The sequence below is a fragment of the Pseudomonas sp. AC016 genome, from assembly GCF_979253365.1.
This window is the reverse complement of sequence record NZ_CEEDCC010000001.1, coordinates 1556545-1611677: the sequence shown is the minus strand read 5'-3', so window position 1 is coordinate 1611677 and position 55133 is coordinate 1556545. Positions and strand designations below refer to the sequence as shown.

Here is a 55133-nt window from a genome sequence, read left to right as displayed (position 1 = left end):
GCGCGAGGCCTGGTTGCGCGAAGAGAGCATCGAACTGACCGGTGCCGAATTCGACCTGTTGTGGCTGCTGGTAGCCAACGCCGGGCGCACGCTGTCCCGTGAAGAAATCTTCACGGCCCTGCGCGGCGTGGGGTATGACGGGCAGGATCGCTCCATTGATGTGCGCATCTCGCGCATCCGTCCCAAGATTGGCGACGATCCTATCCATCCGCGTCTGATCAAGACCGTGCGCAGCAAGGGCTATCTGTTCGTGCCTGAAGCCGCGCAGGACATGAGCGGCCATGTGTTCAGCGGCTGACCTGTCATGAACTCGATCTTTCTGCGTATCTACGGCGGCATGCTTGGCGTACTGGTGCTGGTGGCGCTGCTCGGCATGCTCGCGCTGCATGGCCTCAATCAGGCGCGTGGCGAGCAGTACCGTGAGCGTCTGGCCCATGGCACGTTCACGGTCATGGCCGATAACCTGATCGCCCTCAACGATGTGGAGCGTCGCCGTGCGCTGGCGGTCTGGGAGCGTTTGCTGGGTATTCCGCTGAGTCTGCAAAGCCTTGAGCAGGCACAACTGGACAGCAGCGCCCGCAGTCGGCTGGCGCGTGGGCAGGTGGTGGTCGAGCAGATCGGCCCGCATGCGGCGAAGGTCTATCGCCAGTTGAGCGACAAGGAGCCGCTGCTGTTGACGGGCGAGGTGCAGCAGATCACTGAGCAACTGGCGAGGGCGACTATTTACCTGCTGATCGATGAATTGGTGCGCTCCCCGGTCGATGAGCAACCGGCGCGCCTGCAGGCGTTGCGAGTCGACAAAGGGTTCGGTTTCGACATGCACCTGCTGGCGCTGGATCAGGCTGATCTGGATGACGACCAGCGTCGCCGCATCTATGAAGGCGACACGGTCATGGCGCTGGGCAAGGGCGGTGACTCGATCCGTGTGCTGGCCGGAATCGTCGACACCAATTGGGTGCTGGAAATCGGTCCGCTGTACCAGATGAATCCCTATCCGTTGCAATGGCTGGTGCTGATCGCCTTGCTGGGGCTGTGTTTCATCGGTCTGGTGGTGTACCTGCTGGTGCGGCGTCTGGAGCGTCGGGTGCTGGCGCTTGAAGCGGCCGCCACGCTGATTGCCCAGGGCAGCCTGCAGACGCGCGTGCCCACCGAGGGCTCGGATTCGGTCGGGCGGCTGGCGGCGGCCTTCAACAGCATGGCTGAGCACTTGCAGCGTTCGCTGATGATCCAGCGCGAGCTGGTGCGTGCGGTGTCCCATGAGTTGCGCACGCCGGTGGCGCGTTTGCGCTTCGGGCTGGAGATGGTCAGCGACGCGACCACGACCGAAGCACGCCTGAAGTACATGCGCGGCATGGACAGCGATATTCAGGACCTCGATAAACTGGTGGATGAAATGCTGACGTACGCCCGGCTTGAACAGGGGGCACCAACGTTGAATTTCCAGCGTATCGATCTGGAGGCGTTGATCGATCAGGTAATTGCCGAGCTGGCGCCGTTGCGCGCTGACGTGCGGGTTTCACGGGGTGAGTGCATCACGGCGGCTGAGGGTGAAGCGGCGTGGGTCGAGGCGGAACCGCGCTACATGCATCGGGCGTTGCAGAATCTGGTCAGCAACGCCATGCGCCATGCCGAAACGCAGGTGTCCATCAGCTACCGCCTGGGTGCGCAGCGTTGCCGTATTGATGTGGACGACGACGGCCCCGGCGTCCCGGAGGACGCCTGGGAGCAGATATTCACCCCCTTCATGCGCATCGACGACAGCCGCACGCGCGCCTCGGGCGGGCACGGGCTGGGACTGTCGATTGTGCGGCGCATCATCAACTGGCACGAAGGGCGAGCGCTGATAGGGCGAAGCGAAAGCCTGGGCGGCGCGTGCTTCAGTCTGTCCTGGCCACGTACGCAGGCGCCGAGGTGAAGGTCATCCATCGAAAGATCGCTTTTGTGGGAGTAGCCAGTCAGTTATGTTTGATGAAAGCCAGCTTGAACTTCGTCCATCCGCCAGCGACGTCGTGGCACTGCCCGACCTGCTGCACCCCGAGCGGCTGGACGCGCTGATGCTGAATGTCTATGGCGTGACGCTCATGCCCAGCCATTTGCCGGTGCTGGTGTCGCAGTGGGCGAAGTATTACTTCATGCAGATCATCCCGGCGGTCCTGTCGGCCAGTCTGCTGGAAGGACGTCATTACGCGCTGCACCTGGATCAGGTCTCGCTGACGCTGGATGAACGAGGTCTTCCGGTAGGTATCCGGTTCGCAGAAGAGGTCGTCGTGTTGGCGCAGGTCGAGACTGATCCGTTCCAGCGCTTTGCCGGTCTGCTCGACGACAATCTGCAGCCTTTCATCACCACGCTAAGCCGTTACGGCGGGCTGGCGAGCAGTGTGTTGTGGAGCAGCGCGGGAGATGCGCTGGAAACCTGTCTGACCGAACTCGTGGCAGGCAGCCATGCATCATTGGCGGCAGGGTTCGCCTTGCTGGCTGAGCGCAAACGTCCCGATGGCCGCCTCAATCCGCTGTATCAGACGGTGACCTATATAAAGCAGGCAAAGCAGGCCGAAGACGCCGAACCGCGCAGGCAGCGAAAAGCCTGTTGCCTGAGTTATCAGGTGGAGTGGGTCGGCCGGTGCGAGCATTGTCCGCTGCACGACTGATCCCCGAAGACAGCGATCCCGATGGTACTGATCAAGCAGGGATCGAGATGAGGCTCAGCAGATGATCGTCCTGCACGCTGAACTGACCTTCCAGTTCCTTGCCGTGGTGCCATTCGCTGGACAGGTCGATCAGCAGGCGCAGGCGGGCGCTGCCGTCCTGCGACCATTCCAGTAGCTCGGCGTGCTCGAAGTAGAAGCGCTGCTGCACGATGGGATAAAGGGCCTTGAACAGCGCTTCCTTGATCGAGAAGGTCAGCGTCACGCGCAGGGCGATCTGATCGTCCGGCCCGTTGGCCATGTCGGCCAGCTCATTGGCCGTCAGGATTTCCCCGGCCAGACGCGAGGCACGGTCGTGGCTCAGCAGATGTTCAGTGTCCAGCCCCAGCCCGCGCCATTGCTGTTGGTGCGCCACGATGGCTGCGGCCCAGCCGGTGCTGTGGGTGATCGAGCCACAGATGTCGCCTGGCCAGATAGGCGCACGGTCTTCGCCGATACCGGGGATGTACTGACGTCCGTCAAGCCTGCGCAGCGCGTCGCGGGCACACAGACGACCGGCGAGAAACTCGGTCTGACGCTTGGCAACCGAGCGCTGGATGCTGGCAGGTTTGTCGACAGCGGTGTGCTGAAAGTCGCCATCGACCAGCATGAGCGGATCGAAACGGCCGCTGACCAGCACCGCACCGGGTACCGCGTAAGGCAACGGCCAGTGCTGGACAAGTTCGGGACAGCAGGCGGGAAGGGCAGGTGATTGAGTCATGAACGGCATTTTGCCGGGGGATCACGCTTGAGGGAAGGCTTGCGATGATCGCTCCCATGCTCCGCGTCCGCTTTGAAATGGGACGCGGAGCGTCCCGGAGATCAATGATCGTTGGTCGTTCCCACACTGCGCTCAGCGTTATACCCGAGTCTTGCTGCGACCACGGACGGTGGGAGGCGGCTTGCCGGCGATGCTTTTCTGAAGCGACCTATCAGTGACTGAACGGACGCCATCGCCGGCAAGCCGCCTCCCACGGGGTATGCATTCAGTCAGTCCCTTTCGTTTTGTCCCCCGTTTTGCGCGTCTTGCGGACTTGTGTACAACGATGAGCGCGGAACATGGGCACGATCAGCGTTCAAGAGATCAACCAAAGATTTTCTTGAAGAACACCTGCATGTCCGACCACGAACTCTGGTCAGCCGCCTTGTCGTAACCGATGTCCGGGCCGCCGTGTTCGCCATGGCTCAGGCGGTCGGCGTCGGGGTTGGTGAAGCCGTGTTTGGCGCCGTCGATGCTGACGAATTTGTAGTCAGCCTTGGCGTCGTCCATTTCTTTCTTGAAGGCCGCCACGTTTTCAGGCGTCACCATGCTGTCCTTGGCGCCATGTTCGACCAGCATCGGCACCTTGATGCCCGGTTTGGCTGGCGTGTTGGTGACCAGTGCGCCGTGGAAACTCACCACGCCTACAAGTGGCTCACCGCGACGGGCTGCATCGAGCACGATCTTGCCGCCGAAGCAGTAGCCGATGGCGGCGATCTTTGCAGGGTCGGTCTGTGGCTGTTTCTTCAACTGCTCAAGGCCCGCATCGAAACGCTTGTCGGCGGCATCGCTGTCCTTGAGGGCGGCCTGCATGAAGGCCATGGCGTCTTTCGGGTGCTCGGTGTTCTTGCCGTCGCCGTACATGTCGATGGCCATGGCGCTGTAACCCAGCGCAGCCAGATCACGGGCGCGACGCTTGGCGTATTCATTCAACCCCCACCATTCATGAACCACCAGCACGCCGGGGCGCGGGCCTTTTATCGCGTCGTCGTAGGCGTAGTAGCCCACCAGCTTGGTGCCGTCGGCACTTTTATAATCGACCTGTTCGGTCTTGATCGCGGCCTGGGCAAGTCCCGCAAGGCCCATCATGATCACTGCCATCCACACGCGCATGTTCAGCTCCTTCTTGAGTGGGGTGTCGCATTGAAGGGCAACAATAGCCGATTCGGTGCCATTCAGCGCAGGTTCATGCAGCGTTCAGTCGGGGTTCAGGGCGGCACGCTTACTGTTGAGCCATACCTTGACAGCGTCCCCGAGCGCAAAAGGAGTCCGCATGTTGAACATCAACAAGTTTTTCCTGGCCCTGGCTTTTCTGGGTGGTAGTGCGGCGGCGCAAGCCGGTGATGGCAGAGTCGAGCCGACGCGTATCGAGTTTGGCAAGACCAGCGAACGCCTTGATGATGCCAACGGCTGGAGCCACGAACTGGGCCAGCAGGACCGCAGGAATGTTGCAGTGGGGACGCTTTACTCGCCGCCGGTTTACGGCGTGGTGTCGGGCACCCACAATGGCATGCCCGTCAGCCGTGATATTTTGCTGGGCAGCTATGATGTAACCCGGCATGTGCCTGTGAGCGCTCGGCTGTTGAGTACCGATGCGACGCTGTCGATTCATTCCTGATATTAAGGCTGGGGCTGTGCCTGGGAGGGCTGCATGAAGTTGTTGGTGGTTGAGGATGAAGCGTTATTGCGGCATCACCTGCGGACCCGTCTGACCGAAGCGGGGCATGTGGTCGAAGCGGTGGCCAATGCCGAAGAGGCGCTGTATCAGGTCGGTCAGTTCAATCATGATCTGGCCGTGATCGACCTGGGTCTGCCCGGCATCGGCGGTCTGGACCTGATTCGTCAGTTGCGCACCCTGGGCAAGTCTTTTCCGATCCTGATCCTGACCGCGCGCGGCAACTGGCAGGACAAGGTCGAAGGTCTGGCTGCCGGTGCCGACGACTACGTGGTCAAACCGTTTCAGTTCGAAGAGCTGGATGCGCGGCTCAACGCCTTGCTGCGTCGTTCAAGCGGTTTCATTCAGTCCACCATCACTGCCGGGCCGCTACTGCTGGACCTCAACCGCAAACAGGCGGCGCTGTCCGAGCAGCCGCTGGCGCTGACGGCCTACGAATACCGGATTCTTGAGTACCTGATGCTTCATCATCAGCAGGTGGTGCCCAAAGAGCGATTGATGGAACAGCTGTACCCCGACGATGACGAGCGCGATCCGAACGTGATCGAAGTGCTGGTGGGGCGTCTGCGCCGCAAACTGGACAGCAACATGGCCTTCAAACCCATCGAAACCGTACGCGGCATGGGCTACCTGTTCACTGAGCGCTGTACGTGATTCGTTCGCTTCGCCTGCGCCTGATGCTGGGCGCTGTGACGCTGGCGATCATCTTCATGCTGCTGATGCTGCCTGCGTTGCAGAGCGGCTTCAGCCTGGCGTTGCGCGGTGCGATCGAGCAGCGGCTGGCGTCGGACGTGACCACGATGATTTCTGCGGCGCGTGTCGAGGATGATCATCTGTTGATGCCTTCGGTGCTGCCGGGCGAGCAGTTCAACCTGCCGGGCAGCCGCCTGATGGGCTACATCTATAATCGTCAGGGGCAGATGGTCTGGCGTTCGCTGTCCACCGAAGACCTGGACATCGACTACCACCCCAACTATGACGGGCAGGGCAGTCAGTTCACCAAGATCAAGGAAATCAACGGCGACGAGTATTTCGTCTACGACGTCGAGATTCGCCTGCTGGGTGGCCGCAATGCCGCTTTCAGTATTGTCGCTGTGCAGCCACTGCGCGGGTATCAGGAAACCGTCAACAATTTGCGTCAAAAACTCTATCTGGGGTTCGGCGCTGCCTTGCTGGTATTGCTGGGGTTGTTGTGGGGCGGCCTGACCTGGGGCTTGCGTGCCCTGAGGGGACTGAGTCACGAGCTTGATCAGGTGGAAGCCGGCGAGCGCGACAGCCTGAGCGAAAAACACCCCAGTGAACTGCTGCGCCTGACCGATTCGCTCAACCGCCTGTTGCGCAGCGAACGCGAGCAACGGGCACGCTATCGCGATTCCCTGGGCGATCTGGCCCACAGCCTGAAAACCCCGTTGGCGGTCTTGCAGGGGGTCAGTGAAAACATTGCCAAACGTCCCGAAGATGTCGAGCAGGCCCGCGTGCTGCAATCGCAGATCGAGCGCATGAGCCAGCAGATCGGCTATCAATTGCAACGCGCCAGCCTGCGCAAGAGCGGGCTGGTGCGTCATCACGTGATGCTGCGGCCGGTGATCGAAAGCCTGTGCAACACGCTGGACAAGGTGTACCGCGACAAGCGGGTCAAGGCCACGCTGGACCTGCCCCAGGATTGTCAGGTGCACATGGAGGAAGGCGCACTGCTGGAAATGCTCGGCAACCTGCTGGAAAACGCTTACCGACTGTGTCTGAGTGAAGTGCGCGTCAGCTTCAGCGCATCGGCGTCCGGCGACGAGCTGTGCATCGAAGATGACGGCCCCGGCGTCCCGCAGTACCAGCGGGCTCGCATCCTCGAGCGCGGCGAACGTCTCGATCGCCAGAATCCGGGGCAGGGCATCGGCCTGGCCGTGGTCAAGGACATCATCGAAAGCTACAGCGCACAACTCACGCTGGATGATTCGCCTCTGGGCGGCGCGGCGTTCAGGATTCACTTCATGGCCGAGTAGGTGTGGGGCTGAATGTGACGCGGAGCGTCACGGGCGAGTGCGCAATACCAACCTGTGGGAGGCGGCTTGCCGGCGATGAACGATGACGCGGTTCCCCTGACATGCCGCGTCGCCTGCATCGCCGGCAAGCCGCCTCCCACAGTCCGCGGTCGCAGCAGGACTCGGGTATAACGCTTAGCACAAGCATGGGCATGATCGGCGTGCTTGAGATCACGCTGATCGTTACCACGCTCCTGCGTGGTAACGCCGCTCAGGACGCTCTGCGTCCGATTCCGTACTCACTGCGAAAGGCGGATACCCGCCACTGAAGCCCGGTTTTCAGCTCAATACGGCGGAAAACCGCCATCTCTTTTTCCGGTTTCCGGCTATCGTTACCCCAGCGCCCTTGTAATACGTGGCGTTGATGTCCTTTTGCCTGCATGGCACGCCTATTGCTATCTAACCTGTAGAGGTCTGCCCCGCGCAGCTCGACAAAACAAATCCCTCCAATGCAGGAGGGTTAGCGCTTTATAGGCTCGCGTGCATCCGGTGAAGATGCCGACGACGCCCTTGAGGATAACTGCAATGACGACTCGTCAGCCCATCTACAAATCTCTCTATTTTCAGGTAATCGTAGCGATTGTCATCGGTATCCTGATCGGCCACTTCTACCCTGACACCGGCAAGGCCCTCAAGCCGCTGGGTGACGGGTTCATCAAGCTGATCAAGATGGTCATCGCCCCCATCATCTTCTGTACAGTCGTCAGCGGCATCGCCGGCATGCAGAACATGAAGTCGGTCGGCAAGACCGGTGGCTACGCACTGCTGTACTTCGAAATCGTTTCGACCATCGCCCTGTTGATAGGCCTGATCGTTGTAAACGTGGTTCAGCCGGGCGCCGGCATGAACATCGACGTCAGCACCCTCGACGCCTCCAAGATCGCTGCCTACGTCACTGCCGGTAAAGACCAGAGCATCGTCGGCTTTATCCTCAACGTCATCCCGAATACCATCGTCGGCGCATTCGCCAACGGCGATATCCTGCAAGTCCTGATGTTCTCGGTGATCTTCGGTTTCGCCCTGCATCGCCTGGGTGCCTACGGCAAGCCGGTGCTGGACTTCATCGATCGCTTCGCTCACGTGATGTTCAACATCATCAACATGATCATGAAGCTGGCGCCAATCGGTGCGTTCGGTGCCATGGCCTTCACCATCGGTGCCTACGGCGTGAGCTCGCTGGTGCAGTTGGGTCAGCTGATGATCTGCTTCTACATCACCTGCGTGCTGTTCGTGGTGCTGGTACTGGGCGCGATCTGCCGCGCTCACGGTTTCAGCATCTTCAAGCTGGTTCGCTACATCCGTGAAGAGCTGCTGATCGTACTGGGTACTTCGTCGTCGGAGTCGGCCCTGCCACGCATGCTGATCAAGATGGAGCGTCTGGGTGCCCAGAAGTCTGTCGTAGGTCTGGTTATCCCGACGGGCTATTCGTTCAACCTGGACGGTACTTCGATCTACCTGACCATGGCGGCTGTGTTCATCGCTCAGGCGACCAACACCCATATGGACATCACGCACCAGATCACCCTGTTGCTGGTCCTGCTGCTGTCCTCCAAGGGTGCTGCTGGCGTGACCGGTAGCGGCTTCATCGTTCTGGCTGCCACCCTGTCGGCTGTCGGCCACCTCCCGGTTGCCGGTCTGGCGCTGATCCTGGGTATCGACCGCTTCATGTCCGAAGCGCGCGCCCTGACCAATCTGGTTGGTAACGCGGTTGCCACCGTCGTGGTTGCCAAGTGGGTGGGCGAGCTGGACACCGACAAGCTGCAGTCCGAGCTGGCTTCCGGTGGTTCCGCGATCCTGGAAACCCGTCCTGAAGACGACCTGGGCGTCGCTGAAGGCCCGACTCCAGCCAACGCTGTGAACACCGGCAAAACCGTCTGATCATCAGGCCATGAAAAAACCCATCTTCGGATGGGTTTTTTTATGCCTGCATTTAAGGAGCAGTTACTCGGTTCGCGTCTCGCCGCTGAACACCAGCGTCTGACGGCAGCGTCTGCACAGGTAGCGTCTGCCTTTGCTGACCAGGCTGTGGCGCTGGGCGGTGAAGGGGAAGTCGCTGTCGGCGCACGGGCAGCGATAGATATAGCGCGTCACGCTGCGACGTTTGACGGCGTAGGTATGGCAACGGTTGGGCGGCAGCTCGTACACGCCGCGCATGATCAACTGCCACTCTTCGCCGTGCGGCTGGATGCTGCCGCCGAACAGCTGGTGGGCGATCAGGTGCGCGACTTCGTGCGGCACGGTCTGGCGCAGAAAGTCTTCGGCGTTTTCCTGATACAGCTGCGGATTGAAGCGCAGCAGGTTTTCATGCAGATGGGCAACGCCTGCCTTCTGACCGCGCAGCTTGAAGCTGACGACCGGGCGTTTGAACGTACGTTTGAAAAAGGCTTCGGCTTGTTGGTAACAGGTTTCGACGCGGGAATTGAGTTGCTCGGGCATGCTGTGTGGCTCTCCAATGCGCCAAGTATGCCGTAATGTGGAGGCCGGCTGAAAACGCCAGCCGCCCGGTGGTCATTTACATAGACGGGTCTGCACTGCGACAGACCCGCTCAGCTCCTGCTCAATTGGTGTATTCCGGACCTATTCCGATGCCCCACAGCACGACAGTAAAAGCCATGATTGCGACCAGCACCACCAGACCGACCGACAGTACGGAGCTGGAGAACATGAACCCCTCTTCCGAGGGTATGTTCATGAAGGTCGGCAGGCCGACGTAAAGCAGATAGACCGTATAACAGACCGCCGCAGTCCCGGCCACCATGCCGAGCCACAGGTGCGGGTAAAGCGCAGCCAGTCCGCCGAAGAACAGCGGCGTGGCCGTGTAGGTGGCGAACGCGATGCACTGCGCGAGGGTGGGCGTGGCGTCGTAGGTGCGTGCCATCCAGTGAATGAAACTGCCCATGACCGCCACACCTGCCAGCATGGAAGCGTAAGACATGATTGCCATCCAGATGGCGCTGCCATGGGTGAGCATGACCGGTGGGCGCTCGCCGATCACCCAGCCCACTTGCGTGGTGCCTATATAGGCGGAAACCACGGGGATCGCCGCCAGAATCAGCGTGTGCGAGAGGTAGAGGTGGCCGATGGACTCATCCTCGCTACGGATCTGCTTCCATTCCTGGTCGGGGTGCGTGAACAGGCCCCAGACATGGTGAATCATGAGCGTACTCCTTGATGTTCGGATTCGGCTTCATGAACCAGTATAGAAACCTGAGTTGTCGATAGAACCCAAGGCTTAGAGCGTTTGGCGATTGCCCGGACTCTGTTAATAGCGTGAGGTGCTGTACATCAGGCACGCGTCCATTGTTTAACCCGCTCACGGTTTTGCGTAAAATGGCCGCCTTTTCTCACTGTCATCGTCAGCGGATACCACCAGTACATGGGCACCCTTTCAGTCAATCAGAACAAACTGCAGAAACGCCTGCGTCGGCTGGCCGGCGAAGCGGTTGCCGACTTCAACATGATTGAAGAGGGTGACAAGGTCATGGTCTGCCTGTCCGGTGGCAAGGACAGCTACACCATGCTCGATGTGCTGATGCATCTGCAGAAAGTCGCGCCGGTGAAGTTTGACATCGTCGCCGTGAACATGGACCAGAAGCAGCCGGGCTTTCCCGAGCATGTGTTGCCGGCCTACCTGAAAGCGCTGGGCGTCGAATACCACATCGTCGAGAAGGACACTTACTCGGTGGTCAAGGAACTGGTGCCGGAAGGCAAGACCACCTGTTCCCTGTGCTCACGTCTGCGTCGCGGCACGCTGTACACCTTCGCCGACGAGATCGGCGCGACCAAGATGGCGCTGGGTCATCATCGTGACGACATTGTCGAGACCTTCTTCCTCAACATGTTCTTCAACGGTTCACTGAAGGCCATGCCGCCCAAGCTGCGCGCCGACGACGGGCGCAACGTGGTGATTCGTCCGCTGGCGTACTGCCACGAGAAAGACATTCAGGCGTATTCGGATCTCAAGGCGTTCCCGATCATTCCATGCAACCTGTGCGGCTCCCAGGAAAACCTGCAGCGTCAGGTGGTCAAGGAGATGCTTCAGGACTGGGAGCGCAAGACGCCCGGCCGTACCGAAAGCATCTTCCGCGCCCTGCAGAACGTGCAGCCTTCGCAGCTGGCGGATCGCAATCTGTTCGACTTCACCAATCTGCGCATCGACGAAACCGCCGCCTCGCGGTTCGTCAATGTGGTCAATATCTGAGCCTGATCAGTGGTTGACCGTGAACGCCAGCATGGCTGACAGCTGGCACATCGGTCTGCCGCTTTCGGCGTGCCACTGGTTGAACGCGTCCTGCACGATGGCCTGATCGCGCTTGCTGGTCGGCACTCGGTCGACGATGTCCTGTGCGTTCAGCGCCGCGACGACGTCATAGCTGGGAATGAAGGTGTCCTTGCCGACCATGCGCAGGAAGCGTGGCGCGGACAGCCCGCCCATCTGGTTGCCGTGCTTGGCCAGGTATTGCCAGAGGCCGGTGATGTTATCGACCGGCCATTGGGCGATGAACTGGCCGAAACTGCCGTGTTCCTGCTCGATGTCCAGAATCAGCTGAGCGTTGCGCGGCACGCTCTTGAGTTTGCCCAGATGGCGAATGATGCGCGCGTCCTGCATCAGACGTTCCAGGTGATCGGCCCCCATCAGCACGACTTTTTCCGGATCGAAGCGAAAGAACACCTCTTCGAACGCGGGCCACTTTGAGTCCACCAGACTGTGCTTGAGGCCTGCACGAAACACGCGCAAGGCCAGGGTCGACAGGTAGCGGTCGGCGCCGATGGCTTGGAGTTGTTTCGGTGTCTTGGGGGTTGGCAGGTGGGCTTCCAGTGCTTTGGCGGAGCCGAAACGGTTCAGGCAGTACTCGTTCAGCCATTTGTAATCGTGCATCGGTTCTCCAAAGGACAGTCAAAAGGCAGGTCGAGGCTTCAGACCTGCGGCGGCGCTGCAAGTTTGCGGTTTAGCTGAAAACGCCAGCGTACGTAGAGCAGCGTGCTGATGAACACCGCGACGCTGAGCGCCATTTCCAGCAGGCCGAACAGCCAGCGATTCGGGTCAAAAGCGGCGAGTGCGCCCTTGATGAAGTACAGGTTGATCACAAAGCAGGTCCACGAATGGCCGCGTGGACTGCCGCTGAGCATGCCTGGCACAAGGATCAGCAAGGGCAGCAATTCGATGGCCAGAATCACGCCCGGTCGTGCACCGTGCAGATCGGCAAATATCAGGTAATACACCGACAGCAGCGTGATCATGCCCAGAAAGCCGATCAGGCTTGCTGCGCGGCTGAAACGCACCCGCGACTCCAGCCATTCCCTGGCCGGTAGCGCCTTGGGCGTTTTAGCCACGCGGGGTGTCCAGTTGCAGGGCGATTTTCGCCAGACGCTGGCCCTGTGCGCGACACAGATCGGTTTCGTGGCGGTCCAGCGGACGTTTGCCGTCGGCACCTGCGTGATGGCTTGCGCCGTAAGGCGTGCCGCCGCCCGTGGTTTCCAGCAGCGCCGACTCGCTGTATGGCAGGCCCATCACCAGCATGCCGTGGTGCAGCAGTGGCAGCAGCATCGACATCAGCGTGGTTTCCTGACCTCCGTGCAGGCTGGCGGTGGACGTGAACACGCCGGCAGGCTTGCCGACCAGCGCGCCGGTCAGCCACAGGTTGCTGGTGCCGTCGAGGAAATACTTGAGCGGCGCGGCCATGTTGCCGAAGCGGGTCGGGCTGCCGAGCGCCAGGCCCGAGCAGTGCTTGAGGTCATCGAGGGTCGCGTACAGCGCGCCGTTTTCCGGAATGCTCGGCGCGGTCGCTTCGCAGTCGGCGGAGATGGCGGGCACGGTGCGCAGCCGCGCTTCCATGCCGCCCATCTCAATGCCGCGGGCGATCTGGCGGGCCATTTCGCTGGTGGAGCCGTTTCGGCTGTAGTACAGAACCAGAATGTAGGGTGTGCTCACGGCAATAGCTCCAGAACGTTCTCGGGTGGGCGGCCAATGACGGCCTTGTCGCCAACGACCAGAATCGGCCGTTCGATCAGTTTCGGATGGGCGGCCATGGCGGCGATCAGTTGTTCGTCGCTCAGACTCGCGTCGGCCAGGTTCAACTGCTTGTAGTCATCCTCACCGGTGCGCAGCAGTTGTCGCGCGCTGATGCCCAGCTTGCCGAGAAGTTTGCGCAGTTGGGCGGCATCCGGTGGGGTTTCCAGGTACAGGACGACGTCGGGACTCAGGCCGCGGGCCTGAAGCAGTTCCAGCGCGCCGCGGGATTTGGTGCAGCGCGGGTTGTGATACAGCGTCAGATCGGTCATTTGCAGGTCGCATCTTGCAGGGAGTGACGCGTATTCTACCCACGCGACGGCACTGTTCGACATATCGGGCGGTCAATAGTCGTATTCGGGTCATAAGTAACCGGTCTTCAGAGTCGAGGAAGGAAGCACAAATGGTTAGGCGATTGGCAGCAGCGGTGGCACTTGTCGGCAGTATGCTGCTCAGCGGATGTGGCGCGGATCTGGGCGCGGACCAGAACGGCCAGAAGGTCGCCAGCGACCGGATTGACGGTCATTGGCTGGTGGTGAACTACTGGGCCGAATGGTGTGGTCCGTGCCGCGTGGAAATCCCGGAATTCAACCAGTTGTCCGAGCAATTGAAGGACAAGAAGGTCACGGTGCTGGGCGTCAACTTCGACAACCTGCAGGGCGACGAGCTGAAAAAGGCCGCGAACGCTCTGGGCATCAAATTCACTGTGCTGGCGCAGGACCCGGCCGAGCACTACGACCTGCCACCTTCCGAAGCGCTGCCGGTGACCTACATCATCGACGACAAGGGCAAGATGCGTGAGCAATTGCTGGGCGAGCAATCCGCCGCCACCGTGATGCAGAAGCTCAAGACATTGCGCGGGGAAGGGTGATTCTCCGCGGTTGATCGTTCCGCACGCTCTGCGTGGGAATGCCTATTGGGACGCTCCGCGTCCAGCAGTGGTGAGTCAGTAAAACTTCTGGCGCCTGACCCAATGGGACGCGGAGCGTCCCGGGCTGCATACCCACGCGGAGCATGGGCACGATCAGCGCGCGTGAGATCACTGATCGTTCCGCACGCTCTGCGTGGGAATGCCTCTTGGGACGCTCCGCGTCCAGCGGTGGTGGGGTCGCCGCAGTCTTATCAGCTCTCTTCCAGCCAGAACCGCAGTGGCTTGCCTTCGGCGGGCCACAGGCGCAGTTGCTGGATCGGCGAGATGTCCCAGCGCTGGACGCTGGACATGGATTTCAGGAAGCGTTCTTCCTGTTCCATCAGCGCCGGTGCGCACATCTTGCGGGTTCTGCCCAGAGCGCCGAAGCTGATGGTGCCGTCGCGCAGGCTGTAGGGCGCAAACCAGTGGTTGCACCCGGCATTGCCGTAGGCGCGGCCGTCGGCACCGAGGGTCATGGTCAGGCGGCTGTTGTCGATCAACGGACGTTCGCCGATCCATTCCATCACGTAGCTCTGATCCTGCCGAATGGCAGGCGCTTGCGTCGAGCAACCCGCCAACACTGCGCTACCGATCAGGCTTGCCAGCAAAAACTGTTTCATGCCGCCTGCCCCTGGCACTTCCTGCAGAGGTGCTTCTCGCCTTCGGTTTTCCAGCCAAGCTCTGCAATGCGTGCAGTGGCAGCAGGTTTCTGTGCCTTGACGCCCAGCTTGCTCTCGACCATGAATTCGAACTTCAATTCGGCGTTGCAGCTGTCGCAATGGACCTGCCACTCATGGATCGCCAGTTCGTCGAATACCGGGCCGTGTGCAACGGCAACCCATTGCCCGGTCGGGTTGATCAGGTGCCGGACTTTTTCGACTGTCAGGCGCATATAAAGGCTTTTGCTGCCCTTGATGGTCACCAGCAACTGGTCGTTGTTGTGGATCGAGCCACCGTTGCCGGTGACCTGATAACGACCAGGCCCCAGTGTGCGGCACTCGGTCAGGGTGTGTTGCGGGTTGAGCATGCTGTAGCGGAAATCGTGTTCGACCATGGGTCCTCCAAAATTGCGCGCATCCTAACACGCAGCGACGCGAGGTTAACCCTCTACCCGATTCTGCGGCGTGCCTGCCGACCAGGCGACGATGTTGTCCAGTGTGGTGCGGGCGATGGCACCCAGCGCTTCCTTGGTCAGGAATGCCTGATGCGCGGTGACGATCACGTTGGGGAAGGTCAGCAGTCGCGCCAGCACGTCGTCCTGCAGCGGCAGGTCGGAACGGTCGGCGAAGAACAGCTGGGCTTCCTCTTCGTACACATCCAGCCCCAGATAGCCCAGTTGACCGGTCTTGAGCGCATTGATCAGTGCTGGCGTTTCCACCAGTGCGCCACGTCCGGTATTGATCAGCATCGCGCCGGGTTGCAGGGTCGCCAGTGACTGTTCGTTGATCAGGTAGCGAGTCTGCTCGGTCAACGGGCAATGCAGGCTGATGATCTGCGCCTGGGCCAGCAGGTCGGGCAGGCTCAGGTATTGCGCGCCCAAGGCTTCAACCTCGGGATTGGGGAAGGGGTCATGGGCGAGCAGTTTGCAGCCGAACCCGGCCATGATTTTCGCGAAGGTCGCGCCGATCTGCCCGGTGCCGACGACCCCGACGGTCTTGCCGACCAGATCGAAGCCGGTCAGGCCGTGCAGGCTGAAGTCTCCGTCGCGGGTGCGATTGCAGGCCCGGTGCAGGTGACGGTTGAGCGACAGGATCAGCGCCACCGCATGTTCGGCCACGGCATGCGGCGAATAGGCCGGAACCCGCACCACGCTCAAGCCCAGGCGCAAGGCAGTTGGCAGGTCCACATGATTGAAACCGGCCGAGCGCAGGGCGATCAGCCGTGTGCCGCCCGCCGCCAGTCGTTCGAGTATCGGGGCGCTCAGGTCATCATTGATGAACGCACAGACCACCTCATGACCTTCGGCCAGTGCGGCGGTCTCGATGGTCAGGCGAGCGGGCTGGAAGCTCAGTTCCACTCCGTCCGGCAGGCGCTCGGCGAGGAAACTGGCGCGGTCGTATTCCTGGCTGCTGTAGATGAGTACACGCATTGGAAGGTCCTTTTGCGGAATCAAAACTTGATCGTGCCAATGCTCCGCGTTGGCATGCCGCCCGGGACGCGGAGCGTCAGACACACATTTTGCGGCGACTGACGGACTGTGGGAGGCGCCACCAAGCCGCCTCTTATCAAACTACCTGTAACTTACTGAAGAAACGCGATTTTGTGGGAGCGGACCGGGCGGCGTTCCGTTTGTCCGCGAATGCTGTATTTCAGGCGATGAATATTCGTCGGATGTACTGGCCTTTTCGCGGACAAGTCCGCTCCCACTGAGTTTGCTGCGCGACAGCGCTACGTCGAAGACGTGGTGGCGCCTCCCACGGGGTGTGCATTCACTCAGCCCCGCCCGTGTTTAGCTTGTAATCAAGCCGTTACCCGCGCTTCGGCCTCGAGGCGGGTGATGGCCTTGTCCAGATCGTCCAGTGCGTCTTCGGTGTGCGGTGCGTTCTGTTTGAGCAGGGTTTCGGCGCGCTGGCAGGCGGTGCGCAGCTGCGGGACACCGCAGTAACGTGTCGCGCCGTGCAGGCGGTGGACGCGTTCGATGAGGCCTTGAATATCGTCGTTGGCACGCGCCGCCCGAATGGCTTCGCGGTCGGCGTCCAGCGAGGCCAGCAACATGGCCAGCATGTCCGCCGCCAGGTCAGGCTTGCCAGCCGCCAGACGCAGCCCTTCTTCGTGATCCAGCACCAGGGGACCGACGTGGGCGTTGGAGCTTTCGGTCTGGCGTTCCGGTATCGGATTACGCAGCGCCAGCCCGGTCCACTTGAGCACCACCTGCGCCAGTTGCCGTTCGCTGATTGGCTTGGTCAGGTAGTCGTCCATGCCGCTTTGCAGCAGCGAGCGTTTTTCATTGGCCATGGCGTGGGCGGTTAGGGCGACGATCGGCAACGAGGTCTGATTACGCTCGGTCTCCCATGCGCGAATCGCCTCGGTGGCCTGACAGCCGTCCATCCCCGGCATCTGCACGTCCATCAACACCAGATCGAACGCTTCCTGCTGCACCGCGCTGACCGCCGCGTAACCCCCGTCCACCGCCACGACCTCGGCGCCCATGTCTTCGAGCAGGGTCTGCACCAGCAACAGGTTGGCCGGGTTGTCATCGACGCACAGTACACGCGGTGCGCGGCTCGACAGGGGCAGGGCGACATCGGTGCGAACGGCTCGCGGTGCGACCAGTTCGGACAACGCCTTCTGCAATTTGCGGTTGCAGGCCGGTTTGGCCTGCAACTGGGTGTACACATCGTGGACCGACATCTGGAACAACGCATGCTCGGTGGTCGGGCACAAAACCATGACTTTGCAGTTGAGGTTTTCCAGGTCCCAGATGTGCTGGCGTAGCCGTTCCGGGGAAATCTCCAGCGCCGTCACGCCCAGCACCACCAGGTCGATGGCCTGAGGCGTTTCGTGCGCAGCGGTCACGCCGTTGAGCAGGTTTTCCAGATTGTTGAAGACCACGGTTTGCAGTCCGCAGTCTTCCAGCTGATGTTCCAGCGCCTGACGCGCCAGATCGTGATGTTCCAGCACCGCCGCACGCAGGCCTTCCAGAGCCTGATTGGCGGTTTCTTCCCTGTCTTCGCGCGCCTTGGGCAGGTTGAGGCTGATCCAGAATTCCGAACCCTCGCCCGGCGTGCTGTCGACGCCGATCTCGCCTCCCATCTGTTCGATCAGACGTTTGGAAATCACCAAACCGAGGCCGGTGCCACCCGGCTGACGGGAAATGGAGTTGTCAGCCTGGCTGAACGCCTGAAACAACGCCCGCACATCCTGGCTCGACAGACCGATGCCGGTGTCCTGCACGCTGATGCGCAGTTGCGCGTGTTCTTCGGTCTCGTCTTCGAGCATGGCGCGGGCGACAATCGTGCCCTGGCGGGTGAACTTGATCGCGTTGCTGACCAGATTGGTCAGTATCTGCCGGAGTCGCAGCGGGTCGCCCGACAGCGCCAGCGGTGTGTCGCGGTAGACCAGGCTGACCAGCTCCAGCTGTTTGGCGTGGGCGGCCGGGGCCAGGATGGTCAAGGTGTCCTGCAGCAGGTCCCGCAGGTTGAACGGAATGTTGTCCAGCACCAGCTTGCCGGCCTCGATCTTCGAGAAGTCGAGAATCTCGTTGATGATGCTCAGCAGGTTGTCGGCAGATTTTTCGATGGTGCCCAGGTAGTCGTACTGGCGCGGGGTGAGTTCGCTTTTCTGCAGCAAGTGGGTGAAGCCCAGAATACCGTTGAGCGGCGTGCGGATTTCGTGGCTCATGTTGGCCAGAAACTCGGATTTGATCCGGCTGGCTTCAAGGGCTTCCTTGCGCGCCAGATCCAGTTCGATGTTCTGGATTTCGATGGTTTCCAGATTCTGCCTGACATCCTCGGTCGCCTGATCGATGCTCATCTGCAGTTCTTCCTGCGCATTCTGCAGGGTCGCCGCCATGCGGTTGATGCCGGAAGCGAGCTCGTCCAGTTCGCGGCTGCCCAACGGTGGCAGACGCGTCTCCAGGTTGCCATCCTTCAACTGCGACACGGCTTGCTTGATCTGGCTCAGCGGACCGTTGATGGTGCGGCTCATGCGCACTGCCAGAATGGCCGTGAAGGCCAGTCCGGTGAAAATCAGCAGCAGGCTGGCGAACAGGCTGCGATAGCCTCGCAACAGCGTGCCGTTGTGGGAAATCTCCAGTTCGACCCAGCCCAGCAGGGTGTCGGCTTCGGCGGGGATGATCGGGCTGGTCAGGTGACGCTGATGACCGAACACCGGCAGCAGGTAGCGCGTGGCGTCATTGCCGGACGAGTTGAGCAGTTGGGTGCTGCTGCCAATGGGCGAGGGGCTGATCATGGTCGGCCCGGCGTGGGCGAGTACGCTGCGGTCGGTGTCCAGGAACGAAACGGCGCGCACGTCGGCTTGCTCAAGGGTCTGGGTCGCGATGCGGGACAGCAGGATCTTGTCCTTGCGACCCAGCGCATTGGCCGACAGCGGTGCCAGATCCTGCGCAATCATCTCGCCGCGCTGCAACAGCTGGCTTTGCAGCTCGTACAGCTGCATCCAGGTGAAGTAGCCACCCAGCACCGCCGCCATCAGGCTGGCGGGCAGAATGGTCAATAGCAGTACGCGGCCTTTTATGCCCAGCTTGTTCAGCACGCTCTTTCTCCAGCAACCGGTATCAGTCCGTCGATTTCAGGCAGCAGTCGCCTGGCCCTATCGGCACGAGGGGATGAGTTTAGCCATTTACCGGCTGTGTGGGCATTTTAGTGTCGCGGTCGATGGGCATTGAATCGCGCAGGGAATCTCACAGGTCTCGTTATGCGTTTCAGTTATAGGTCGCGCACTTTGCGTGATATGGGGTTTGAGCGTTTGCCGTTATGATAGGCGCCCCCGCAGTCTGGATTGCGAATACGCCATGACCCTGCAGTATCAAACCATTGCCGATTGCGTCGGCAACACCCCGCTCGTGCGTCTGCAACGCATGGCGGGTAACACCAGCAATACCCTCTTGTTGAAGCTTGAAGGTAACAATCCGGCCGGCTCGGTGAAAGACCGTCCTGCGCTGTCGATGATCACCCGCGCCGAACTTCGCGGCCAGATCCACGCCGGTGACACCCTGATCGAAGCTACTTCCGGCAATACCGGTATCGCGCTGGCCATGGCTGCCGCGATCAAGGGTTACCGCATGATCCTGATCATGCCGGACAACTCCAGTGCCGAGCGCAAGGCTGCAATGACAGCCTACGGTGCCGAGCTGATTCTGGTCAGTAAGGAAGAAGGCATGGAAGGTGCCCGTGATCTGGCCGAGCGCATGCAGACCGAAGGTCGCGGCAAGGTGCTGGATCAGTTCGCCAACGGTGACAATCCGGAGGCGCATTACACCTCCACCGGTCCGGAAATCTGGCGTCAGACGGGCGGTACGGTCACGCACTTCGTCAGTTCAATGGGTACGACCGGCACCATCATGGGCACGTCGCGCTACCTCAAGGAGCAGAATCCCGAGGTGCAGATCGTCGGTCTGCAGCCGATGGAAGGCGCATCCATTCCTGGTATCCGTCGCTGGCCCTACGAGTACCTGCCGAAGATTTATCAGGCTGATCGCGTCGACCGCATCATCGACATGGGCCAGGCCGAAGCTGAAGACACCATGCGCCGACTGGCCCGCGAAGAAGGTATCTTCTGCGGCGTGTCGTCCGGTGGCTCGGTGGCGGGCATGCTGCGTATTTCCCGCGAAGTCGAAAACGCCGTGATCGTGGCAATCATCTGTGACCGAGGCGACCGTTACCTGTCGACTGGCATCTACGACGCGCCCAACTGATGGCCAAGCATGAGAGAGGGTTGCGCTTCCAGCCGACTGGAGGCGTCAAGTCCGTGCAGGTGCCTGTCGGTAAAAAGCAGCGCCTGACCATCGAACGCTTGTCGGATGACGGGCGTGGTATCGCATTTCTGGAAGGCAGAACCTGGTTCGTCGCCGGCAGTCTGGCGGGCGAAGAGGTTGAAGCGCGGGTGCTCAATGCACGCGGCAAGGTCGTCGAAGCGCGCACCGAGCGTGTGTTCACTGCCAGCGAAATGCGCCGTGCGCCCCTGTGCAAGCACTTCGGGCGTTGCGGGGGCTGCAGCGTGCAACATGTGCCTCATGACGAACAGCTTGCCCTGAAACAGCGCATGCTTGCCGAGCAGCTTTTGCGTGTAGCCAACGTTGCACCGCAGGAATGGGCGGCGCCGCTGACCGGTTCCGAACTGGCCTACCGCAGACGTGCGCGAGTCGCCGTGCGCTGGGACGTAAAGGCCAAACGGCTGGACGTCGGCTTCCGGGCAACGGCCAGTCAGGACATCGTTGGCATCGAGGAATGTCCGGTGCTGGTACAGGCCTTGCAACCGATCATGACGCAACTGCCGACGATGCTGCGCAGCCTGAGCAAACCTCAGGCGCTGGGGCATGTCGAGCTGTTCAGTGGTTCTGCAACGGCGGTCCTGCTGCGCCATACCGCGCCGCTGGCCGAGGCGGATCTTGCGATTCTGAAGGCATTCTGCGCAGAGCACGGCGCGCAGTTGTGGCTGCACGGTGAGGGCGACCCGCAACCGGCGAACCCGGACGATCAACTGGGTTATCGCCTGGCGCCCTGGAACCTGCAACTGGACTGGCGTCCGGGGGATTTCATTCAGGTCAACGCGCAGGTCAATACCGCGATGATCGAGCAGGCGCTGGAGTGGCTGGCACCTGCGGCCGATGAAAGGGTGATGGACCTGTTCTGCGGCCTCGGCAATTTTGCCTTGCCGCTGGCCGGGCAGGCGAAGGAAGTGGTAGCCGTCGAGGGCGTTGCGACTATGGTCGAACGTGCGGCGGCAAACGCGGTGAGTAATGATCTGCACAATGTGGCGTTTTTTCAGGCGGATCTTTCGCAGCCGCTGACGAACGCGAGTTGGGCAGCCGAGGGGTTTTCTGCGGTACTCTTGGACCCACCGCGTGACGGTGCATTCGAAGTGGTGCGCCAGATCGGAAAAACAGGCGCCCGACGGTTGCTCTATGTGTCATGCAACCCGGCAACTTTGGCTCGTGATACGGTCGAATTGGTCAATCAGGGCTACCGTTTAAAACGTGCCGGAATACTCGATATGTTTCCTCAGACGGCGCATGTCGAGGCGATGGCTTTATTTGAAATGAGTAAGTGAGCAGCGGTTCATTGGATCGAATCAGCGGCTGACAGGGAATCTCATTTAATCCGACTGGCCCGCGAATGTCGGTCCTTGCTTGCCCGGCAAGTGGCATTCGCTCAGAAGGCTGGCGACTGATGGCGCTATTCATCGCGCCGTAGGGAAGGTAAGCAGCATGGTACAGGTGAGAGCGCACCAGCCGATAAACACAGACGGCAGCATCAACCTCGACGCATGGCTTGATCATATTGTCAGCGTCGACCTGGTCCTGGACCGGGAAGTCATGAAAAAGGCCTGTGAGTTCGCCCGGCAAGCCGAGCAGAACGACAAGGCACTGAAGAATCACTGGGCAGACGGCACCTCCAGTTTCCAGACCGGTCTGGAAATCGCGGAGATCCTGGCTGACCTCAAGCTGGATCAGGACTCGCTGGTTGCAGCGGTCATTTACCGGGGCGTACGCGAAGGCGTGATTCCGCTGCCGGATGTCGAGCAGCAGTTTGGTGCCACAGTGGCCAAACTGATCGATGGCGTGCTGCGCATGGCGGCGATCAGTGCCAGTCTCAGTCCGCGCCAGTCGCTGGTGCTGGGCAGTCAGGCTCAGGTCGAGAACCTGCGCAAGATGCTGGTGGCGATGGTCGATGACGTGCGCGTCGCGCTGATCAAGCTGGCCGAGCGTACCTGCGCGATTCGTGCGGTGAAGAACGCCGACGACGAAAAGCGCAACCGCGTGGCGCGGGAAGTCTTCGACATCTATGCGCCACTGGCCCACCGTCTGGGTATCGGGCACATCAAGTGGGAGCTGGAAGACCTGTCCTTCCGCTACCTTGAGCCTGACCAGTACAAGCAGATCGCCAAGCTGTTGCACGAGCGTCGTCTGGACCGCGAGCGGTTCATCAGCGACGTCATGTCCCAGCTCGAAAACGAACTGCTGGCCACCGGCGTCACTGCCGATATCAGCGGCCGTGCCAAACACATCTATTCCATCTGGCGCAAAATGCAGCGCAAGGGCCTGGCGTTCAGCCAGATCTACGACGTGCGTGCGGTGCGTGTACTCGTTCCCGAAATGCGCGACTGCTATACCGCGCTGGGCATCGTGCACACCTTGTGGCGGCACATTCCCAAGGAATTCGACGACTACATCGCCAACCCCAAGGAAAACGGCTACCGCTCGCTGCACACTGCGGTCATCGGGCCGGAAGGCAAGGTGCTGGAAGTCCAGATCCGTACGCATTCGATGCATGAAGAGGCTGAACTGGGCGTCTGTGCGCACTGGCGCTACAAGGGCACGGACGTCAAATCCGGCTCCAACCATTACGAAGAGAAAATCTCCTGGCTGCGTCAGGTGCTGGAATGGCACGAAGAACTGGGCGACATCGGCGGGCTTGCCGATCAGTTGCGGGTCGATATCGAGCCGGACCGGGTCTACGTCTTCACGCCTGACGGTCACGCCATTGACCTGCCCAAGGGCGCGACGCCGCTGGACTTCGCTTATCGGGTGCACACCGAGATCGGCCACAACTGCCGTGGTGCGAAGATCAACGGCCGGATCGTGCCGCTCAACTACAGCCTGCAGACCGGTGAGCAGGTCGAGATCATCACCAGCAAGCACGGCACGCCGAGCCGCGACTGGCTGAACTCGAACCTGGGTTACATCACCACGTCCAGGGCGCGGGCCAAGATCGTTCACTGGTTCAAGCTGCAGGCGCGCGACCAGAACGTCGCCGCCGGCAGAACCCTGCTCGAGCGAGAACTGGCGCGTCTGGCACTGCCGCAGGTCGATTTCGACAAGCTCGCCGACAAGGCCAATCACAAGACCGCCGACGACATGTTCGCCGCGCTCGGTGCCGGTGATCTGCGTCTGGCGCAACTGGTCAACCTGGCTCAGCAGCAGGTCGAACCGGATCGCATGAACGAACAGCTGGAGCTGATTCCGCGCAAGGCCACTGGCTACAAGCCGGGCAAGCGTGGCGATATTCAGATCCAGGGCGTGGGCAACCTGATGACCCAGATGGCCGGCTGCTGCCAGCCGCTGCCGGGCGATGCCATCGTCGGTTACATCACGCAGGGGCGCGGGGTGAGCATTCACCGTCAGGACTGCGCCTCGGTGCTGCAACTGGGCGGGCGCGAACCCGAACGTATCATTCAGGTCAGTTGGGGGCCGGTGCCGGTGCTCACCTATCCGGTGGACATCATCATCCGCGCCTACGACCGTTCCGGTCTGTTGCGTGACGTGACTCAGGTGCTGCTCAACGAGCGGATCAACGTGCTGGCGGTCAATACCCGCTCGAACAAGGAAGACAACACCGCGCTGATGTCGCTGACCATCGAGATTCCGGGTCTGGACGCGCTGGGGCGGTTGCTGGGGCGTATCTCCCAGCTGCCGAACATCATCGAGACGCGCCGTAACCGGACGCCCTGATTCAAGGCTTCCATAGTCGCCACTGTCCGACGGTATTCCGGTCAGTGGCGACATCGCGGTAACAGAGATTTTGCAATGCACACACTTGAAGACCTCCTGCACCTCATGGCCCGGCTGCGCGATCCGCAGTACGGCTGCCCCTGGGATCTGAAGCAGACCTACGCCACCATCGTCCCGCACACGCTGGAAGAAGCCTACGAAGTGGCCGATGCCATCGAACAGGGTGACTTCGATCAGCTTCAGGGCGAACTGGGCGATCTGCTGTTTCAGGTGGTGTTCTACGCCCATCTGGCCCGAGAAGAAGGGCGCTTCGAATTCGAGGGTGTCGTCGATGGCATTGTCCGCAAGCTGCTGCGCCGTCATCCGCATGTGTTTCCGACCGGTGAGCTGTATGCGCCCATGGAGACGCCACGCCTGACGGATGAAGAGGTCAATCGGCGCTGGGATGAAATCAAGGCCCAGGAGCGCGCAGAAAAGTCGTCCGCGCCCGAACAGTTGTCCCTGCTCGACGACGTGCCTGTCGCACTGCCTGCACTGAGCCGCGCCACCAAGCTGCAGAAGCGCGCCGCTCAGGTCGGCTTCGACTGGCCTGCCGCCTTGCCGGTGGTCGACAAGGTGCGCGAAGAACTCGATGAAGTGCTTGAGGCAATGGTCGATAATGACGCTGACGGCATTGCCGAAGAAATTGGCGATCTGCTGTTTGTTGTGGTGAATCTGGCCCGACACCTTAAAGTCGACCCGGAAACTGCGTTACGCTCGGCCAACAGCAAGTTCGACAGACGCTTCCGATTTATTGAACAGGCGTTGCGCCACGCCCAGCGACCCATCGAGGAATGCAGCCTCGAAGACATGGACGCGTTGTGGGGCGAAGCCAAACGTCAGGAAAAAAACGCACCCCGCTGCGGCTGAGTGGTTGTTTAAGAGAGAGAAAAGAGATGGCGGGTATTTCACTTCGCGACCAGTTGCTCAAGGCAGGTCTGGTCAACCAGAAGCAGGCCAAGCAGGTCGGCAAGGAAAAGCAGAAAGAGCAGCGTCTGGTGCACAAGGGCCAGGCTCAGGTCGATGACTCGCAGAAGCGTGCGGCTCAGGAAGCGCTGGCCGAGAAGGTCAAGCGCGATCAGGAACTCAATCGTCAGCAGCAGGAGAAGGTCGAGCAGAAGGCCCGTGCCGCTCAGGTCAAGCAACTGATCGAGGCCTCGCGTCTGCCCAAGCTGACCACCGAGGATTACTACAATTTCGTCGATGACAAGAAGGTCAAGCGCATCTCGGTCAACGCGCTGGTGCGAAACAAACTCAGCAGCGGCTCGCTGGCCATCGTCCACCACGGCGGCGGTTACGAGATCATTCCACGTGAAGCAGCGCTGAAGATTCAGGAGCGCGATCCACGCCGCATTGTGTTGCTCAACACCCCGACCGAAGCGCCGGATGCAGACGACCCGTACGCGGCCTATCAGGTGCCTGACGACCTGATGTGGTAAGCATCTTCGCCAGCATGACAAAACCCGCCTTGAGCGGGTTTTGTCATTTTACGATTCTGAAATTGCGGTCAATGGTTGCCCTGGCTTTCCAGCGCTTCCAGCTCTTCTTTATACCGATACGCTTCGGATTCTATGTGAAACATGCCGACCAGTTGATCCTGTTGATGCACGTCCCAGATCTGAATGCCGTCGGCAACGGCTTCGTGAGAGAGGTGGGCGTCGTCGCGTTCAGTAACTCTGACAGTCATAGTTTAGCTCCTGACTTTGGCGGCCTTGATGGTTAGGCCTCTGGATACTGCGGCGATGTGTCGCAGGACTCTTTTATAGGATCCGTTAGCAGGCTAAGTAAATAGCCCGTTCAGGTTCCGGGTTGGTCAGAAATTAACCGCTGCGCTGCAGCCCTCGAAATACGTGGGCTGCGGCCAAGTACTGGTTAAATGAAGGATTTTTCATGTGTCCTGGTGGCGCGTACAACTGCCACAAACGGTGTCGTCTGCTGGTGCGGACGCGGAGCATCCCGAGAGGCATTCCCACGCAGAGCGCTCGGCGTTATACATAAGTTCGCAAGACGCGCAAAACTGGGGCAAAAACGAAGTATCTGACTGAATGCATACCCCGTGGGAGGCGGCTTGCCGGCGATGGCGTCAGTCCAGTCACTGATAGGTCGCTTCAGAAAAATCATCGCCGGCAAGCCGCCTCCCACAGTCCGTGGTCGCAGCAAGACTCGGGTATAACGCTGAGCACAGGCATGGGCATGATCGGCGTGCTTGAGATCACGCTGATCGTTCCTACGCTCCGCGTGGGAATGCCGCCCAGGACGCTCCGCGTCCGCTCTCGAATGTGGCGCAGATGCGTGGTCAAGCTCCAGCGTTATCCACGTCATGCGCTCGGCTCACTGAATCCGCAATCTGTGCCATTTGTGACGCAGAGCGTCACGGGATGCATGCCCACGCGGAGCGATAGGCACGATCAGTGGTGAGGCGGACTTGTGTATAACGATGAGCGCAGAGCGTGAGGAGCGATCAGCGTGAGACAGTACTGATCGGGGCTGAACGACAGGCAATAAAAAGCCCCGCATCAAGCGGGGCTCTGTACTGCGAACAGTCAGGTCGATCAGCTGCCTTTGACAGCCTTGCCGTTGACGGTACCGTCCTGCAGCATGATGTTGTATTCCTTGCCGTCGGTTTCGACCTGTTGCAGGCGGACCAGCAGGTAGTCCCAGTCCTTGGCGAACCACAGCACGGTGATGCGTTTGCTTTGAGTCGGGTCACGCACGCGCTCGACCTTGATGGCGTCGACCTGGCCGGCCTTGGTGTCGACCTTCTCCGAACCCAGCACGCGGAAGTCGTAGGTATCGACTTCGTCGCCATCGACCACCTGATAGCTCATGCTTTTCTTGCCCTCGGCCACGTCATGCTGCAGGGCGAGCTGGTAGGTGGACTTGTCGAGGATGCCACGGTTGAGCGGCAGCTTGATCGCGTCGCCGCGGTCGGTGCCGGTGACGAACTTGGTGTTCCAGTCGAAAGCCAGATCGACCTTCTTGGATTTGCCCAGACCGCTACGCTCGAAGCTGTAGGTCTGTGGCAGCAGGGTGTCCTTGTCGACTTTCAGCGTGCTGACTTCGGATAGGCTGGCGATCATCATCGACGCTTTGAAATTCAGGGTCCAGGTGCCGTTCGGCCCGGCTTCCAGGCTGCGTTCAGCCGTGCCGCTCATGGGTAGCTGTTTCCAGTCGGCGGTGTAGCTGGCGGAGAAAGGTTGAAGGTCTGCGGCCTGTACAGCAGGGATGGCAAGCAGAGCGAAAGCGAAGAGCAGAGCGCGACGCATAATATCTCCTAGTGTCGAATCAAATGGCCGGTGGCCGGGAGTGGCTGGCCATCCAGTAACGCGCCTTCTTCGCCCAGGCTCAATCGGCCCTCGGCGAACCAGCGTATTGCCAGCGGGTAGATACGGTGTTCTTCAACATGCACCCGCTGCGCGAGCGTGACGGGTGTGTCCTGTAACTGTACCGAAATAACTGCCTGTACGACCAGCGGTCCGCCATCGAGTTCCTCGGTGACGAAGTGCACGCTGCACCCATGCTCGGTGTCGCCGGCCTCCAGCGCCCGTTTATGGGTGTGCAAACCTTTGTAGCGCGGCAGCAGGGAAGGGTGGATGTTGAGCAGGCGGCCCTGATAGTGCCTGACGAAGTCAGCGCTCAGTATGCGCATGAATCCGGCCAGTACCACCAGATCGGGCTGAAAGGTGTCGATCAGTTCGACCAGCGCGGCGTCGAAGGCTTCGCGACCTTCGTACCCCTTGTGGTCCAGCACGCAGGCTTCGATGCCTGCGTCTCTGGCACGTTGCAGACCGAAGGCATCGTCACGGTTGGAGATGACAGCGCGGATGCGGACGGGGCTGGCCCCGTCCTTGAAACTGTCGATCATCGCTTGCAGGTTGCCGCCGGTGCCGGACAGCAGCACCACGACATTGCAGATGGCTGACATCAATGCGCCTTGAGGTTTTTCAGCTCGACCTGTGCAGCACCTTCGGCGGCGGTGGCGATCTGACCGATCACCCAAGGCTGTTCGCCCGCTTCACGCAGCACGTTCAGCGCGGTCTCGACGTGCTCCTGAGCCACGCAGATCACCATGCCCACGCCGCAGTTCAGCACGCGGTGCATTTCGTTTTCTTCAACGTTGCCTTGCTGCTGCAGCCAGTCGAACACGGCCGGACGCTGCCAGCTGGCGACGTCGACCACGGCCTGGGCGCCCTGTGGCAGAACGCGAGGGATGTTGTCCAGCAGACCGCCACCGGTGATGTGGGCCATGGCCTTGACGGCACCGGTTTCCTTGATGAGCTTGAGCAGCGGCTTGACGTAGATGCGGGTCGGCGCCATCAGCAGCTCGGTCAGCGGCTTGCCGTCCAGCTGAATGTTTTCGATGTCGGCACCGGCCACTTCGATGATCTTGCGGATCAGCGAGTAACCGTTGGAGTGTGGGCCGGAGGACGGCAGTGCCAGCAGGGCATCGCCCGCGGCAACCTTGGAACCGTCAATGATTTCAGCCTTTTCGACGACACCGACGCAGAAGCCGGCCAGGTCGTAATCTTCGCCTTCGTACATGCCTGGCATTTCAGCGGTTTCGCCGCCGACCAGCGAGCAACCGGCCAGTTCGCAGCCTGCGCCGATGCCGGTCACGACCTGGGTTGCGGTCTCGACGTTCAGCTTGCCGGTGGCGTAGTAGTCCAGGAAGAACAGCGGCTCTGCGCCGCAGACGACCAGGTCGTTGACGCACATGGCCACCAGATCGATGCCGATGCTGTCGTGCTTGTTCAGGTTCAGTGCCAGACGCAGCTTGGTGCCCACGCCATCGGTGCCGGAGACCAGAACCGGTTGCTTGTAACCAGCCGGGATTTCGCAGAGGGCGCCGAAACCTCCCAGGCCGCCCATGACTTCCGGACGCTTGGTGCGCTTGGCGACGCTCTTGATGCGTTCGACCAATGCTTCACCGGCGTCGATGTCTACACCGGCGTCTTTGTAGCTCAGGGAGGGTTGCTTGCTCATAAAAAATCCAGGCCTTTAGGGGGGATTCGGAGGTATCGACCGCTGCGGTGGGACCCGTTCAGCAAAGTGCTGTCGCGCAGTGCTATGTTGGGCCATCGCGATTGCCGGTCTGCGAAGGCGCGCGATTTTATCAGGCTTGCCCTCGTGGGGCCATCCTTGCGCCGACGGTAGGAGGAGGTTCTACTAAATAAACCTCACGGCCTTGCCTGGGTCGACTTCGACTCCAGATGTTTAGGGTGTACTTTAGGCGGGTAGTGAATGATTGGTGGCAAAGCGCTGTCTCAAGCCTGTCCGTCCAATGAATCCACCTCCTGAGACTGCTCTTTTTTACCTTTTTTCCGTTCGGGAACTGTCCATGCGTTTTTCCAGAATTCTTCTCATCGGCTGTCTGTCCCTGTTCAGCCTGCCGACCCTTGCTGAAACAGTGAACAACCTTTATCAGGTCCGCGAGCCGGTCAACGGCCAGTCGCCCGATGAACGTACACGCGCCACTCAGGCGGCTGTCGAAACCCTGGTGCTGCGCCTGACCGGCGACACCAAGGCCGCTCAAGGTTCCGCGCTTGCCGCCTTGCGCAAGGATCCACAGCAGATCATCAGCCAGTACGGTTACGAAGCGGGCCCGCCCGAGACGCTGCTGGTGGACTTCGATCCGGCAACCACCGACCGCGCCTTGCGTCAGGCCGGGTTGCCCATCTGGGGCAGCAATCGCCCGTCGATTCTCGGCTGGTGGCTGAATGACTCGGTCGAAGGTTCCAATCTGGTCGGCGACGGTCAGGCGGCTGCCGAGCCTTTGCGCCGCGCAGCGCAGCACCGTGGCCTGCCGTTACGCCTGCCATTGGCTGACCTGAGCGAGCAGGGCATCGGCACCGCCAAGACCCTTGAAGGCACTGATGCCGCGCCGCTCAAGGAAGCCTCCGAGCGTTATGGTGCCGATGCGATCCTGGCGGTTCATGCCAAAGAGGACGCCGGGCAATGGCAAGGCAAATGGAATTTGTGGCTGGGCGAGCAGCGTGAACAGGGCACCGCTACCGGCGCCACGTCCGACGCTCTGGCTGACGCGGTATTGCTGTCGGTGAGCCAGCGCCTGGCGCCGCGCTTCGTCGCCAAGCCGGGCGCGTCCACCGGCCTGCTCATGCAGGTTCAGGGCATGAACCTTGAGCGTTATGCGCAACTCTTGCAGTTGCTCGATCCGTTCGGCGTGCGTGTGACGCTGGTCGAAGGAGATCGCGTGACCTTCGAAGTCAACGGCAGCGCCGATCAGCTTCGTTCGCAGATGTCACTGGCTAAACTTCAGGAAGTACCGGCGAGCGAGGCGGCAGCGGCTGTACCGCCTGTACCGCCTGCACCTGCGGCTCCGGTCGATGCGTCAGCGCCTGTCGCTGCGCCAGCTTCAATGATTGTTCCGGCGTCCGCGCCACAATTGTATTTCCGCTGGTAATGCGGCAAGCGTACTTTTCCCCTGGGTTGAGAGACATTGATGACTGATACGCGACGTTGGTTCTGGATTGGCGGGCTGGCCCTGCTGGTCGCATTCGTGGTGTTGCTTCACACGATCCTCACCCCTTTTCTGGTGGCGCTGCTGCTGGCCTACATGGGCGATCCACTTGTGGATCGTCTGGAGCGGGCGGGCCTGTCACGCACGTTGAGTGTCGTGGCGGTGTTCGGCCTGTTCACGCTGGTGCTGATGGCCTTGCTGCTGGTGCTGGTCCCGATGCTCGCCAAGCAGCTGTACCGCCTGTACGAGCTGGCGCCACAGATGCTCGACTGGCTGCAGCACTCGGCGTTGCCGTGGGTGCAGGCCAAGTTCGGACTGTCCGACGGCTTCTGGAAGTTCGACAAGATCAAGGCTGCGTTGTCCGAGCACATGGGGCAGGCGGGCGACATCGTTTCCATCGTGCTGTCGCAGGCCACGGCATCGAGCCTGGCGCTGATCGGTTGGCTGACCAATCTGGTGCTGATCCCGGTGGTGTGCTTCTACCTGCTGCGTGACTGGGACGTGATGATGGGCAAGATTCGCGGCCTGCTGCCTCGCCACCGCGAGGGGCAGATCGTCAAGCTGGCGGGTGAGTGTCATGAAGTGCTGGGTGCATTCATTCGCGGCCAGTTGCTGGTCATGGTCGGCCTCGGCGTAATCTATGCGAGCGGTCTGATGCTGGTCGGTCTGGAGCTGGGGCTGTTGATCGGCGTGATCGCGGGTCTGGCTGCCATCGTGCCTTATATGGGCTTCGTGATCGGCATCGGCTCGGCGCTGATGGCGGGCCTGTTCCAGTTCGGCGGCGATCTGTACCCGATGATGGGGATCGTTGCTGTGTTCATGATCGGTCAGGCGCTGGAAGGCATGGTGCTAACGCCTTTGCTGGTGGGTGACCGAATCGGCCTGCACCCGGTGGCGGTGATCTTTGCGATCCTTGCCGGCGGCGAGCTGTTCGGCTTCACCGGCATTCTGCTGGCCTTGCCGGTGGCCGCGGTGATCATGGTGCTGGTGCGCCACGTTCATGATGTCTACAAGGACTCGCAGATCTACGCCGGGGCCGAAGACCCTGATCTGTAAGCCCTTCCAGCCGCTGATCAAGCGCCCCTTTCACGGACGCAGGCCAGCTCCGTGAAAGGGGCGTAGATACCTCAAACGCCTCATCGCTTTACACAGCCTGTCGCAACCCTTTGATTTTGCTTGGGGTCTGTCGCATTGTGCGACCAGCGTCACGGGTATAAACTTTGCGCACTTTACACAGAGGCCCTTGGCGGTTCGCATGAACCGTTCGTCAGCATGAAACCGATTCAGCTGCCCCTGAGTGTGCGTCTGCGTGATGACGCCACTTTCGTCAATTACTATCCAGGCGCCAATGCCGCTGCACTCGGCTATGTCGAGCGGCTGTGCGAAGCCGACGCCGGTTGGACGGAAAGCCTCATCTATCTGTGGGGCAAGGACGGGGTAGGGCGTACGCATCTGTTGCAGGCGGCCTGCCTGCGCTTCGAGCAGATGGGTGAGCCAGCGGTCTATCTGCCCTTGGCCGAAGTCATTGATGAGGGTATCGAACTGTTCGACCATCTCGAACAGTACGAGCTGGTGTGTCTGGACGACCTGCAGGCCGTGGTCGGCAAGCCGGAGTGGGAAGAAGCCCTGTTTCACCTGTTCAACCGCCTGCGTGACAGTGGGCGGCGGCTGCTGATCGCCGCCTCCAAGTCGCCTCGTGAACTGCCGGTCAAGCTGCCGGACCTCAAGTCCCGCCTGACCATGGCGCTGGTGTTCCAGATGCGCGGCCTGTCCGATGAGGACAAACTGCGCGCCCTGCAGTTGCGTGCTTCTCGACGCGGCCTGCACCTCACCGACGACGTCGGGCATTTCATCCTCACTCGCGGCACCCGCAGCATGAGTGCGCTGTTCGAATTGCTGGAGCGCCTCGATCAGGCGTCCCTGCAGGAGAAGCGCAAGCTGACCATTCCCTTCCTTAAAGAGACGCTGGGGTGGTAGACGACGCGCTGGTCGTGCAAACGGCGGCTGCACTGCGCCACGCCAGACGAATTCTGATCATTACCGGTGCCGGACTGTCTGCGGATTCTGGATTGCCGACTTACCGAGGTATAGGCGGACTCTATAACGGCCGAACCGATGACGGCCTGCCGATTGAGGTCGCGTTGTCCGGTCCGATGCTGCGACGTGATCCCGAGCTGTGCTGGAAATACATCGCTCAACTGGGCAAGGCCTGTCTGAGCGGGCAGCCCAATTCTGCGCATTACGCGATCGCCCAGTTGCAGCGCATCAAGCCCGAGTGCTGGGTGTTGACCCAGAATGTCGATGGTTATCATAGAGCTGCAGGCAGTCCGCCTGAGCGCCTGATCGAGATTCACGGTCAGATGGCGCCGCTGTTCTGCCAGTCCTGTGGCGCAGAAGATCCTCAGTTGAGTGAGCATCTGCAGCGACCAATGCCACCTTTGTGCTCAATCTGTAGTGGCGTTTTGCGACCGTCCGTCGTTCTTTTTCAGGAAATGCTCCCGGAACAGGCCTTGGAAACACTGTATGAACAACTGGCTATAGGCTATGACGCGGTGCTGACCATCGGCACTACCGCAAGCTTCCCCTATATTCACGAGCCGGTGATCAGGACCAGGGTTTCCGGGGGTTTCACGGCAGAAATCAATCCTGAGGCGACCGATCACAGCGCGCAAATGGACGTGTTTTTGAAGTGCCGGGCGGCACATGTCATGGAAAAACTCATAAGTCACATTTAGTTCGATTGAATTTGCAAATGACTTGGATAGAAGGCATAGTCTCGCCTTCTTAACAGTTCAGCCACGGTCGTGCCCATGCTAGTTGTTCGCTTCGCACCCCTCGTGCCCCTCGCACTCGTCACATTCCTGTTCGGTTGCTCGGCCAATATGCCGGTTTCTCAGCAAGAACAGGCTCAGCAAGCGCCTCGTTATCAGAACACCGTCACCGCCCAGTCCGCTGCCCGCCGCGCCGATGCCGCCGCCCTGCAGGACGAGATGGCCACTGAAGACGAACTGGCCCAGTTTGCTGACAACCAATCCTACAAACTGCCGGTTCTGGCCGACAGCATCCTTGAACGTGGCAAGGCCCTGATCGGTACGCGTTACCAGTTCGGCGGCACTTCGACCCGTTCGGGTTTCGATTGCAGCGGCTTCATCGGTTTCCTGTTCCGCGAAGAGGCTGGCATGAACCTGCCGCGCTCGACGCGTGAAATGATTAACGTCGATGCGCCTCTGGTCTCGCGCAACAATCTCAAGCCGGGTGATCTGCTGTTCTTCAGCACACGCGGCCGTGGTCGCGTCAGCCACGCAGCGATCTACGCCGGTAACGATCAGTTCATCCACTCCAGCAGCCGCCGCAGCGGTGGTGTGCGCATCGACAGCCTCGATGACGCTTACTGGAGCAAAACGTTCATCGAAGCCAAGCGTCCTCTGGCAATGGCACCCGGTGCCGTAGCCGTGAAGACGCCAGCAGTTGCTACACAGACAACGGCGATGACATCGACTACAGTCAAGACCGCAGTAAAACGCCGTAAGTAAATGAAATATGGAAAACGCAGACAGGCCGATGGCCTGTTTTCGTTTTTGAGCTTCTCGGCAGCGTAAGCCGCATCCGGATCAGGTTGTTGTGGTTATGTCGATTGCTTTGCGCCTGATGGTTATCTCTATTGCCGCGTTGCTTGGCGCCTGCGCCAGCGCACCGCCGCCTCCCCAGCCCCGGATCGTTCAGCGTCCGGTGGTAACTGCTCCTCCCCAGATTCTTTCCCAGGCTGCCGAAGATGTGCTGTTTCGCGCATTGGGGCTGGTCGGCACGCCCTATCGTTGGGGCGGCAATACGCCGGATTCGGGTTTCGATTGCAGTGGCCTGATCGGCTATGTATACCGCGACGCTGCGGGGATCTCCCTGCCGCGCTCCACGCGTGACATGGTTGTGATGGGCGCGCCGAATGTGCGCCGCGAACAGCTGCAGTCAGGGGATCTGGTGTTCTTCGCCACCTCGGGCGGCTCGCAGGTTTCCCATGCAGGGATCTACGTCGGCGAAGGCCGCTTCGTGCACGCGCCGGCCACCGGAGGCACGGTCAAGCTCGACAGCCTCGACAAGCCGTATTGGCAGAAAGCCTACCTCAACGCCAAGCGCGTGATTCAACCGTCGGACTTGGCACAGAATCGTCCTTGATCGCTGATGCCGCAGCTTCTGCCGTTGTCGTGCAGATAACAGCGGATTGTGGGAAAAGCCACGTTCATTCAGTAAATGGTGATCGTTCCTACGCTCTGCGTGGGAATGCCTCCCAGGACGCTCCGCGTCCGGCTCTGAGCGTCACCGCGTTATTGAGCCGCCTTCACCGACGTCACGCGCCAGATCTTGTTGCCCACGTCATCCGCCACCAGCAATCCGCCGCGATGGTCGTTGACCACACCTACCGGACGGCCCATGGCCTTTTCGTCGCTGTTGAGGAAGCCGGTCAGCACGTCGACAGGCGCGCCGTTGGGTTTGCCGCCGCTGAAGGGCACGAATACCACCTTGTAACCACTGTGCGGTTTGCGGTTCCACGAACCATGCTGGCCGATAAACAGGCCTTCGTTGAACGGTGCTGCCAGCGTCTTGCCGTCGGCGAACACCAGCCCCAGTGATGCTGTGTGCGGGCCGACCGCATAATCGGGGGCGATGGCCTTGGCGACCAGTGCCGGGTTCTGCGGTTTGACGCGCTCGTCCACGTGCTGGCCGTAGTAGCTGTAAGGCCAGCCATAGAAGCCGCCGTCCTGCACCGAGGTCACGTAATCGGGCACCAGATCGCTGCCGATCTCGTCACGCTCGTTGACGGCTGTCCACAGTTTTCCAGTGGTTGGCTCCCAATCCATCCCGTTGGGGTTGCGCAGCCCCGAGGCGAAGATGCGATGGTTGCCGGTGGCAGCGTCCACTTCCCAGATCGCTGCACGGCCTTCTTCCTTGTCCATGCCGTTCTCGGCCACGTTGCTGTTGGAACCGACGGTCACGTACAGCTTGCTGCCGTCCTTGCTGGCAATGACGTTCTTGGTCCAGTGGTGATTCAGCGTGCCGCCCGGCAGGTCGACCACTTTGGTCGGCTGGGCGCTGATCGAGGTCTGGCCGTTTTCATACGGGAAGCTGATCAGGCGGTCGGTGTCGGCCACGTACAGCTTGTTGCCCACCAGTGTCATGCCGAACGGCGAGTTGAGGTTCTGCAGAAAGACGCTGCGGGTTTCGGCCACGCCGTCATTGTTGGTGTCGCGCAGCAGGGTGATGCGGTTGGCGCTCGGTACGCCCGCACCGGCGCGGCCCATGACCTTCTCCATGACCCAGCCACGGATGCCTTTGCCATCATCCGGCTTGGCCGGTGAGTTGGTTTCCGCGACCAGTACGTCGCCGTTGGGTAGCACGTACAGCCAGCGCGGGTGATCCAGATGTTCAGCGAAGGCGCCAACCTGGGTGCCTGGCGCGGCCACCGGTTTTGCGTCCTTTTCCCAGCCGATGGCCGGGGCGATGTTGACCGTCGGAATCAGTGTCTTGTTCGGCTCCGGCAGTTTTGGAGAAGGCCCTGTTCCATCCGAGACCTGCAAGGTCGAAGATTCGCCGCACGCCGCGAGGCCGCCTGCGAGCAGAAGCAGTACGGCGTACTGTGGTCTGATTTTGAACATCGTGAATCTCCATCGACAAAGGCTTGGTCCAGTAAGGGATAGAGATACCCTGACCGCCGAGGTTCAATTGCGAGCCACCATCCGGCGGCGTCATGCAAGTGAATGGCCTTTATGCCCTGTGTACTGCGGTGTCGATTGACGCTCCACCCCCAACCCTCTACCCTTCGCGGTTTGTTTCAGGTGCTCTGCAATCCTCCCGATTGGCAGGGTGAAACAGGGAAGCCGGTGAGGGTCTGACGATCCGATTCCGGCGCTGCCCCCGCAACGGTAAATGAGTCAAGGCTGTGCATCGTGCCACTGCGTTTCGACGCGGGAAGGCGTGCAGCCCGGATGACCCGCTCATGAGCCCGGAGACCGGCCTGAAATACTCAATGGCATCACGGAGGGTGATGCTCTGTGCAGGGCGTTGCCGTGCTGTTCAGTGCTGTCCTTCCGTCTGCTTTCGCGACCCCCCGAGCGGAGAGCCGAGATGAACGAATCCCCCGAACGCGACGAACGCCATCTGGCGCGCATGCAGCGCAAGAAAGCCGTGATGGACGAACGTATCGCCAGCTCGCCCAATGAATGCGGCCTGTTGCTGGTGTTGTCCGGCAATGGCAAGGGCAAGAGCAGCTCGGCGTTCGGCATGCTTGCGCGGGCAATGGGCCATGGCATGCAGTGCGGCGTGGTGCAGTTCATCAAGGGGCGCAACAGCACAGGCGAGGAAATGTTTTTCCGCCGCTTCCCCGAGCAGGTGCGCTATCACGTGATGGGCGAGGGCTTTACCTGGGAAACCCAGGATCGCCAGCGCGATATCGCGGCCGCCGAAGCTGCCTGGGCCGTGAGCCTGGAAATGCTGCGCGACCCGGCTATCGGTCTGGTGGTGCTCGACGAGCTGAACATTGCCCTCAAGCACGGCTATCTGGATCTTGAACAGGTATTGACCGATCTTCAGGCGCGCCCGCCCATGCAGCATGTGGTGGTGACCGGCCGTGGCGCAAAACCCGAACTGATCGACCTGGCGGATACCGTTTCGGATATCGGCGTGGTCAAACATGCATTCCAGTCCGGCATCCGGGCGCAGAAAGGTATCGAACTGTGAGCCATTCCGTTATGAGCATCCGTTCATGAGAACCCCCAGGGATTGCCCGGCAGTACTGATCGCTGCACCGGCCTCCGGTCAGGGCAAGACCACCGTCACCGCAGCACTGGCACGCCTGCACCGCAATCAGGGGCGCAAGGTACGGGTCTTCAAGTGTGGCCCGGACTTTCTCGATCCCATGATTCTCGAGCGGGCGAGCGGGGCGCCGGTGTTTCAGCTGGACCTGTGGATGGTCGGTGCCGACGAGAGCCGTCGCCTGCTGTGGGAAGCCGCCGAAGACGCGGACCTGATCCTTATCGAAGGCGTGATGGGCTTGTTCGACGGCACGCCGTCCAGTGCTGATCTGGCGCGGCACTTCGGCGTACCGGTGCTCGGCGTGATTGACGGCACGGCGATGGCCCAGACCTTCGGTGCCCTGGCGCTGGGGCTGGCGCGCTATCAGCCTGACCTGCCGTTTGCCGGCGTGCTGGCCAATCGCGTGGGCACCGTACGTCATGCGCAGTTGCTGGAAAACAGCCTGACCGAAGGCCTGCGCTGGTATGGCGCGCTGTCCCGTGAAACCGGCTTCGAACTGCCCAGTCGCCATTTGGGGCTGGTGCAGGCCGACGAACTCAACGACCTGGACCTGCGTCTGGACATGGCCGCTGCGGCCCTGGCCTCCACCTGTGAGGTGGCCTTGCCGCCTGCGGTCACGTTCACTGCGCCAGAACCGGTTCATGTCGAGCGCTGGCTGGACGGCGTACGGATTGCCGTGGCTCGCGATGGAGCCTTTGCGTTCACCTACGGCGCGAGTCTCGATCTGCTGCGCAATATGGGCGCGGAACTGAGCTTCTTCTCGCCGATCCGCGACAGCCATCTGCCTGAAGCAGACAGCCTGTACCTGCCCGGCGGCTATCCCGAGCTGCATCACGTCGAGCTGTCTGCCAACGCCACGATGCTGGCCGATATTCGAGCGCACCATGCGGCAGGCAAGCCTACATTGGCCGAATGCGGCGGCATGCTGTATCTGCTCGAAGCCCTGACCGATGTTGAAGGCGTGCGCGCTGAACTGGTCGGTCTGCTGGCGGGCGAGGCGGCGATGCAGAAGCGTCTGGCAGCGCTGGCGTTGCAGGCGGTCGAGATGCCGGAAGGCGAGTTGCGCGGTCACACCTATCACCATTCTTTGACCACCACCGAACTGCAGCCGATTGGCCGAGGCGTCAGCCCCAACGGCGGGCGCGGTGCGGAAGCGGTTTATCGTGAAGGCCGTCTTACCGCGACCTATATCCATTTCTATTTTCCGTCCTGTCCCCAGGCGATTGCGGCCCTGTTCAAGCCATGACCGAACATGCGTTCAATGATGAAGAGCGGGCAGCGGTGTACCGCGCTATTGCCGAGCGCCGCGACATGCGGCACTTCGTCGGTGGCAGCGTGGCGCCCGAACTGCTTGCCCGTTTGCTGGAAGCTGCACACCAGGCACCCAGCGTTGGCCTGATGCAGCCCTGGCGGTTCATTCGGATCAGCGACCCGGCACTGCGTGTCAGGATGCAGGCGCAGGTCGAAGAAGAGCGGGTCCGCACGGCCGAGGCACTGGGCGAGCGGACCGACGAGTTCATGAAGCTCAAGGTCGAAGGCATCAACGACTGCGCCGAGGTGCTGGTTGCCGCGCTGATGGAAGGTCGCGAGCAGCACATCTTTGGCCGTCGCACCCTGCCGGAAATGGACATGGCGTCGTTGTCCTGCGCGATCCAGAACCTGTGGCTGGCTGCGCGCGCCGAAGGGCTGGGCATGGGCTGGGTGTCGTTGTTCGACCCTGACGCACTGGCCGATCTGTTGGCGATGCCGGAAGGCGCCAAGCCGCTGGCGATTCTCTGCCTGGGCCCCGTGAAAGAATTTTACCCAGCACCCATGCTCGTGCTGGAGGGCTGGGCGCAGGCGCGTCCGCTGAGTGAACTGTTGTATGAGAATCAATGGGGAGTGAGTCAATGAGTGTGGCGCTGTTGAGCGTGGCCGGGGTTGCGCTGGATGCGCTGCTCGGCGAGCCGAAACGCTCCCATCCGCTGGTGGCGTTCGGGCGCTTTGCCAATCGTCTGGAGCAGCGCTTCAACAGTGGCGGCCGGGGCTGGCGCAGCCATGGCGTCACGGCCTGGTTCGTGGCGGTGATCCCGCTGACACTGCTGGCCACGCTGCTGAGTTGGGCACCGTTCGTGGGTTGGCTGGTGGAGATTCTGGCGCTGTATTGCGCGCTGGGCATGCGCAGTCTCGGTGAGCATGTGCAGCCGGTGGCCCAGGCATTGCGCAGCGATGATCTGGAGGAGGCGCGTCGTCGCGTCGGCTATCTGGTCAGCCGCCAGACCAGCGAACTGGATGCAACTGAAGTCGCCCGCGCGGCCACCGAGTCGGTGCTGGAAAACGGCAGCGATGCAATATTCGCTGCACTGTTCTGGTTTGTCGTAGCCGGTGTTCCCGGCGTGGTGCTGTATCGCCTGAGCAATACGCTGGATGCCATGTGGGGCTATCGCAATGAACGTTTCGAGCGTTTCGGCTGGGCTGCGGCGAAGATCGATGACCTGCTCAACTATATTCCTGCACGCCTGGTGGCGCTGACCTACGCGCTGCTGGGCAAGACTCGGTTGGCGCTGCGCTGCTGGCGCACTCAGGGACCGACCTGGGACAGTCCCAACGCAGGTCCGGTAATGGCGGCCGGTGCTGGCGCGCTGGGCGTCGAATTGGGTGGCGCGGCGATCTATCACGGCGAGCTGCATCAGCGTCCGCAATTGGGCGAAGGCGTTCCGGCAGATGCCGACTCCATCGACCGTGGCTGGGAACTGGTGCAGCGCGGCGTGTGGCTGTGGTTGCTGGTGCTGTGCGTCGGGACAGCATTCTATGCTTGAGCACGGCGGGCGCCTGCGCGCTGCGGCGCAGCACTACGGCATCAATCAGGCCGAGTGGCTGGATTTGTCCACCGGCATTGCGCCGTGGTCCGTGCCGGTGCCGGAGATTCCTTTGCGTGCCTGGGCGCGCCTGCCCGAGAACGATGATGGTCTCGAGACTGCCGCCTGCGCCTATTATGGCGTGTCAGAGGTATTGCCTGTAGCGGGTTCGCAGGCGGCAATCCAGGCCCTGCCGCGAGTGCGCAGTACGGGGCGGGTGGGCGTGCTGTCGCCATGCTACGCCGAACATGCGCATGCCTGGCGCAAGCAGGGTTATCTGGTGCGTGAGGTCGGCGAGCACGAAGTGGATTACTTCCTCGACAGCCTTGATGTGCTGGTGGTGGTCAATCCCAACAACCCGACCGGCCTGCGCCTGAGCGCCGAGCGCCTGCTGGGATGGCATGCGCGGCTGGCAGAGCGGGGCGGCTGGCTGGTGGTGGACGAGGCCTTCATGGATAACACCCCTGAGCTGAGCCTGGCAGCTGAAACCTGGCGTATCGGACTGGTCGTGCTGCGCTCGTTCGGCAAGTTTTTCGGATTGGCCGGGGTCAGGCTTGGCTTCGTGCTGGCCGAACCCGCGCTGCTCAGGTTGCTGGCGCACGAAATCGGCCCGTGGTCGGTCGGCGGTCCGACGCGGATTCTGGGGCAGGCGTGTCTGAATGACCGCGAATGGCAGGCGCAGCAGCGCGTGCGCACCGACCAGGCGCGCGACCGTCTGGTGGCTCTGCTCGAGCTGTACGGACTTGCCCCACAAGGCGGCTGTGCACTGTTTCAATGGCTGGTCACGCCAGAAGCCCGGGCCATCCATGAGTTCTGTGCCCGACGCGGGGTGTTGCTGCGCCTGTTCGAAGGGTCGACGCCTGAAGTCTCCAGCCTGCGTTTCGGGCTGCCCTGCGACGAAGCCGACTGGCGGCGTCTGCACACTGTTCTGTTTGAATACCGCAAGGAATCCTGATGGCCACGCTGATGGTACAAGGCACCACATCCGACGCCGGCAAAAGCACGCTGGTAACCGCGCTGTGCCGCTGGTTGACGCGACAGGGTGTGAAGGTCGTCCCGTTCAAGCCGCAGAACATGGCGCTCAACAGTGCCGTGACCGCCGACGGCGGCGAGATTGGTCGCGCCCAGGCGGTGCAGGCTCAGGCGTGTTATCTGCAGCCACACACCGATATGAATCCGGTGCTGCTCAAGCCCAACAGCGACACCGGCGCACAGGTGATCATCCATGGCCGCGCTGTCACCACCATGAATGCGGTGGCGTATCACGGCTATAAAGAGATCGCCATGCGCGCGGTGCTGGAGTCTCACGAGCGGCTGGGACACCACTATCCAGTGATCATGGTCGAAGGCGCCGGTTCGCCTGCCGAGATCAACCTGCGGGCCAATGACATTGCCAACATGGGCTTCGCCGAAGCCGTCGATTGCCCGGTGCTGTTGATCGCCGACATCAACCGTGGTGGTGTCTTCGCCCATCTGGTCGGCACCCTGGAGCTGCTGTCGCCCAGCGAGCAGGCGCGGGTCAAAGGCTTCATCATCAATCGTTTTCGCGGCGACATCGCCTTGCTGCAACCGGGCCTGGACTGGCTGGAAGCGCGCACCGGCAAGCCGGTGGTCGGTGTGCTGCCCTATGTGATGGACCTGCATCTTGAGGCCGAAGACGGTCTGGATCAGCGCCAGACCGACAAGGTCGAGCAGGTGCTGAATGTGGTGGTGCCGGTCTTGCCGCGCATCAGCAACCACACCGACTTCGACCCGCTACGCCTGCATCCTCAGGTCAATCTGCAATTTGTCGGCCCCGGTCAGGCGATACCGCCTGCCGACCTGGTTATCCTGCCCGGCTCGAAAAGCGTGCGCAGCGACCTGGCGTACCTGCGTGCCAATGGCTGGGAAGATGCCATCCAGAAACACCTGCGCTACGGCGGCAAGGTGATGGGTATCTGCGGTGGGTTGCAGATGCTCGGCGAGCAGATGCACGACCCACTGGGGCTGGAAGGCGCGGCGGGTTCAAGCCCGGGTCTTGGCCTGCTGGCGATGAGCACGGTGCTGGAGTCCGAGAAACAACTGCGTAACGTACGTGGCCGTCTGACGCTGGAAGATGCCGAGGTCAGCGGTTACGAGATTCATGCCGGTGTCACCACGGGTGCGGCGCTGGAACAGGCTGCCGTCCGGCTGGACGACGGTCGTTGCGATGGTGCGCAGAGCGCCGACGGGCAGATTCTCGGGACGTACCTGCACGGCCTGTTCGAGTCGCCTGCCGCGTGCAGCGCCCTGTTGCGCTGGGCCGGGCTTCGCGATGTGCAGGAGGTCGATTATCACGCCCTGCGCGAGCGGGACATCGAGCGTCTGGCGGACCTGGTGGAAAAGCACCTGGACGGCACCTTGCTGCGTCAACTGTGCGGACTGGAGACGAACTGAAATGCTGCAACTGATCCTGGGTGGTGCGCGCTCCGGCAAGAGCCGACTGGCCGAAAAGCTGGCGGCGAAATGCGGCCTGAACGTGACCTACATCGCCACCAGCCAGCCCCTGGACGGCGAGATGAACCAGCGCGTCGCCAGCCATCGCGCCCGTCGCCCCGAGCAATGGGGGCTGGTGGAAGAACCGGTCGAGCTGGCACGCGTGCTACGAGAAAACGCCGCGCCCGATCATTGTCTGCTGGTGGATTGTCTGACCCTGTGGCTGACCAATCTGCTGATGCTCGACAGTCCCGAACGTCTGGCGCAGGAGCGTGATGCGTTGCTCGACTGCGTGGCGGCGCTTCCAGGCGAAATCATTTTCGTCAGTAACGAAACCGGGCTTGGCGTAGTGCCGCTCGGCGAGCTGACCCGTCGCTATGTCGACGAAGCCGGCCTTCTGCATCAAGCCCTTGCCGAACGTTGCCAGCGCGTAGTGCTGACCGTGGCGGGCTTGCCCCTGACTTTGAAAGGAACTGCGCTATGAGTAACTCCTGGTGGCTCGAACCCGCACAGGCCATCAACGCGCCTATGCGTGAAGCGGCGCTGGCCCGTCAGCAACAACTGACCAAGCCGGCCGGCTCGCTGGCGCAACTGGAGCGTCTGGCGGTACAGCTTGCCGGTCTGCAGGGGCGTGAGCGTCCGGCAGCTGATCAGGTGTGGATCGCGATTTTTGCCGGTGATCATGGCGTGGTCGCTGAGGGGGTTTCGGCCTATCCGCAGGCCGTCACCGGCCAGATGCTGCACAACTTCGTCAATGGCGGCGCGGCAATCAGTGTGCTGGCGCAGCAGCTCTCGGCGCAGCTGGATGTGGTGGATCTGGGCACGGTTCTGCCGGTGGACCTGCCGGGCGTGCGGCATTTGCGCCTCGGCGCAGGCACCGCCAACTTCGCCCAGGGTCCGGCCATGACGGCTGACCAGGGGCTGGCGGCTTTGCAGGCCGGACGTGACAGTGTGTTGCGCGCCAAGGCATCACGGACCGAGTTGTTCATCGGTGGCGAAATGGGCATCGGTAATACCACCGCTGCCAGTGCGGTTGCCTGCTCCATGCTGGAGTGCGCGGCGCAACTGCTGGTCGGCCCTGGCACCGGGCTGAACGCCGAAGGCATCGAACACAAGACTCGGGTCATCGAGCGTGCCTTGAAGCTGCACGCTGAACACGCAGGTGATCCACTGCACAGCCTGTTCAGCCTCGGCGGTTTCGAGATTGCCGCATTGACCGGTGCTTATCTGGCCTGCGCGCAGGAAGGCATCGTCGCGCTGGTGGACGGTTTCATCTGCAGCGTGGCGGCGCTGGTGGCCGTGCGCCTGAACCCGTCGTGCCGCAACTGGCTGGTGTTCGGTCATCGTGGCGCTGAAACGGGTCATCGTCATGTGCTTGAGATTCTTCAGGCCGAACCGTTGCTCGACCTCGGTCTGCGACTGGGCGAGGGCAGTGGTGCCGCACTGGCCGTCCCGCTGGTGCGCATGGCCTGTGCGCTGCACAACGGCATGTCGACCTTTGCCGAAGCCAGCGTATCGGATCGCCCGGCATGACCCTGCGACTGGATTTGCTGCGTCACGGTGAGACCGAGCAGGGCGGCGGTCTGCGGGGCAGCATTGACGATGCGCTGACTGATCTGGGTTGGCAGCAGATGCGCTCTGCCGTCACTGAAGCCGGGCCTTGGGATCGGATCATCAGTTCGCCCTTGCAGCGCTGTGCGCGTTTTTCCGAAGAGCTGGCCGCGAGACTGTCCCTGCCGATGGCGCTTGAGCCGGGTTTGCAAGAGCTGCATTTCGGTGACTGGGAAGGTCACAGCCCTGCGCAACTGATGGAGACGGATGCCGAAGGCCTGGGGCTGTTCTGGAACGATCCATATGCCTTCACGCCGCCCAATGGCGAGCCGGTGATCGAGTTTTCGGGACGCGTTCTGAGTGCGGTGCAGCGTCTGCATGACAGGTACGCCGATGAGCGGGTGCTGCTGGTCAGTCATGGTGGCGTGATGCGTCTGTTGCTGGCCCAGGCGCGTGGTCTGCCGCGTGAGCAACTGCTGCAGGTGGTCGTAGGGCATGGCGCGCTGTTATCGATCAATGTTGCCGCTGAAGGCGTTCTCACGGAGTCCTGACATGCTGCCCTTCTGGATCGCCCTGCAATTTCTCGGTAGCTTTCCGATCCGCCTGCCCGGCATGCCGAAGCCTGAGGAAACCGGACGCTCGCTGTTGTCCTATCCTCTGGTGGGCGTGCTTTTCGGCATCGTATTGATGAGCCTGAATGCTTTGCTCGCCGGTGCGCCCTTGATGCTGCACGCTGCCTTGCTGCTCTGCGCCTGGGTGCTGCTGAGTGGGGGGCTGCATCTGGACGGTCTGGCGGACAGTGCCGATGCCTGGTTGGGCGGTTTCGGTGATCGCGAGCGAACCCTGACCATCATGAAAGACCCGCGTAGCGGGCCGATTGCCGTGGTCACGCTGGTGCTGGTGCTGCTGCTCAAATTCACCGCCATTCTGGCGTTGATTGAAAGTCATCACAGCATCGCGCTGCTGCTGGCGCCGCTGATTGGACGCAGTGCCATGCTGGGGCTGTTTCTGAGCACGCCCTATGTGCGTGCCGGTGGTTTGGGGCAGGCGCTGGCGGACCATTTGCCACGCAGTGCTGCGCGTCGAGTGCTGCTGGTCGGTGGTGTGGCCTGCGTGTTGTTCGCAGGTTGGTCGGGACTGGCTGCTGTAGTTGCCTCGATCGCCTGTTTTCTGTGGTTGCGTCAGGTCATGATTCGTCGTCTGGGTGGCACCACCGGTGACACCGCGGGCGCGTTGCTGGAGCTGCTCGAGGTGGTGGTACTGCTGGCGATGGTGCTGTTCTGAGCATTCGCTGATATCCGATTGACAGGCTCTTGCACCGAGGCGTAATTTCGCCATTATTGATTTACGGGCATATCCACGCATTTCCGGTCAGGGAGCATAAGAACAATGACATCAGTGTGGCGTACCAGTGGCTGGATACTGCTCGGGAGTGCATTGATCCTCGCGCTTTCCCTGGGAACACGGCACGGCTTCGGTCTGTTTCTCGCGCCCATGAGCGCGGATTTTGGCTGGGGCCGTGAGGTCTTCGCATTCTCCATCGCCCTGCAGAACCTGATGTGGGGGTTGGCCCAGCCTTTTGCCGGAGCGTTGGCAGATCGGTTCGGCGCGGCCAAGGTCGTGTTTGTCGGCGGTGTGCTGTATGCCGTGGGCCTGCTGTGCATGAGCATGGCGGATTCACCGCTGAGCCTGTCACTGAGCGCGGGCCTGCTGATCGGCATTGGTCTGTCCGGCACTTCGTTTTCCGTGATCCTCGGCGTCGTCGGGCGGGCCTTGCCGGCCGAGAAACGCAGCATGGGCATGGGGATCGCCAGTGCTGCCGGTTCGTTCGGCCAGTTTGCCATGCTGCCCGGTACGCTGGGGCTGATCGGTTGGCTGGGCTGGTCCGGCGCCTTGGTGGTGCTGGGCGTGATGGTGGCGCTGATCCTGCCGCTGGTAGGCATGCTCAAGGACAAGCCGACCGAATCCGTGGGGGTTCAGCAGACACTGGGTGAAGCATTGCGTGAGGCCTGCTCGCACTCCGGTTTCTGGCTGCTGGCGCTGGGTTTTTTCGTCTGTGGCTTTCAGGTGGTGTTCATCGGTGTGCATCTGCCTGCTTACCTCGTCGACCAGCACTTGCCCGCCAAGGTCGGCACCACGGTGCTGGCGCTGATTGGCCTGTTCAATATCTTCGGCACCTATACGGCGGGCTGGCTGGGTGGACGCATGTCCAAGCCGCGTCTGCTGACGGCGCTGTATCTGTTGCGCGCTGTCGTGATCGTATTGTTCCTGTGGATTCCGCTCAGCCAGACCACCGCTTACCTGTTCGGTGTCGCGATGGGGCTGTTGTGGTTGTCCACGGTGCCTCTGACCAACGGTACGGTCGCGACCCTGTTCGGGGTGCGCAATCTGTCGATGCTCGGTGGTATCGTCTTCCTCTTCCACCAGTTGGGTGCGTTCCTCGGCGGCTGGCTGGGTGGGCTGGTGTATGACCATACCGGGAGTTACGACTTGATCTGGCAAGTGTCGATCCTGCTCAGTCTGTTGGCGGCAGCCCTTAACTGGCCGGTGCGTGAGCGCCCTGTGGCGCGGTTGCAGGCGCAGGCAGGTGTCGCGTGAGCAGGCGCTGGCCTTTGTTGGCGGCGCTTGCATTCGGCAGTGCGGTGCTGGCGCTGGTCTGGTGGGGCTGGCAGCAGGTCGGTCTGGCCGCGCTGCAACTGGGCATGGGCGCTTGCTAGGCAGAAGGCGTCGGTTGGGGTAGCGTGTCGGCAGACAGCCACCAACTCCAGGGACGCCTTGATGAACACTCGCTTTATATCGATTCCCTTCCTGCTGCTGGCCATGAGCGGCACTGCCATGGCCGCCGACTGCCCGGCCCTGCTGCAAGGCGAGCTGCCCAAGCTGCGTTCCAAAGAAAACATCGACCTGTGCCAGCGCTATGCAGGCAAACCGATGGTGGTCGTCAATACCGCCAGCTTCTGCGGCTTCGCCCCGCAGTTCAAAGGCCTCGAAGAGCTGAGCCAGCGCTATAAGGCGCAGGGCCTTGAAGTGCTGGGAGTGCCGTCCAATGATTTCAAGCAGGAAGCCAAGGACGGAGAAGAGACCGCCAAGGTCTGCTACGTCAATTACGGCGTGACCTTCACCATGACCGAACCGCAGGCCGTGCGAGGCGACGACGCCACCCACCTGTTCAAGGTGCTGGCCGAACAGAGCAGCGCCCCGCGGTGGAACTTCTACAAGTACGTGGTGGATCGCCAGGGCAACGTGGTCGCCAACTTCTCCAGCATGACCAAACCGGATGATCCTGATCTGATTGCGGCCATCGAGAAGGCGATTGCGTCGAAGCCTTGAGACGGGCGGCGTGAGGTGACGCTTTGTGTTGCATTCGAGAGCGGACGCGGAGCGTCCTGGGCGGCGTTACCACGCGGGAGCGTGGGAACGATCATCACAAGTCTGCCTCAACACTGATCGTGCCCATCGCTCCGCGTGGGCATGCCTCCCGTGACGCTCCGCGTCACATTCGAGCGGACGCGGAGCATTTACCGGGCGCAACAAAAAGCCCGCGCTCCCTGAGGATGTGCGGGCTTTTTTTCAGCCGGTTTTCAGTCGTCCATCAGAAGCGATAGGTGACCGAAGTACCAACGCCGTGCGCGGTGTTGCGGAAGTCCGCGCTGTACGAGCCTTTGGTGGCGCTGCTGTTGCGGATCTTCGCTTCATCTTCACGCAGGTACGAGTACGCCACGTCGATGGTCAGGTCGTCGGTTGGGCTCCAGCCGGCACCGAAGCTGACGATCTTGCGGTCGCCGGTCGGGATGCGTGGGGAGCGATTGACGTTGTTGGTCGGCGCCTGGTCCACGGAGAAGCCGGTGCGCAGTGTCCACTCCTTGTTGACCTTGTACGAAGCGCCGATGGCGTGAGCCCAAGTGTCGTGCCAGTCCTGCTCTTCGGAGATGGTGCCGATCGGGCCTGCCGAGCCGCCCAGTTGCGGAGGAACGCCGTCGTTGTTGACGGTGATGTCGGTCAGACGGCTCCAGCGGGTCCAGGTGCTGCCTGCGTAGACAGTCCAGTTTTCATCGATCTGCTGGGTGATGGAGAAGTCCACCGACTCAGGCGTGGAGATGTCCAGCGAGGCGTCGTATTTCTGACCGCCGAACGGACCGAAGCCGGAGCCTTCGATCTTGGTCTTGCCCTTGAGCTTGTAGTCGACCTTGGAGTGGTAGGTCAGGCCCAGGCGGGTGGTGTCAGTGGCCTGTACCAGCACGCCGACGTTGAAGCCCAGCGCGGTGTCGTCACCTTTGATCTTCACCTTGCCGTCGTTACGGCCTGGCGTCGCAGCGTTGAGCGTGGAGGAGGTCAGCTCGCCGTCGATGCGGTTGATGGTGGGGCCGAAACCGATGGACACCTTGTCATTGAAGGCATAGCTGACGGTCGGCTGGAGGGTGACAACCTGTACGTGGCTCTTGTCGCCCCAGTAGCGGCCTGCGAAGCCGCTTTCGTAGTCGGTCACCAGGCCGAACGGGGCGTACATGCCCAGGCCGAATGCCCAGTGATCATCGATCGGCTTGACGTAGTAGCCCATGGGCACGCCCACGATAGGAACCATGTCGCCGTCGTTGCTGCCGCCAAAGGTCCCACGGCCGTTGTCGATGTTGGTCTTGGCGATCACGGCTGCCGCGCCCACGCTGATTTCTTCGCGCTTGAGGCGGGACATGCCGGCAGGGTTGCCGAAGACGGTGCTTGCATCATCGGCAGACGAGGAGCGACCGGCAAAACCGGTGCCCATGCCGCTGACGCTTTGTTCGTTGAGTGCGAAACCTGCAGCGAATAGCTGAGAGGAGGCCAGACCGATAGCCAGACCCAGTGTTGTCCTGTTCATTACTTTTGTCATTGTTTTCATTATTAGAACTCCTTGTGATCACCGGGCGGAAATTACCAACATTTTCGACGGCGCGCTATAGCCTGAAGAGCCCGAGTTAGAGCTATTCTTGTAGGACAATCCATCTATCTTGCAGCGAACACTGCCGATCTTCGAATTCCGGTGTCTGGGTCATGCCGGTAGATACAAGGGTGCGACACTGGCATTCCAGCATGCGACAAAGTCTCTCAATCGTCCCTGCGGCTGAAAAACGGTTCTCCAGATTCTGGCCATGGCCAGTGGATCGTCTTCGGGTGGAAGGCGCATATCGGCGGCTTCGATCATCATCAAGGCGATGGCGGTCGAATAGCGCAGGTTGACGGTCAGTTCCAGGTGCGGGCCGCTGAGAAAGGCATGCTGGCTGGCCAGGCCCCTGATGCGGCTGGCGAGGTCGGGGTCCAGAGCCAGGTAGTTGTCCCAGAGCTGCTTGTGCCTGAGCTCCGGTATGCGATAGAGGCCATGCCCGCGGCGGCTGTCCAGGGCGGCTCCGAACGCTGACTGGCTGGCGGCTATGCCCAGCAACAGGGATTCGGCACGATGGCTTCGGCGATCCAGATACATCAGGGTCGGGCGGATGACGTGACGGCATAATTCTATGGCTGCAATACCCATAATACTGTCGGCGCTCGGATATGTGACTGCATGCCCCTCTGATGCCTGGCGAAACGGATGATGCGGGGGCTTCCGGAGGCGGCCTGAGGTCGCCCGAGTTGAAGTGTAGTGTCAGATTTGCGGTGTAACGGCCTGTTTTTAAATTGTTTGCGGCTTTGCCGATAAGCGGCTAGATCCGTTGGCAATTAGCCGGATTCATCCGAGCAGAAAATGCAGGCAATAAAAAACCCCGCCAGGTGAGGGCGGGGTTTCGGGCTTGCGGTGCTGCGTTCGTCTATCAGGCAATGAGTGCCTGACGGGTACGCTCGATCACGGCCTGCAGCGGTTCGGCGCTGGCGTATTGATCGGGGTACAGGCGCTCGCTGTGGCGGGCGATGCCGTGCTCGTTGACGATGGTGAAGCTGAAGCAGCCTTTGCGGGCCGCCATGATCAGGCAATTCATTGGCGCGAATGCGTTGGTCAACGTATGAATGGCGTGTTGGGTCTGGTTATGGTGAGTCATGTTAGGTGTTTCCTGAATCAACACGGAACAATACCGTGCATAAATAAAGATTCCAGTAAACGCGGGCCGGCAGTGATTGGTAAAGCCTGGCTGGGCGGAGAACCTGACTGGAACAAGACAGTCAATTGAAGCGCGCTTTATCGTATGGCGCTCTGGCTGGCTGGTAGGTACTTAGGAGGGCAGGCAACACAACAGGAGCAAAGGTTCGACGCTCCGGGTGAAGATCCTGATCAATTGCAGGCTGGTTGAAGCAGAGCATGATAGCCGTAACTGCATTGCCGCCAAGGTGTGGCTCACATATGCGAAAGGGTCATGCCTGGAAACCATCGAGGTGGTCGATCCCTTGTAGCCAGCATTCTCTTCCTTTGGAAAGAGCTGATACTGGGGGACTTGTCGACCGGAATTGATTTTCAGCTTGGTACTAACGGCGGCTATGCTAATCAAGCCCGAAGTGAATTGCAAGTGTGTATATAAATCAACAGCTACCAGTGGTCGGAGATTCGATAGATCAGCACCGTGGCGCAGGCCACCATCGAACAGCCCAGCGCATAGGCTGCCAGGGTCAGGGGCCTGGACGTTCGGCTTTCGATGGCGCGCATGATGTCGCCGACATTGTTGATGCGCCCCTTGCTCAGATCACTGCAGATGATCAGGGCCACGGCGATGCCCGATAGCAGGATGGTGTAGGCGAAGACGCCACCATCCGGCGGCGGCAGGACGATGCTGGCGCCGACTGCCGTGATGCAGACAGCCATCAACAGCACGAAGAACTTCACTACTTCTTTCATCGTGTCCCTTCAATAATCGCAAGCATGAACCGTGATGCGGTGGTCTCGGCGCTCGTTTGGACCGCAGCGAACGCCTTTTGTCGCACGTTGGGATTCACAGGTACGGCCTGGCTGTTCAAGAGCTGATTCAATGAGTGTTCGGTGTGTTCGGAATATGCCCTGCGAGCCACAGATTCATTGAGAAAGCGTCGCAATCAGGCGGCTTCTGCAAAGGATTTGAAACGCCTGAAAAAATGGACGTTTCAGAGTTGTGCACATTAGCGTCACAAGCTGCCACATCACTGTCACATGCATCGCTAAGGGTTTGATTTCTGATGGTGAATTATTAAGTCAATGAAAAACATCGTTTTTTTAAACTGGTGAAAAAATCGTCAGTTTGAGCGCAAGCCCCATTCTGCCTGCGTTTGAGAGAGTTAAAGGAGTGTTGTCCACTGAGTTATCCACAGCTTCTGTGGATTGTCCCGATCCGAAACGACACAGAATCGGGGGTGTCGTTGACATCAAAAGCGAGTAGAATCTCGCCCCCCGATTTGCCCGCGCGCGGTTTCTCAGTGACTGTCCGAGGCGCTGCCATCATTGCTGTGCTCTCTATTTTTCTGAACGCTTTACGCATAATGCGGCTGGCACTCTTTCGGCACGCACGGAGTCGTTATGGCATTTGACTTGAACAGCCTGTTGTACGGCCTGGGCGCTGCAGCGTTGCCGTTGCTGGCGTGGGTCTGGCAACTGCAACGCCGTCTGACACGTCGCGATGCCGAGACTGCCTTGCTGGATGAGCGCCTGAGCATGGCGCAAATGGCTCAGGACGGTCTCAATGCGCAATTGGACGCCAGTCGTGACGAGATCAGCGACCTGAGCCAGGCCAACGCCGCCAAGCAGGCTGACCTTGCAGCCTTGCGCCGGGAAGTCGAGTTGTTGCGGCAGGAGTCCGATAACGCCCGTGATGTCGCGCAGGGGCTGAATCAGGAACGCGCCATCAAGGAGGCCGAGTTGCGTCGCCTCGATGCGCAATGCGCGGCGCTCGGTGCCGAACTGCGTGAACAGCAGGACAGTCACCAGCAGCGGCTGAATGACCTTCAGGGTTCCCGGGACGAACTGCGTGCACAGTTCGCGGAACTGGCGGGCAAGATTTTCGATGAACGCGAGCAGCGCTTCGCCGAAACCAGCCAGCAGCAGTTGGGGCAACTGCTGACGCCCTTGAAAGAGCGTATTCAGTCGTTCGAAAAGCGCGTCGAGGAGAGCTACCAGAATGAAGCCCGTGAGCGGTTCTCGCTAGCCAAAGAGCTGGAGCGCCTGCAACAGCTCAATCTGCGTCTGAGCGATGAAGCCACCAACCTGACGCGTGCTCTCAAGGGGCAGAAGACTCAGGGCAACTGGGGTGAGCTGATCCTGGAGCGCGTGCTGGAACACGCAGGGCTCGAGAAGGGGCGCGAGTATCAGACCCAGGTCAGCCTCAAGGGGCCGGATGGCGAACGCTTCCAGCCTGACGTGCTGATCATGTTGCCGGGTGACAAACAGGTGGTGGTGGATGCCAAGGTCAGTCTGACGGCGTATCAGCAGTACGTGTCGGCGGATGACGAGGTCATCGGGCAGGCCGCACTCAAACAGCATGTCCTGTCGCTGCGCAATCACGTCAAAGGGTTGTCGGGCAAGGATTACAAGCGTCTTGAAGGGCTGCACAGTCTGGATTTCGTGCTGCTCTTCGTGCCGATCGAAGCGGCTTTTTCCGCCGCGCTGCAGGCCGAGCCGAATCTGTTTCAGGAAGCCTTCGACCGCAATATCGTGATCGTCAGTCCCACGACGCTGCTGGCCACGCTGCGGGTGATCGACAGCCTGTGGAAGCAGGAGCGCCAGAGCCAGAATGCCCGCGAGATCGCCGAGCGTGCCGGCTGGCTGTACGACAAGTTCGTGCTGTTCATTCAGGATCTGGACGAGGTGGGCAGTCGTCTTCAGCAACTGGACAAGGCCTATTCGGCCGCGCGTAACAAGCTGACAGAGGGGCGCGGCAATCTGGTCAGTCGCAGTGAGCAGTTGAAGCTGCTCGGCGCGCGTGCCAGTAAAAGCCTGCCGCCTGATCTGCTTGAGCGGGCCATGACCGACGAAGAAGGGTTGGTCCGTCTGCCTGAGTAAGAAAATAGGGGTGTCCGTCCGTCGCAAAGACTAGAAGGAATTCCCCGCAGGTGTCACATTGCCCATATCGGGAAAATTGTTTTCCGTAACGCTCGGCGAACCGAACGGATGCTTCTATGATCTCTATTGGGTGATCAGCACAGGTTGGTCGCCGTGTTTTCCCTGAAGGGGGCTTTATGAACAGCAAATTGCAAGAATGGCTCCATGATGTGGGTGTTGCGCTGGGTCTGATCGAACGACCAAAGCTGCAGCCCATTCCGGTTCGCACCGACGACACACGTCGCCGCCCGCGCCGATAGGTTGTACCGGCACGTGCTGTCGCAAGGACAGCGCACATACGCCATCGCATCGGGGCGCGCCCGCGTCCCGACATGAGTCCTCGTTATTGATCCATGATCCATGCAACTAATCAATGTCGCGAAGGGGCACGGCGACGCTTTTTCTTCTGACTGTCACCCTCTGGCGACGACTCCTGCTGCATCAACAGAATCAGGTCCACGACCATTGGCAATGACAGGTGCTCGGGCTTGTTGAGTGCGCGCTTGCGAATGAAGTCGGGAAACTCGAAATTGAATTCGCCTCCCAGCTGAGCGAACAGTTCGTCTACGTCCTCGTCATCCAGCCTCAGGTCCTTGAATGTGGCGTCGTCGCGAATCTCGGTCTTGTCCACGAGGATCACGCCCAACGCATCCAGCACCCTCTGTTTGATCTCCTCGCGACTCATGAGAACCCCTGTTATTGATCGTTATGATCCAAGCAGGGGGACTTCATGTCACCAGCCCTGTGCATTGAGGCTAGCTCAAATCCCAAGCGCAGCCGTTGATAGCCCGGCGCAATGGTGACGAGTTGTTTAAACTGCCACGTTGCGCGACAGACGGCATGCCGGTCCTGTCTTGCTGTCTGCCAGTGTGACCAGCGAGTTGTAAAAACGATGTCCCGAAGCCGATGCGAACGTTGCCTGCGTCCCGATGCTCACTGCCTCTGCGCCTTGATTCCACAACTGGGCAGTCGAACCCGGGTGCTGATCCTGCAGCACCCGGACGAAGCGAAGCACGCGTTGAACACTGCACGCTTTGCCGCACTCGGGCTGAGCAATGCCCAGCTCAGGATCGGCGAAGTGTTCGAAGACCTTGCAGAACTGCTCAATCCGCCCGGTTATCAGCCACGGTTGCTGTTTCCTAGTGACGCCGCGCAGCCGTTGACTGTCGGGCAGGCCGAAGCGCTGCCGACCCTGCTGGTGGTCCCTGACGGCACCTGGCGCAAGGCGCGCAAATTATTGCACCTCAATCCGCTGCTGGCTGCGCTGCCGCGTGTGACGCTCGGCAATGTACCGGCCTCACGTTACCGTTTGCGCAAGGCGCCCGGACCGGATGCACTGTCAACGCTTGAGGCGATTGTTCATGCCTTGCAGACGCTCGAATCACCGGTTTCTTTCGAGGCGCTGCTCAGGCCGTTCGATGCCTTGATAGAAGGACAGATTCAGGCCATGGGCAGCGAGACCTACCAGCGCAACCATGGCGAGCGTTCATCGTGAGCGCCAATCGTGAGCAAAACACTTTGCGCCGATAACGCTGCCCAGCTGTAACTGTTGCTTTGCGGATCAGCGCCTAGAATGAAGGCCTTGTCCTGCCTTGTTTCGGAATCTGTGATGCATATTTCTTCTGGCCGCTGGGTGTATGGCCTCTGTCTTGCCCTGTTGACCGCGCTGCTCTGGGGCATCCTGCCCGTCAAACTCAAACAGGTGTTGCAGGCGATGGACCCGGTGACCGTTACCTGGTTCCGGTTGCTGGTGTCCGGCTCTCTGCTGTTTGTATGGCTGGCTTCGGTCAAGCGTCTG

At 61.0% G+C, this 55133-nt stretch carries 59 protein-coding genes and 1 riboswitch (2 of these 60 only partly in view); of the genes, 37 read left to right on the top strand and 22 right to left on the bottom strand.

Annotation, left to right across the window (positions count from 1 at the left end):
• The 3 genes in view from AC0IXS_RS07120 to fhuF are tightly spaced (at most 46 nt apart) and all read left to right on the top strand, a layout consistent with a single transcriptional unit that may run on beyond the window.
• Window positions 1-298: the end of a response regulator gene (locus tag AC0IXS_RS07120; RefSeq protein ID WP_162864889.1), read on the top strand. It extends 440 nt beyond the left edge of the window; only the last 298 of its 738 coding nucleotides appear in the window; the start codon falls outside the window, past its left edge; its stop codon occupies window positions 296-298.
• Between the two features lie 6 nt (window positions 299-304).
• Entirely contained in the window at window positions 305-1915 is a 1611-nt protein-coding gene (locus tag AC0IXS_RS07115; RefSeq protein WP_057411244.1) for an ATP-binding protein, read from the top strand.
• A 46-nt stretch (window positions 1916-1961) separates the two neighbouring features.
• Complete coding sequence (gene fhuF / locus AC0IXS_RS07110) at window positions 1962-2648, top strand: siderophore-iron reductase FhuF (RefSeq protein WP_471824213.1); 687 nt, start codon at window positions 1962-1964, stop codon at window positions 2646-2648.
• Between the two features lie 31 nt (window positions 2649-2679).
• Here fhuF and AC0IXS_RS07105 read toward each other — a convergent pair whose 3' ends face one another.
• A complete protein-coding gene (locus tag AC0IXS_RS07105) occupies window positions 2680-3405 on the bottom strand; it encodes a 4'-phosphopantetheinyl transferase family protein (protein ID WP_471824211.1) in 726 nt (241 codons plus the stop codon).
• A gap of 363 nt (window positions 3406-3768) precedes the next feature.
• Entirely contained in the window at window positions 3769-4557 is a 789-nt protein-coding gene (locus AC0IXS_RS07100; protein WP_004887304.1) for a dienelactone hydrolase family protein, read from the bottom strand.
• 160 nt (window positions 4558-4717) lie between these two features.
• Here AC0IXS_RS07100 and AC0IXS_RS07095 point away from each other — a divergent pair, with 160 nt between their 5' ends.
• From AC0IXS_RS07095 to AC0IXS_RS07080, 4 genes are all read left to right on the top strand, one after another.
• Complete coding sequence (locus AC0IXS_RS07095) at window positions 4718-5062, top strand: hypothetical protein (RefSeq protein WP_004887302.1); 345 nt, start codon at window positions 4718-4720, stop codon at window positions 5060-5062.
• Between the two features lie 33 nt (window positions 5063-5095).
• The gene (locus AC0IXS_RS07090; RefSeq protein WP_004887300.1) at window positions 5096-5773 is read left to right on the top strand and encodes a response regulator; all 678 of its coding nucleotides are present in this window, start codon (window positions 5096-5098) and stop codon (window positions 5771-5773) included.
• Window positions 5770-7116 carry an ATP-binding protein gene (locus tag AC0IXS_RS07085; RefSeq protein WP_025993788.1) on the top strand — a complete coding sequence of 449 codons (1347 nt, stop codon included), beginning with the start codon at window positions 5770-5772 and terminating at the stop codon, window positions 7114-7116. The genes AC0IXS_RS07090 and AC0IXS_RS07085 overlap by 4 nt, the downstream gene beginning before the upstream one ends.
• Window positions 7117-7680: 564 nt before the next feature.
• Window positions 7681-9033, top strand: coding sequence for a dicarboxylate/amino acid:cation symporter (locus AC0IXS_RS07080; protein WP_043304347.1), 1353 nt, complete (start codon window positions 7681-7683; stop codon window positions 9031-9033).
• Between the two features lie 63 nt (window positions 9034-9096).
• On the opposite strand, the gene AC0IXS_RS07075 is transcribed toward AC0IXS_RS07080, so the two are convergent.
• Both AC0IXS_RS07075 and AC0IXS_RS07070 read right to left on the bottom strand, forming a co-directional pair.
• Window positions 9097-9591, bottom strand: a complete 495-nt coding sequence (locus tag AC0IXS_RS07075) for a SprT family zinc-dependent metalloprotease (protein ID WP_057407966.1) — start codon at window positions 9589-9591, stop codon at window positions 9097-9099.
• A gap of 121 nt (window positions 9592-9712) precedes the next feature.
• On the bottom strand, window positions 9713-10312 hold the full coding sequence (locus tag AC0IXS_RS07070) for a Yip1 family protein (protein ID WP_025993789.1): 600 nt from the start codon (window positions 10310-10312) through the stop codon (window positions 9713-9715).
• A gap of 219 nt (window positions 10313-10531) precedes the next feature.
• Between AC0IXS_RS07070 and ttcA the strand changes: the two genes are divergently transcribed.
• Window positions 10532-11356 (top strand): tRNA 2-thiocytidine(32) synthetase TtcA, encoded by an 825-nt coding sequence (ttcA, locus tag AC0IXS_RS07065; RefSeq protein ID WP_004884191.1) that lies wholly within the window; start codon window positions 10532-10534, stop codon window positions 11354-11356.
• Window positions 11357-11362: 6 nt separating this feature from the next.
• On the opposite strand, the gene AC0IXS_RS07060 is transcribed toward ttcA, so the two are convergent.
• Genes AC0IXS_RS07060 through arsC form a run of 4 tightly spaced genes read right to left on the bottom strand, consistent with a single transcriptional unit; the run spans window position 11363 to window position 13437 of the window.
• On the bottom strand, window positions 11363-12034 hold the full coding sequence (locus AC0IXS_RS07060) for a DNA-3-methyladenine glycosylase I (protein WP_043304340.1): 672 nt from the start codon (window positions 12032-12034) through the stop codon (window positions 11363-11365).
• 38 nt (window positions 12035-12072) lie between these two features.
• Window positions 12073-12489, bottom strand: coding sequence for a DUF2069 domain-containing protein (locus AC0IXS_RS07055; protein WP_025993792.1), 417 nt, complete (start codon window positions 12487-12489; stop codon window positions 12073-12075).
• Window positions 12482-13087, bottom strand: coding sequence for an NAD(P)H:quinone oxidoreductase (wrbA, locus tag AC0IXS_RS07050; RefSeq protein WP_004884184.1), 606 nt, complete (start codon window positions 13085-13087; stop codon window positions 12482-12484). Before wrbA ends, AC0IXS_RS07055 begins: the two co-directional genes overlap by 8 nt.
• Window positions 13084-13437 carry an arsenate reductase (glutaredoxin) gene (gene arsC, locus AC0IXS_RS07045; protein WP_057407963.1) on the bottom strand — a complete coding sequence of 118 codons (354 nt, stop codon included), beginning with the start codon at window positions 13435-13437 and terminating at the stop codon, window positions 13084-13086. The genes wrbA and arsC overlap by 4 nt, the downstream gene beginning before the upstream one ends.
• Window positions 13438-13568: 131 nt before the next feature.
• On the opposite strand from arsC, the gene AC0IXS_RS07040 reads away from it, so the two are divergent.
• Window positions 13569-14036 carry a TlpA family protein disulfide reductase gene (locus tag AC0IXS_RS07040; RefSeq protein WP_025993794.1) on the top strand — a complete coding sequence of 156 codons (468 nt, stop codon included), beginning with the start codon at window positions 13569-13571 and terminating at the stop codon, window positions 14034-14036.
• Between the two features lie 251 nt (window positions 14037-14287).
• Here AC0IXS_RS07040 and AC0IXS_RS07035 read toward each other — a convergent pair whose 3' ends face one another.
• The 4 genes from AC0IXS_RS07035 to AC0IXS_RS07020 all read right to left on the bottom strand — a co-directional run bounded on the left by AC0IXS_RS07035 (window position 14288) and on the right by AC0IXS_RS07020 (window position 19289).
• Window positions 14288-14695, bottom strand: coding sequence for an META domain-containing protein (locus tag AC0IXS_RS07035; protein ID WP_057407961.1), 408 nt, complete (start codon window positions 14693-14695; stop codon window positions 14288-14290).
• A complete protein-coding gene (locus tag AC0IXS_RS07030; RefSeq protein WP_043304333.1) occupies window positions 14692-15129 on the bottom strand; it encodes a hypothetical protein in 438 nt (145 codons plus the stop codon). Before AC0IXS_RS07030 ends, AC0IXS_RS07035 begins: the two co-directional genes overlap by 4 nt.
• 45 nt (window positions 15130-15174) lie before the next feature.
• Window positions 15175-16164: a 2-hydroxyacid dehydrogenase gene (locus tag AC0IXS_RS07025; RefSeq protein ID WP_057407959.1), complete on the bottom strand. Its 990-nt coding sequence runs from the start codon at window positions 16162-16164 to the stop codon at window positions 15175-15177.
• A gap of 371 nt (window positions 16165-16535) precedes the next feature.
• Window positions 16536-19289, bottom strand: coding sequence for a response regulator (locus AC0IXS_RS07020; protein WP_471824205.1), 2754 nt, complete (start codon window positions 19287-19289; stop codon window positions 16536-16538).
• Window positions 19290-19548: 259 nt separating this feature from the next.
• Here AC0IXS_RS07020 and cysM point away from each other — a divergent pair, with 259 nt between their 5' ends.
• The 5 genes from cysM to AC0IXS_RS06995 all read left to right on the top strand — a co-directional run bounded on the left by cysM (window position 19549) and on the right by AC0IXS_RS06995 (window position 25685).
• On the top strand, window positions 19549-20451 hold the full coding sequence (gene cysM, locus AC0IXS_RS07015) for a cysteine synthase CysM (RefSeq protein WP_122667733.1): 903 nt from the start codon (window positions 19549-19551) through the stop codon (window positions 20449-20451).
• Window positions 20451-21806, top strand: coding sequence for a 23S rRNA (uracil(1939)-C(5))-methyltransferase RlmD (rlmD, locus tag AC0IXS_RS07010; RefSeq protein WP_057407953.1), 1356 nt, complete (start codon window positions 20451-20453; stop codon window positions 21804-21806). Before cysM ends, rlmD begins: the two co-directional genes overlap by 1 nt.
• A gap of 157 nt (window positions 21807-21963) precedes the next feature.
• Entirely contained in the window at window positions 21964-24207 is a 2244-nt protein-coding gene (gene relA / locus AC0IXS_RS07005; RefSeq protein ID WP_025993800.1) for a GTP diphosphokinase, read from the top strand.
• Window positions 24208-24282: 75 nt separating this feature from the next.
• Entirely contained in the window at window positions 24283-25116 is an 834-nt protein-coding gene (gene mazG / locus AC0IXS_RS07000) for a nucleoside triphosphate pyrophosphohydrolase (protein ID WP_043304323.1), read from the top strand.
• Window positions 25117-25142: 26 nt separating this feature from the next.
• Window positions 25143-25685, top strand: a complete 543-nt coding sequence (locus tag AC0IXS_RS06995) for a DUF2058 domain-containing protein (RefSeq protein WP_025993802.1) — start codon at window positions 25143-25145, stop codon at window positions 25683-25685.
• 68 nt (window positions 25686-25753) lie between these two features.
• On the opposite strand, the gene AC0IXS_RS06990 is transcribed toward AC0IXS_RS06995, so the two are convergent.
• The 4 genes from AC0IXS_RS06990 to purM form a co-directional block, all read right to left on the bottom strand.
• Window positions 25754-25933: a hypothetical protein gene (locus AC0IXS_RS06990; RefSeq protein ID WP_004884170.1), complete on the bottom strand. Its 180-nt coding sequence runs from the start codon at window positions 25931-25933 to the stop codon at window positions 25754-25756.
• Window positions 25934-26798: 865 nt separating this feature from the next.
• Window positions 26799-27512, bottom strand: coding sequence for a DUF3108 domain-containing protein (locus AC0IXS_RS06985; protein WP_004884168.1), 714 nt, complete (start codon window positions 27510-27512; stop codon window positions 26799-26801).
• An 8-nt stretch (window positions 27513-27520) separates the two neighbouring features.
• Window positions 27521-28171, bottom strand: coding sequence for a phosphoribosylglycinamide formyltransferase (gene purN, locus AC0IXS_RS06980; protein ID WP_122671373.1), 651 nt, complete (start codon window positions 28169-28171; stop codon window positions 27521-27523).
• Window positions 28171-29229, bottom strand: coding sequence for a phosphoribosylformylglycinamidine cyclo-ligase (gene purM, locus AC0IXS_RS06975; protein WP_004884166.1), 1059 nt, complete (start codon window positions 29227-29229; stop codon window positions 28171-28173). The genes purN and purM overlap by 1 nt, the downstream gene beginning before the upstream one ends.
• A gap of 355 nt (window positions 29230-29584) precedes the next feature.
• Between purM and AC0IXS_RS06970 the strand changes: the two genes are divergently transcribed.
• The 6 genes from AC0IXS_RS06970 to AC0IXS_RS06945 all read left to right on the top strand — a co-directional run bounded on the left by AC0IXS_RS06970 (window position 29585) and on the right by AC0IXS_RS06945 (window position 34894).
• Complete coding sequence (locus AC0IXS_RS06970; RefSeq protein ID WP_057407947.1) at window positions 29585-30667, top strand: DUF2066 domain-containing protein; 1083 nt, start codon at window positions 29585-29587, stop codon at window positions 30665-30667.
• A 39-nt stretch (window positions 30668-30706) separates the two neighbouring features.
• Complete coding sequence (locus tag AC0IXS_RS06965; RefSeq protein ID WP_191957816.1) at window positions 30707-31780, top strand: AI-2E family transporter; 1074 nt, start codon at window positions 30707-30709, stop codon at window positions 31778-31780.
• 216 nt (window positions 31781-31996) lie between these two features.
• The gene (gene hda, locus AC0IXS_RS06960; RefSeq protein WP_057407945.1) at window positions 31997-32701 is read left to right on the top strand and encodes a DnaA regulatory inactivator Hda; all 705 of its coding nucleotides are present in this window, start codon (window positions 31997-31999) and stop codon (window positions 32699-32701) included.
• Window positions 32695-33459, top strand: coding sequence for an NAD-dependent deacylase (locus AC0IXS_RS06955; RefSeq protein WP_449117610.1), 765 nt, complete (start codon window positions 32695-32697; stop codon window positions 33457-33459). The genes hda and AC0IXS_RS06955 overlap by 7 nt, the downstream gene beginning before the upstream one ends.
• A gap of 75 nt (window positions 33460-33534) precedes the next feature.
• Entirely contained in the window at window positions 33535-34257 is a 723-nt protein-coding gene (locus AC0IXS_RS06950; protein ID WP_004884159.1) for a C40 family peptidase, read from the top strand.
• A gap of 94 nt (window positions 34258-34351) precedes the next feature.
• Window positions 34352-34894, top strand: a complete 543-nt coding sequence (locus AC0IXS_RS06945; RefSeq protein ID WP_004884158.1) for a C40 family peptidase — start codon at window positions 34352-34354, stop codon at window positions 34892-34894.
• A gap of 149 nt (window positions 34895-35043) precedes the next feature.
• Here the strand turns inward: AC0IXS_RS06945 and AC0IXS_RS06940 are convergent, their stop codons facing one another.
• On the bottom strand, window positions 35044-36372 hold the full coding sequence (locus tag AC0IXS_RS06940; protein WP_043304319.1) for a PQQ-dependent sugar dehydrogenase: 1329 nt from the start codon (window positions 36370-36372) through the stop codon (window positions 35044-35046).
• Between the two features lie 161 nt (window positions 36373-36533).
• Window positions 36534-36749: riboswitch (cobalamin riboswitch) on the top strand.
• 92 nt (window positions 36750-36841) lie between these two features.
• Between AC0IXS_RS06940 and cobO the strand changes: the two genes are divergently transcribed.
• From cobO to AC0IXS_RS06875, 13 genes are all read left to right on the top strand, one after another.
• Window positions 36842-37453: a cob(I)yrinic acid a,c-diamide adenosyltransferase gene (gene cobO, locus AC0IXS_RS06935; protein ID WP_004884152.1), complete on the top strand. Its 612-nt coding sequence runs from the start codon at window positions 36842-36844 to the stop codon at window positions 37451-37453.
• A gap of 25 nt (window positions 37454-37478) precedes the next feature.
• The gene (locus tag AC0IXS_RS06930; protein WP_449124783.1) at window positions 37479-38774 is read left to right on the top strand and encodes a cobyrinate a,c-diamide synthase; all 1296 of its coding nucleotides are present in this window, start codon (window positions 37479-37481) and stop codon (window positions 38772-38774) included.
• Complete coding sequence (gene bluB, locus AC0IXS_RS06925) at window positions 38771-39421, top strand: 5,6-dimethylbenzimidazole synthase (protein WP_025993809.1); 651 nt, start codon at window positions 38771-38773, stop codon at window positions 39419-39421. Before AC0IXS_RS06930 ends, bluB begins: the two co-directional genes overlap by 4 nt.
• A complete protein-coding gene (cbiB, locus tag AC0IXS_RS06920; RefSeq protein ID WP_122416011.1) occupies window positions 39418-40326 on the top strand; it encodes an adenosylcobinamide-phosphate synthase CbiB in 909 nt (302 codons plus the stop codon). Before bluB ends, cbiB begins: the two co-directional genes overlap by 4 nt.
• Window positions 40319-41320 carry a threonine-phosphate decarboxylase CobD gene (gene cobD, locus AC0IXS_RS06915; RefSeq protein WP_471824197.1) on the top strand — a complete coding sequence of 334 codons (1002 nt, stop codon included), beginning with the start codon at window positions 40319-40321 and terminating at the stop codon, window positions 41318-41320. Before cbiB ends, cobD begins: the two co-directional genes overlap by 8 nt.
• The gene (locus AC0IXS_RS06910; protein ID WP_122439990.1) at window positions 41320-42780 is read left to right on the top strand and encodes a cobyric acid synthase; all 1461 of its coding nucleotides are present in this window, start codon (window positions 41320-41322) and stop codon (window positions 42778-42780) included. Before cobD ends, AC0IXS_RS06910 begins: the two co-directional genes overlap by 1 nt.
• Before the next feature lies 1 nt (window position 42781).
• Window positions 42782-43303, top strand: coding sequence for a bifunctional adenosylcobinamide kinase/adenosylcobinamide-phosphate guanylyltransferase (gene cobU, locus AC0IXS_RS06905; protein ID WP_449126303.1), 522 nt, complete (start codon window positions 42782-42784; stop codon window positions 43301-43303).
• The gene (cobT, locus tag AC0IXS_RS06900; protein ID WP_088234782.1) at window positions 43300-44352 is read left to right on the top strand and encodes a nicotinate-nucleotide--dimethylbenzimidazole phosphoribosyltransferase; all 1053 of its coding nucleotides are present in this window, start codon (window positions 43300-43302) and stop codon (window positions 44350-44352) included. Before cobU ends, cobT begins: the two co-directional genes overlap by 4 nt.
• Window positions 44349-44921 (top strand): alpha-ribazole phosphatase family protein, encoded by a 573-nt coding sequence (cobC, locus tag AC0IXS_RS06895; RefSeq protein WP_057410485.1) that lies wholly within the window; start codon window positions 44349-44351, stop codon window positions 44919-44921. The genes cobT and cobC overlap by 4 nt, the downstream gene beginning before the upstream one ends.
• A gap of 1 nt (window position 44922) precedes the next feature.
• Entirely contained in the window at window positions 44923-45654 is a 732-nt protein-coding gene (locus AC0IXS_RS06890; protein ID WP_191954915.1) for an adenosylcobinamide-GDP ribazoletransferase, read from the top strand.
• A gap of 105 nt (window positions 45655-45759) precedes the next feature.
• Window positions 45760-46968 carry an MFS transporter gene (locus tag AC0IXS_RS06885; RefSeq protein WP_057410487.1) on the top strand — a complete coding sequence of 403 codons (1209 nt, stop codon included), beginning with the start codon at window positions 45760-45762 and terminating at the stop codon, window positions 46966-46968.
• Window positions 46965-47087, top strand: a complete 123-nt coding sequence (locus tag AC0IXS_RS06880; protein WP_057410488.1) for a hypothetical protein — start codon at window positions 46965-46967, stop codon at window positions 47085-47087. Before AC0IXS_RS06885 ends, AC0IXS_RS06880 begins: the two co-directional genes overlap by 4 nt.
• 61 nt (window positions 47088-47148) lie before the next feature.
• Entirely contained in the window at window positions 47149-47700 is a 552-nt protein-coding gene (locus AC0IXS_RS06875) for a glutathione peroxidase (RefSeq protein WP_025993818.1), read from the top strand.
• Window positions 47701-47962: 262 nt separating this feature from the next.
• Here the strand turns inward: AC0IXS_RS06875 and AC0IXS_RS06870 are convergent, their stop codons facing one another.
• The 4 genes from AC0IXS_RS06870 to AC0IXS_RS06855 all read right to left on the bottom strand — a co-directional run bounded on the left by AC0IXS_RS06870 (window position 47963) and on the right by AC0IXS_RS06855 (window position 51166).
• Complete coding sequence (locus AC0IXS_RS06870; RefSeq protein WP_057410513.1) at window positions 47963-49237, bottom strand: OmpP1/FadL family transporter; 1275 nt, start codon at window positions 49235-49237, stop codon at window positions 47963-47965.
• A gap of 159 nt (window positions 49238-49396) precedes the next feature.
• Window positions 49397-49876 (bottom strand): hypothetical protein, encoded by a 480-nt coding sequence (locus tag AC0IXS_RS06865; protein ID WP_122667740.1) that lies wholly within the window; start codon window positions 49874-49876, stop codon window positions 49397-49399.
• Window positions 49877-50153: 277 nt separating this feature from the next.
• Window positions 50154-50378: a hypothetical protein gene (locus tag AC0IXS_RS06860; RefSeq protein WP_004884137.1), complete on the bottom strand. Its 225-nt coding sequence runs from the start codon at window positions 50376-50378 to the stop codon at window positions 50154-50156.
• Between the two features lie 482 nt (window positions 50379-50860).
• Complete coding sequence (locus tag AC0IXS_RS06855) at window positions 50861-51166, bottom strand: hypothetical protein (protein WP_025993821.1); 306 nt, start codon at window positions 51164-51166, stop codon at window positions 50861-50863.
• 765 nt (window positions 51167-51931) lie between these two features.
• On the opposite strand from AC0IXS_RS06855, the gene AC0IXS_RS06850 reads away from it, so the two are divergent.
• Together AC0IXS_RS06850 and AC0IXS_RS06845 are read left to right on the top strand one after the other, a co-directional pair.
• Complete coding sequence (locus AC0IXS_RS06850; RefSeq protein WP_162850634.1) at window positions 51932-53296, top strand: DNA recombination protein RmuC; 1365 nt, start codon at window positions 51932-51934, stop codon at window positions 53294-53296.
• A 176-nt stretch (window positions 53297-53472) separates the two neighbouring features.
• Entirely contained in the window at window positions 53473-53595 is a 123-nt protein-coding gene (locus AC0IXS_RS06845) for a PA1414 family protein (protein WP_004884133.1), read from the top strand.
• Window positions 53596-53705: 110 nt separating this feature from the next.
• Here the strand turns inward: AC0IXS_RS06845 and AC0IXS_RS06840 are convergent, their stop codons facing one another.
• A complete protein-coding gene (locus tag AC0IXS_RS06840; RefSeq protein ID WP_057410490.1) occupies window positions 53706-54020 on the bottom strand; it encodes a hypothetical protein in 315 nt (104 codons plus the stop codon).
• 207 nt (window positions 54021-54227) lie between these two features.
• Between AC0IXS_RS06840 and AC0IXS_RS06835 the strand changes: the two genes are divergently transcribed.
• Window positions 54228-54830, top strand: a complete 603-nt coding sequence (locus AC0IXS_RS06835) for a tRNA-uridine aminocarboxypropyltransferase (protein ID WP_471824191.1) — start codon at window positions 54228-54230, stop codon at window positions 54828-54830.
• Between the two features lie 114 nt (window positions 54831-54944).
• Window positions 54945-55133 carry the beginning of a DMT family transporter gene (locus AC0IXS_RS06830; protein ID WP_057410492.1) on the top strand. It continues 771 nt past the right edge of the window, so the window shows 189 of its 960 coding nt (coding positions 1-189); its start codon is at window positions 54945-54947; the stop codon falls past the right edge of the window.

Excerpts from the sequence above, each read along its gene's own strand:
- AC0IXS_RS07115 (WP_057411244.1), top strand. The coding sequence starts at position 305 with ATGAACTCGATCTTTCTGCGTATCTACGGCGGCATGCTTGGCGTACTG.
- fhuF (WP_471824213.1), top strand. The coding sequence starts at position 1,962 with ATGTTTGATGAAAGCCAGCTTGAACTTCGTCCATCCGCCAGCGACGTC.
- AC0IXS_RS07105 (WP_471824211.1), bottom strand. The coding sequence starts at position 3,405 with ATGACTCAATCACCTGCCCTTCCCGCCTGCTGTCCCGAACTTGTCCAG.
- AC0IXS_RS07100 (WP_004887304.1), bottom strand. The coding sequence starts at position 4,557 with ATGCGCGTGTGGATGGCAGTGATCATGATGGGCCTTGCGGGACTTGCC.
- AC0IXS_RS07095 (WP_004887302.1), top strand. The coding sequence starts at position 4,718 with ATGTTGAACATCAACAAGTTTTTCCTGGCCCTGGCTTTTCTGGGTGGT.
- AC0IXS_RS07090 (WP_004887300.1), top strand. The coding sequence starts at position 5,096 with ATGAAGTTGTTGGTGGTTGAGGATGAAGCGTTATTGCGGCATCACCTG.
- AC0IXS_RS07080 (WP_043304347.1), top strand. The coding sequence starts at position 7,681 with ATGACGACTCGTCAGCCCATCTACAAATCTCTCTATTTTCAGGTAATC.
- AC0IXS_RS07075 (WP_057407966.1), bottom strand. The coding sequence starts at position 9,591 with ATGCCCGAGCAACTCAATTCCCGCGTCGAAACCTGTTACCAACAAGCC.
- AC0IXS_RS07070 (WP_025993789.1), bottom strand. The coding sequence starts at position 10,312 with ATGATTCACCATGTCTGGGGCCTGTTCACGCACCCCGACCAGGAATGG.
- ttcA (WP_004884191.1), top strand. The coding sequence starts at position 10,532 with ATGGGCACCCTTTCAGTCAATCAGAACAAACTGCAGAAACGCCTGCGT.
- AC0IXS_RS07060 (WP_043304340.1), bottom strand. The coding sequence starts at position 12,034 with ATGCACGATTACAAATGGCTGAACGAGTACTGCCTGAACCGTTTCGGC.
- arsC (WP_057407963.1), bottom strand. The coding sequence starts at position 13,437 with ATGACCGATCTGACGCTGTATCACAACCCGCGCTGCACCAAATCCCGC.
- AC0IXS_RS07040 (WP_025993794.1), top strand. The coding sequence starts at position 13,569 with ATGGTTAGGCGATTGGCAGCAGCGGTGGCACTTGTCGGCAGTATGCTG.
- AC0IXS_RS07035 (WP_057407961.1), bottom strand. The coding sequence starts at position 14,695 with ATGAAACAGTTTTTGCTGGCAAGCCTGATCGGTAGCGCAGTGTTGGCG.
- AC0IXS_RS07030 (WP_043304333.1), bottom strand. The coding sequence starts at position 15,129 with ATGGTCGAACACGATTTCCGCTACAGCATGCTCAACCCGCAACACACC.
- AC0IXS_RS07025 (WP_057407959.1), bottom strand. The coding sequence starts at position 16,164 with ATGCGTGTACTCATCTACAGCAGCCAGGAATACGACCGCGCCAGTTTC.
- cysM (WP_122667733.1), top strand. The coding sequence starts at position 19,549 with ATGACCCTGCAGTATCAAACCATTGCCGATTGCGTCGGCAACACCCCG.
- rlmD (WP_057407953.1), top strand. The coding sequence starts at position 20,451 with ATGGCCAAGCATGAGAGAGGGTTGCGCTTCCAGCCGACTGGAGGCGTC.
- relA (WP_025993800.1), top strand. The coding sequence starts at position 21,964 with ATGGTACAGGTGAGAGCGCACCAGCCGATAAACACAGACGGCAGCATC.
- mazG (WP_043304323.1), top strand. The coding sequence starts at position 24,283 with ATGCACACACTTGAAGACCTCCTGCACCTCATGGCCCGGCTGCGCGAT.
- AC0IXS_RS06995 (WP_025993802.1), top strand. The coding sequence starts at position 25,143 with ATGGCGGGTATTTCACTTCGCGACCAGTTGCTCAAGGCAGGTCTGGTC.
- AC0IXS_RS06990 (WP_004884170.1), bottom strand. The coding sequence starts at position 25,933 with ATGACTGTCAGAGTTACTGAACGCGACGACGCCCACCTCTCTCACGAA.
- AC0IXS_RS06985 (WP_004884168.1), bottom strand. The coding sequence starts at position 27,512 with ATGCGTCGCGCTCTGCTCTTCGCTTTCGCTCTGCTTGCCATCCCTGCT.
- purN (WP_122671373.1), bottom strand. The coding sequence starts at position 28,171 with ATGTCAGCCATCTGCAATGTCGTGGTGCTGCTGTCCGGCACCGGCGGC.
- purM (WP_004884166.1), bottom strand. The coding sequence starts at position 29,229 with ATGAGCAAGCAACCCTCCCTGAGCTACAAAGACGCCGGTGTAGACATC.
- AC0IXS_RS06970 (WP_057407947.1), top strand. The coding sequence starts at position 29,585 with ATGCGTTTTTCCAGAATTCTTCTCATCGGCTGTCTGTCCCTGTTCAGC.
- AC0IXS_RS06965 (WP_191957816.1), top strand. The coding sequence starts at position 30,707 with ATGACTGATACGCGACGTTGGTTCTGGATTGGCGGGCTGGCCCTGCTG.
- hda (WP_057407945.1), top strand. The coding sequence starts at position 31,997 with ATGAAACCGATTCAGCTGCCCCTGAGTGTGCGTCTGCGTGATGACGCC.
- AC0IXS_RS06950 (WP_004884159.1), top strand. The coding sequence starts at position 33,535 with ATGCTAGTTGTTCGCTTCGCACCCCTCGTGCCCCTCGCACTCGTCACA.
- AC0IXS_RS06945 (WP_004884158.1), top strand. The coding sequence starts at position 34,352 with ATGTCGATTGCTTTGCGCCTGATGGTTATCTCTATTGCCGCGTTGCTT.
- AC0IXS_RS06940 (WP_043304319.1), bottom strand. The coding sequence starts at position 36,372 with ATGTTCAAAATCAGACCACAGTACGCCGTACTGCTTCTGCTCGCAGGC.
- cobO (WP_004884152.1), top strand. The coding sequence starts at position 36,842 with ATGAACGAATCCCCCGAACGCGACGAACGCCATCTGGCGCGCATGCAG.
- AC0IXS_RS06930 (WP_449124783.1), top strand. The coding sequence starts at position 37,479 with ATGAGAACCCCCAGGGATTGCCCGGCAGTACTGATCGCTGCACCGGCC.
- bluB (WP_025993809.1), top strand. The coding sequence starts at position 38,771 with ATGACCGAACATGCGTTCAATGATGAAGAGCGGGCAGCGGTGTACCGC.
- cbiB (WP_122416011.1), top strand. The coding sequence starts at position 39,418 with ATGAGTGTGGCGCTGTTGAGCGTGGCCGGGGTTGCGCTGGATGCGCTG.
- cobD (WP_471824197.1), top strand. The coding sequence starts at position 40,319 with ATGCTTGAGCACGGCGGGCGCCTGCGCGCTGCGGCGCAGCACTACGGC.
- AC0IXS_RS06910 (WP_122439990.1), top strand. The coding sequence starts at position 41,320 with ATGGCCACGCTGATGGTACAAGGCACCACATCCGACGCCGGCAAAAGC.
- cobU (WP_449126303.1), top strand. The coding sequence starts at position 42,782 with ATGCTGCAACTGATCCTGGGTGGTGCGCGCTCCGGCAAGAGCCGACTG.
- cobT (WP_088234782.1), top strand. The coding sequence starts at position 43,300 with ATGAGTAACTCCTGGTGGCTCGAACCCGCACAGGCCATCAACGCGCCT.
- cobC (WP_057410485.1), top strand. The coding sequence starts at position 44,349 with ATGACCCTGCGACTGGATTTGCTGCGTCACGGTGAGACCGAGCAGGGC.
- AC0IXS_RS06890 (WP_191954915.1), top strand. The coding sequence starts at position 44,923 with ATGCTGCCCTTCTGGATCGCCCTGCAATTTCTCGGTAGCTTTCCGATC.
- AC0IXS_RS06885 (WP_057410487.1), top strand. The coding sequence starts at position 45,760 with ATGACATCAGTGTGGCGTACCAGTGGCTGGATACTGCTCGGGAGTGCA.
- AC0IXS_RS06875 (WP_025993818.1), top strand. The coding sequence starts at position 47,149 with ATGAACACTCGCTTTATATCGATTCCCTTCCTGCTGCTGGCCATGAGC.
- AC0IXS_RS06870 (WP_057410513.1), bottom strand. The coding sequence starts at position 49,237 with ATGACAAAAGTAATGAACAGGACAACACTGGGTCTGGCTATCGGTCTG.
- AC0IXS_RS06865 (WP_122667740.1), bottom strand. The coding sequence starts at position 49,876 with ATGGGTATTGCAGCCATAGAATTATGCCGTCACGTCATCCGCCCGACC.
- AC0IXS_RS06860 (WP_004884137.1), bottom strand. The coding sequence starts at position 50,378 with ATGACTCACCATAACCAGACCCAACACGCCATTCATACGTTGACCAAC.
- AC0IXS_RS06855 (WP_025993821.1), bottom strand. The coding sequence starts at position 51,166 with ATGAAAGAAGTAGTGAAGTTCTTCGTGCTGTTGATGGCTGTCTGCATC.
- AC0IXS_RS06845 (WP_004884133.1), top strand. The coding sequence starts at position 53,473 with ATGAACAGCAAATTGCAAGAATGGCTCCATGATGTGGGTGTTGCGCTG.
- AC0IXS_RS06840 (WP_057410490.1), bottom strand. The coding sequence starts at position 54,020 with ATGAGTCGCGAGGAGATCAAACAGAGGGTGCTGGATGCGTTGGGCGTG.
- AC0IXS_RS06835 (WP_471824191.1), top strand. The coding sequence starts at position 54,228 with ATGTCCCGAAGCCGATGCGAACGTTGCCTGCGTCCCGATGCTCACTGC.